This window comes from Thiorhodovibrio winogradskyi, from assembly GCF_036208045.1.
Lineage (GTDB): Bacteria > Pseudomonadota > Gammaproteobacteria > Chromatiales > Chromatiaceae > Thiorhodovibrio > Thiorhodovibrio winogradskyi.
In genome coordinates this window covers 627,158-684,828 of the sequence record NZ_CP121472.1, presented here as the reverse complement: position 1 = coordinate 684,828, position 57,671 = coordinate 627,158, and the positions used below count along the sequence as shown (strand labels likewise).

The window sequence follows — 57,671 nt, the reverse complement described above, 5'->3', positions numbered from 1 at the left end:
ATCAGGACGCGTCCTCGAGCGCGCTCGAGCCCAAGAACCGCCTCAAGCAGCTGGACGACGCCGGCATTCGAGCCGATCTCGAGCGCCTGGCCGCGGGCGCGCCGGATGGCATCCTGATTGGCGAGGTGGAGGAGGATGCCGGACACCACTGGCAAGGTCGCGCGAATGCGTCCAGTTCGCTGGCGCCAGCGTCATTGACCCGGCCCCTGGAGGCGGCAAGCCGTTGGCGCGTCACCAGCTACTCCGGGCTGATCGCCGGGCGCGACCCCGAGCAGCCGGATCACGATGCCGTGGCCGCGCCCACCCCGGCGGCGGACGCCGATGCACTGATCGATGACCAAAGCGCGCCGCCAGATCCGGTCTTCGATCTGCCCGCTGGCACCCGCTTCGGCGAGCTGGTGCATCAGCTGTTTGAGCTGCTCGATTTTCAGGCGGCTGGGCGCGATCAGCTGTTGGCGCTGATTGCCCGACTCAGCGCGCGTTTCGGTCCCCTGGCCCAGCTTCAAGGCGACCAAGGCCAGAACTGGCAGCAGGGATTGGCTACCCTGGTGGAACGCGTGCTGGACACGCCACTGGACGAAGCCGGCGAGCCTTGCCTGCGCGCTATCGCCCGTGCCGACCGGCTCGACGAGCTTGAGTTTCATCTGCCGGTGTCGCTGCTGAGCCCGCCGGCCTTGGCCACCGCGCTGTCTGGCGACGCGCGTTATGCCGGCATCGCCGATGGACTGACCTTCGCTGAGATGCGCGGGTTGCTGCGCGGCTTCATCGATCTAGTGTTCCGCCACGACGCGCGCTATTACCTGGTCGACTATAAATCCAATCGGCTCGGGCGCACCTTTGCCGCCTATCGCCAAGAGGGCATGGCCCAGGCCATCCGCGCGCATCGCTACGACCTGCAATATCTGCTCTACACCCTGGCCCTGCATCGCTACCTGCGCCAACGCCTGCCGGGCTACCACTACGAGACGCACTTCGGCGGCGTGCGCTATCTGTTCCTGCGCGGGATGCATCCGGAGCAGGGCTCCAGCGCTGGCGTCTGGTCGGATCGGCCACCGCTTGCCGTTATCGAACGCCTCGACCAGTTGTTCAGGTCCGACCAGAAGGAGGCAGCATGAGTTCGCACCTGTTGCAGCGTGCCGTCGCCTTGGGAGCGATTCGGAACTTCGACCTGCAATTCGCCGAGCAGTTGAACCGGATCTGGGCATCCGCGGATTCCCCGCCTGATCCCCAGGTTCTGCTGGCCACGGCGCTGGCGAGTTATCGCGCCGGTCAGGGCGATGTGTGTCTGGCGCTGTCGGATTACGCCGGGCGAGCGCTCGGCGAAGACGGCGAGCGGGCCGGGGAGGTGATCAAGGGCAATTCGGAATTCTCCGCTCCGCCACTCAAGGACTGGCTCGCGTCGCTGCGGGCGGCACCACTCATCGGTCGTCCCGCCGAGCGCAAGCCGCTGATTCTCGACGACGCCGGACGGCTATACCTGGCCCGCTTCTGGTCGCTCGAGGACCAGCTGGCGAGGGCGCTGCGCGCGCGCATCGGACACTGGCGCGGAGACGTCAACCGCCAGCGCCTGCGCGCGGGACTCGATCGGCTGTTTCCACCGTCGGCGAGCGGTGAGGTCGACTGGCAGCGCCTGGCCGCGGCCGTGGCGGTGCTGAGACCCGTGGCGGTGATTTCCGGTGGGCCGGGGACGGGCAAGACCCGCACGGTCGCCTCCGTCCTGGCCCTGCTACAAGAGCAGTCGGACGAAGGCCCGCTGCGGATCGGACTGGCCGCGCCCACCGGAAAGGCGGCCGCGCGTCTGAGCGAATCCGTTGCCGCCGAGAAAGGCAAACTCGACATCACGTCTGACATCCGCGCGGCCATTCCCGAGGAAGCCGTCACCTTGCACCGGCTGCTCGGCTATCGGCCGGGGCGGGCCTTGCCCAGCCGCGGCCCGGACAACCCGTTGCGCCTGGATGTCCTGGTGGTCGATGAAGCGTCCATGGTGGATCTGTCCCTGATGAGCCGCACGGTGGCCGCCCTTGCGCCAGGCGCGCGCCTGATTCTGCTCGGCGATCGCCATCAACTCTCCTCCGTCGCCGCCGGCATGGTGCTGGGCGACATCTGCGGACGCGGCGCGCGGCTGGGCTACTCAGTGGAGCAGCTGGATGCGCTCACTGCACTGGGGTGCCATATTCCCGAGACCGACCGGTCGCGCAGCTCGTCGCCCAGCTCCTCCCCCAGCCCGTCGGCACAGCGCGGCGGATTGGCTGACCACATCGTCGATCTGCGTAAGAGTTGGCGCTTTGACGCCGCGAGCGGCATCGGCGACTTGGCGGCGGCGGTCAATGCAGGCGACGGCAAGCGCGCCGCCGAGGTATTGGACGATCTGGCCTATCCCGACGTCAGACGCCTCGAGCGGGGGCTAGAGCCGCTCAAAGAGGTCATTCGCGACCAACTCGCACCCATCTTTCGTGACGCCATCGATGCCGCCGATGCTTCAAGCGCATTAAAGGCACTCAACCGCTTCCGCATCCTCACCGCCGTGCGCGAAGGCCCCTATGGCGTCAACCGGCTCAACACTCTGGCGGCTGATACGCTAGAGTCTGTCGGCGCCATTCAGCGCGGCGGCAGCTTCTACCCCGGTCTGCCGCTGATGATCACCGCCAACGACCATGGTCAGCATCTCTACAACGGCGACGTCGGCATCATCCTCACCGATCCAGACGCCGAAGGTGCGCTGCGGTTTTGGCTGCAGAGCCCTGAAGGCGTGCGCCGCCTCCTGCCAGCCCGCCTGCCGGCACACGAGACCGTCTTCGCCATGACCATCCACAAAAGCCAGGGCAGCGAGTTCGAGAAGGTTCTGCTGGTGATGCCCGAGACCGACAGCCCCTTGCTCACGCGCGAGCTGCTCTACACCGGCATTACCCGGGCCAGGAAGGAGGTTTCGGTCATGGCCAAGCCCAGTGACATTGTTTCCGCCTGTGGCCGACGGGTCGAACGGACGACCGGACTCTTGGATGCGCTGTGGCAGTGATGATTGTCGGGCACGATCAGCGGCAAACCTTCGTTCAGACCTTGAACCCAAATCAGACCAATAACCAGGCCCACAGGTTCGGCTGGTGGGCGGGCAGATGCCTCCGGCTGAAGCGCTCACGCTTCGATAGGCTCAGCGATCCCAGGAGCATCGTCGACGTCAATGCCAAGGCAGCGAACCGTGCTTTCCAATTTGGTGTGCCGGAGCAACAGCTCGGGCCGCACGCAGATTCTTGGTGTTGCGTTAGTTGAATGTGGCCTTGGACGGCGATAAGTTCACCCGGCCCGTCCCGGAACTCGAGTTCGAACAAAGCCTGGCTCGGTAGCCGCGCCTTTCAAGATACACAAATATGTGACACCAGCGTTCGTCTGGAGTCCGCCCGCCCGCGCCCTAAATTCGCTCAGAATCCCCGACTAAGTGAGTCCTGCACCCTTCACGATGGTCGATCCGGTGCATTTAATCCGTTGACCTTGCTCCCAACCACCGATACCATGCAACAAATAGTATTCGTGCCAACTTCTCAGTGTGGCTTGGATTTCCTTCCCATATCCTTGGCCATGTCGTTAGTCTCAAGCAGCACATCGCCGACACCTCATAGGCTTCAAAATGCTTAGACGTGTATCATCGATGACATTATGTAGCGAGCGCTGGGGGTCAAGCGAGCACTGGAAAATTGACTCGACGCCACGATACGTCAGCTTCAGACCAATCGCACCGAGACTGCCGAGCTGCCGGACACCGGCCTCCTCGGCGAACGCTTGTCCCAGGAAGACTTCTGCGGCGATGGCGCCAACTTCAGCTCACAGTGCACGCACGTCAAAGCCCGGATCCGCGAGTCGGTCCTCAGACTCTCTGAGGCGGAAAAACAGCGGCTGAAAGACGGTACCGGAGACCTCCAGCGCACCTGGGAGTGGCAGGAGCTGACCCACGAAGAGCGCGGCAACGCCCTGGACCGGCTGGACGGTCTAGGGTTCTGGGCCACGGACGACTTCGGTGGGCTCAAAAGGCTGTTGGCGCCCGATTACGACATCAACAACACTTTGGTGGAACTGAAACAGTCCCTTCAGCGCCAGGGTCAGGACCGCCTGCGGAAACGGGTCGAGAGAGAACAGGCCAAGGAAGCCGAGGGTGCTCCGGTCAAGCTCTGAAAGACTCTATCCGTGCCGGCAACCATGACCTCCGAAGCAGCCATCGATCAGCTGATCAAGCAAATGCGCGACATCCAGGCGCAGTCCGGCCTGCGCGCGGAGATGGAAGCATCTTTAGTCATTAGCGACGCATCCGAAGGGGGGCAACTGAAATGGAAGTGGCAGTGGATTCACAGGATCACATCAAGGCAATCGCGGAAGAGGTCCTGAAGCAGTTCGAGAAGACGGCGTCGGTGGCGAGAGCCAAGCTCAACGAGCCACTTGGTTTGACGCCTGCCGCCTTGGCCGGCATCAACACGCTCACCTCTGGTGCGACACTCGGACACTTGCAACGTATCGACGGGGAAAATCGTTCAAGCTACAGCATACTCGCGCAAGAGCCCGCGATTGCGCGGGTCGTGGCCGAGGACGAGTCGGGGCAACGACACACATACTATTTCTGCCGTGCCGACCAAGGTATGGTGGACATCGGCGTGATCAGCTACCGGGCGCCGATCGGACGCCTGGCTGCGCTCCCCATCGGCGAAGAGTTCCGGCTTCCCAACGGTCGCGAGCTCTATGTGCTGGAGCGCTCCCAGCTGCGGCCCACCGCCACAGCCGGAAATTGGGATTCGCAGAACACCGTCTTCGAGGCCGAGCGCATCGGACCGGTGACGATCGAATCGCTCCAGGCGCTGCTGACCGAGCTCGCCGGCGAAGACGTAAGCGCCGACCTGTTGGAGCGACTGCTGGCCGAGGAAGCCCTAAAGGCGAACGTCGTCGAAGGCGTGCGCCGAACCGTCATCACCAAGATGGGGCTCCGCGACCAGCCGGTGCTCGACCAGTACCAGGACGAGATCTTCCGCCTGTCCCTTGCCAATCGCCTGATGATCCTAGGCCCCCCCGGCACCGGCAAGACGACGACGCTGATCCGGCGCCTCGGCCAGAAGCTCGACACGACCTTCCTCGACGAAGACGAGAGGCAACTGGTCGAGCAGCTGAGCGCCGCCGGCGGAGTCGCCCATGCCGACAGCTGGCTGATGTTCACGCCGACGGAGCTCCTCAAGCAGTATCTCAAGGAGGCCTTCGCCCGCGAGGGCGTTGCCGCATCGGACCAGCGCATCAGGACCTGGGACAACTTCCGCCGGGAACTCGCCCGCCAGACCTTCGGCGTCCTCCGGACCGGCGCAGGCGGCGGTATCTTCGTGCTCAAGGAAGACCTCGAGAGCCTGGGTCCCCAAGCGCTGCAACAGCCGATTCCGTGGTACCAAGACTTCGATGCCTGGCAGCGCGGCGCCTATCTTCAGGAGCTGCGGGACGCGTCCGCTGCCCTTGCCGCCTCGACCTCTGCCGACGCCGTGGCCCTCGGCGAGCGCCTGTCGAAGCCCCTGAAGACGGCCGGCGCCGAGACGCTGGCGACCACCTTCAGCGCCCTGGCCGCAGAGGTCCCAAGGGTCCAGACGCTGGTGGCGGGCCTCAAGAAGGACACGGACGAGAAGATCCGACGGACCTTGACGCTGCAGGTCAATCGCAAAAAGGATTTCCTCGACGAGTTGGCGAAGTTCATCGACACGCTCCAGGAGACCCTGGCGGCCGATGCCGACGACCCGGACGATCCCGACGCCGAGGACGAAGACGATGACACCGGGCCGCAGACCGGCCGTCACGCCGCCGTCCGGGCCTACGAGCGCGCCCTCCGAGCCCAGGCGCGGTCAGCGGCCGCCAGGCGCAAGCTGAACAAGGCGTCCCGCAACGCCAGGATCATCCACTGGATCGGCGATCGCACCCTGTCCGACGCGGATCGCGAGACCGTGGGGGCAAGCCTGCTGATCCAGTCCAGCGTGCGACGCTTCGTCAACCCGGCCAAGCGCTACATCGACGGCATCCCCAAGCGCTACCGGGCATTCCGGCGGCTGCGGCAAAGCGAGGAGCGGTGGTACGCCAAGGCACGGTTCGAGGCCAGGGACATCCATCCGCTGGAGCTGGACCTGATCCTCCTCGCCCTGCTGCGCTCCGGTGGCGAGTTGCTCGACAGAGCCGGTATCCAGCGCAACATCGAGGACCCGGTCTGGTCGTCGCTGAAGCCCTTCCTGGACCTCCGGCGGCACCAGGTCCTGGTGGATGAGGCCACGGACTTCTCCCCGCTCCAGCTCGCCTGCATGGGCGGCCTCGGGCACCCTACGCTCCGCTCGTTCTTCGCCTGCGGCGACTTCAACCAGCGCCTCACCACCTGGGGTACGCGCTCCATCGACGACCTGAAGTGGGTCTTCCCCGATGTCGAGGTCAAGGAGGTCACGGTGTCCTATCGCCAGAGCCGGCAGCTCAACGAGCTGGCCCGCGCCATGATCCAGGTCACCGGCGGCAGCGAGCAGCTGGCCACGCTGCCGGAGCATGTGGACAGCGAAGGGGTGGCGCCGGCCCTGCTGGAAGCGGCCACCGGGGCATCGACGATCGCCTGGCTGGCCGGGCGCATCCGCGAGATCGAGCAGTTCGTCCGGCGACTGCCGTCCATCGCCATCTTCGTCAACACCGAGGCCGAAGTCGCAGCCGTTGCTGCGGCCCTCGACGCCGCCCTGGCCGAGGACAACATCCAGGTCGTCGCCTGTCACGAGGGCCAGACGGTCGGCCAGGAAAGCAATATCCGCGTCTTCGACGTCCGGCACATCAAGGGGCTCGAGTTCGAGGCCGTCTTCTTCATCGGCATCGACCGGCTTGCGGACCTGCACCCGGACCTCTTCGACAAGTATCTCTACGTGGGCACCACGCGCGCGGCGACATACCTAGGGGTGACCTGCGATGGGTTGCTGCCGCCCGCGATCGAGGAACTTCGGCCGCGCTTCGGCCGGGACTGGCGAACTCTCGGCACGATTGCATAGAGAACCGCCAATGGCATTCCATCAAGCGACAAGTAACCGCCTGCAAGACATCGTCAACGAGGCTGCGGCCCGTCTGGTCAATAGCGTCAAACCACCGCTGCCCAAGCGCTTACACTGGCCCGATTGAGATCAGGGGGATCAAGAGCAGTGAACTCCAAGTACGGTTCTCCGAATTCAAACACGCGCCATTGAGCCGCATTTGTGATAGACCAGTTTCGCCAGCGCCCAGACACGCATTAGATCGGTGGCTTTTGTAAACCAGTTCGGCTCGGCTTTCAATCTTCACGCCCTATGCCACTGCTGCGTCATCGGCCGGGTTCTTGAGCCACTCAGTCGCACTGCGCTTTCATTCCGCGACTTGGCCGACTGGTGAAGATCTTGCTGATATCGGCTAAAAGTGTGCGTAAGTTTTGCCGCTGCAGGTTGATTGAGCCAGAAAAAGCCCGCGAGGTGGTTGGTCGGCGAATCGATGCCTGGTTTCGCTTCCAATGCCGCCAATGACAGGCGAAGGCGCACGGCATCTTCTTGGACGGCTGCAGACATACATCCGACCGCACCGCTGAGACAAATACGACTGTGGATGAAGACCTTGCGGTACGGTACTGAGGTGACAACAGAGCGCATTCTGAGTAGTTGTAAAGGGACAACTTCAAGGAAGAGGCAGAATCAAGTCCAATCTCCTATGCCGGCCATGTTAAGCACGACGCAGTCAAAGACGACAGTTGCCTGCCCAAAAACCCCGCATGCGTCCTGCATGATCAACCCAGAATCACCCCGATTTTCCCGAGATTTCACTGTCGCTTCAGACGCCTGCATCCGGGCAAGCTGTGTTCCCACAGCAACCCGACTGATGCAGGTTTCCGATGCGCCAATTTCTTCGTTCGAGTCTCCCTTGCCTGCTGGCCCTGAGCGGACCGGCGGCGATTGCCACCCTTCCTCTTCCGCCTGATCTCGCCGATCTCTCAGCCCCGCTGGAGGCGTCGATCCAGTTACCCGGCAGCGGTGTGCAGATGCTGCAACTGCAGGACCGGGTCGCCTTTATCAGCGCCAACGGGCGCTATGCCTTCACCGGCGATGCCTGAGACCTGTGGCATGGCGAGCAACTGACATCCGTCCGCCAGGCGCAGGCACTGGCCAGCCGGGTCGATTTGGATCGGCTCGGGCTTGATCCAGCGGATCTGGGCGCCATCAACCTCGGCGACCAGCAAGCCGACACTAAGCGCGTCTGGGTCTTCATCGATCCACTGTGCCCGGCCTGCCAGGAGCTGCTCGAGCGTCTCGCGCAGACCGAGACTCCCGCCCATGTCATCCCGTTGCCACTCGGCGGTGCGGATTCAGCCCAGGCCGCGCGGCGCTTGCTCTGCGCGCCATCCCCGCAAGCCGCCCAATCCGCGCTGCTTGAGCAATCCTGGTCCGAGCTACCCCGACCCACGTCCGACTGTGACACCCAACCCCTAGTCCGGGCGCTGATCACCGCGCGGCTGTTGGGAATCGATTCGGTCCCGACGCTGATTGCGCCAGATGGGCGCATCCAGCGCGGACTACCAGAAAACCTCAGCGCCTGGCTGGCCGGAGAGCAGCCATGAGCATCCGGACCCCTGCTTTGGCCCTCTTGCTCGTCCCGACCCTCGCACTGACCGGCTGTGCCGGCGGCCTCGGTGCCAAACGCTATTCCTGCGAGGGTCTGCCGAGCCGTCCCTTGTGTCTGTCCACCGCCGAGATTTATGCCCTGACCGACGGCGATGGCCCACCACCGGCTGAGCGCCGCTTGCAACAGGAGAACGCCCGATGATCCGTGTCCGTCAATCCCGTCATGTCGCTCTGGTTTTGGTGTCCGCTGCCGCGCTGTCCGGCTGCATCACCCCGTCGCCGCGTCCTTCCGATGCCTCCGCGCCGGTCATCGTCGCGGGGCAGGGCGTGGTGCTCGACACCCGCTCACACACCGCCGGCTCGGAACGCGCGCCCGGGCGCGCCGCGAACAAGCTGCCAGACAACGAACCAGCAGCCGCAAACGCAGAGCAGTCAACCGCCAGCAAAATCGCCGCCGAATCCACCCCAACCCCGACCCGCGGCCCGGCGCAAGTCCTGCGCATCTGGATCGCCCCCTGGGAGGACAGCGCCGGCAACCTGCATGGCGCCAGCCACGTCTTCACCGAAGTGGTGCCACGCCGCTGGCAATTGGCCTCGGCCACCGAGACAGCGACAAGCACCGTCCTGACACCCCTGCAGATCGAACCGCGCCAGGTCTCGCGTCCCGAACCCTCGCGCAAACCCTGAGCCAACCCCTAACCCTACAAACGAAGGAGTCACTGATGACCACCGCACCAACCCAATCCCATCCTGAAATCGCCACCCCATCCATGTCTTCGCGCCCACTGCTGCACGCCGCTCTGCTCGGCGCGCCGCTGCTGGTGCTCTTGTTACCGGACACCGCGCTGGCCGGCGCCGGCGGCACCGAGTTCCAGGCCACCTACGACATGCTGATCGGCTGGATGACCGGTCTGCTCGGCCGGATCATCGCGGTGTCCTTCATCATCGTCGGGCTGATCGCCGGTGTCGCGCGCCAGTCGATCATGTCCTTCGCCATCGGCATTGCCGCCGGGCTGGGCCTGTTCATGGCTCCCGACATCGTCGATGCGGTGGTCTCCGCCACCTTGCCCATCGTCTGAGCATCGCGTGCTGACTGACCGGCCCTTGTGAGGACCAAGGCGTGCCGAGCCTGGGCGGGAAACCGCCTCCCAATGAATTCACAACCCGTTCCAATCCCCGAATTCAGCGAGGCCATTCCAACCATGCGACACCAACGAGGGACCAGATGCCGGCCATCGGCCGTGGCGGTGCTGGATGACCAAGGCCGCTTTCTCGCCCCCTGCAAACCCGCCCGCGCGCGTCAACTGATCACACTCGGTCGCGCCTGGCTGCTGAGCGCCGAGCCGCCGCGGATTCAATTGACCTATAAGCCCCAGCAAGAGGCCCCCGACCAGCCATGACCCATCCCGCCCGTCAATTTCAGGGCGAGCGCGCGGCGAACCTGTTCAGCCCGCTCGCCTTCGCCCCCGATTGTTTTTTGTTCCAACACGACGACCAGACCCTGGGGTACGGATTTCTCTGTACCCCGCTGGCCGGTGCTGATTCATCCTATGCCGAGCGGCTCTCGGTCCTGCTCAATCAGGACTGGCCCGCCGGCACCCAAATGCAGGTCGCCCTCTGGTCCACCCCGGATATCGACCAATCCCTGGCCGTCATGCTCGGACTGCGCCTGGATCTGGACCCTGGCGTCCTGCGTGAAGCGACCCAGGAGCGCGCGCAGTTTCTGCGCACCGGCGTGAGCGAACCCATTATTCCTGGCACCGAAGTGCGAGTGCGCGATCTGCGCGTCTTCGTCGGGGTGAAAGTGCCGATTAGCGCCCAGCTGCCGAACGCGGCCGAAATTTCCCAGGCCATCGAGCATCGCGCCGAGACCGAGCAGATGCTGAGCACCGCCGGGCTGCGTCCGCAGGCACTCACTGCCGAGAACTATGTCCGGCTGATGGGAACACTGCTCAACTGGGGCGAGGACGCCTCCTGGTGCCATCGCATTGCCCCGGAATGCGACCCGACCCGGATTCTGCGCGAACAGCTGCTCGATTATGACCATGCCCTGGAGGTCGATGCCGATGGGCTGACCCTCGGGGAGACCCGCGTGCAGGTTCTCTCCTGCAAGCGCTATCCGGACCAGGTCCACTTTGGCCTGGCGGCGCGCTATCTGGGCGATCCCCTCTCCGGTACGCGCGGCATTCGCCACAACGCTTTGGTCACGCTGAATCTGTATTTCCCTGACCAGGAACGCCTGCGCGCGCGCATGAAAGGTCAGCGCCAGTGGGCGACCAACACCGCCTATGGGCCGTTGGCGAAGTTCATGCCGGAACTGGTCTCGCGCAAGCTCGGATTCGATGCCTTGTTTGCGGCCCTGGACCAGGGTGACCGCCCGGTGCAGTGCTACCTGAGCCTGGTGCTGTTCTCCAGTCCCGCCGAGGCATCCGCCGTGGCCTCCAACGCCATCACCTACTGGCGCGAGCTCGGCTTTCAGCTGATGCGTGATCGCTACTTCGTGCTGCCCTTGTTCCTTCAGGCCTTGCCCTTCGGCATGGACTGCCGGGCGATTCGCGACATGATGCGCTACCGCACGCTGGCCGCACGGCATGCGGTGGCCCTGTTGCCGGTCTTCGGTGACTGGAAAGGCACGCCCACGCCTGTGGTCAACCTGCTCTCGCGCAGCGGACAGCTGATGAACCTGTCGCTGTTTGACTCCACCAGCAATTACAACGCGGTGGTGGCGGCCAGTTCCGGCGCGGGCAAGAGCTTCTTCACCAATGAATTGATTGCCTCTTCGCTCAGCGCCGGCGCGCGCTGCTGGATTGTCGATGTCGGGCGCAGTTATCAGAAAGTCTGCGAGGCGCTGGGCGGGCAGTTCATCGCCTTCCAGGCGGATTCTGATCTCTGCATCAATCCCTTCGAGCTGGTCCAGCGCTGGGAGGAGGAAGCCGATGTGGTGCTGGCGATCATCACCGCCATGGCGGCGCCGACCGAGCCGCTGGGGGACTATCGCACGGCAGGACTGAAGCGGGTGCTCAAGCAGGTCTGGGATGCCCTGGGTCCGAAGATGACGGTGGATGCCATTGCCGAGGCCTTGCTCCGGGAAGACGACCCCCGGTTGCAGGATGTCGGCCGCCAGCTCTATGCCTTCACCAGTCAGGGCGAGTATGGGCGCTTCTTCAATGGCGCGAACAGCATTCGCTTCACCGCGCCGCTGGTGGTGCTGGAGCTGGAGGAGCTGAAAAGCCGCCGACACTTGCAGCAAGTGGTTCTGCTCCAGCTGATCTACCAGATCCAGCAGGCCATGTATCTCGGCGAGCGCGGCCAGCAGAAGTTGGTGGTGATCGACGAGGCCTGGGATCTGCTGACCCAGGGCGATGTCGGGCGCTTCATCGAATCGGGCTACCGGCGGTTCCGCAAATACGGCGGTGCGGCGGTGACGGTCACCCAGTCGCTGGCGGACCTCTATGCCAACCCTGTCGGACGGGCGATTGCCGAGAACAGCGCCAATACCTTCCTGCTGGCCCAGCCCTCCCAGAGCATCGATCAACTGGCGCAGGAAAAACGCCTGCCGATTCCCATCGAAGCGGCCGAGTTGCTCAAGACGGTCCACACCGTCCCCGGCGCCTACTCGGAAATCTTCTGCCTGACGACCCTGGGTGGCGGCATCGGCCGGCTGGTGGTCGATCCGTTCCGACGGCTGCTTTACAGCACCTCGCCGCAGGATGTGGCGGCCTTGGAGAGCTTGCGACAACAGGGACTGGATGTGGTCGGCGCGATCCGGCGGCTGCTGTGGGAGCGTGGGCATGGCTGAGGGCAAGCAAGATCGCTCGGAGTGGATCAATCCCCGGCTGACTGTTCCTGTTCTAACGGCTGTTCTTGGTGGGCTGATTGGGGGCTTGGTTGCTGACCGCATGGCGGTAAATCAAGACCATCCAGCAAACTCGATCCTGGTGCTGTCGGTCGCCGACTGGCTGCGCGGCGGACAGGACGGAGCGGCGATTCGGACGCTAGCTGAGCGGCTAGCAGAGCATGGCTTTCTGGTGCTGGACGATCAGGCCGTTCTGGCCGCGCCAGAAGCGCTTTTCCTCCAGCCGACGGAGGTCAAGCCATGATCGGGTCGGTGCTCATATCCAAATCCCAGCCCAAACCCAGCCTCGAAACCTGGGATCGGTTTGCGCTGAAAGCCCTGCTGGTGCTGACGGCGATTTTGATTCTGATTGGCTATGGCTGCGCGCGCTACCGCATCGGCATTGATGACCAGATCAGTCAATGCCTGCCGCCGTATCGCTGGTACCTAATCGATACCTTTGACCGGGACATCCAGCGCGATCAGCTCATCGCCTTCAGGGCGACCGACGCGATGGCGCCGTACTTCCGTCGCGAGCAGACCATCATCAAGCGCGTGGCCGGTATGCCGGGTGACCAGGTAGCGGTCACGGCGGACGGGACGTTGATCAATGGCATCATGCAGCCGCAAAGCGACCCAGCGCTGGCCAAGGCGCTGGGATTGTCCGTCGCGGATTTCCTGGTTGGGTCACTGACCATCCACGATGGCTTTCTGTGGGTCATGGGGGCCACACGCGACAGTTTCGATTCGCGCTACTGGGGCGTGCTCCCGAACAGCCAGGTGATCGGGAGGGCGTATGCGCTGTTCTGAGTGGATGCGCCTGGTCCTGAATAGCCGCGTTGCGGCGCTGGGATTTCTGGCCGGGGGGCTGGCTGTGGTCAGCGCGGTATGGGCTACCGATCAAGAGTCGCCGTCAGCCGACATCGACGCCGAGCTCCAAGAAATTCTGGCCCGCGCCAATGGGATTCTGTCGGACATCGACGGCCAGCCGCTGCCGGCTTGGCTTCAGCAAGCCAATGCGCAGTCGCGCGGGTTTGCTGCGGACGCCGAAGCCATTGCCGAGCGGGCGAGGACAATCATCAAGGAGGAAACCGAATCCTGCGCCGCCGATTCGGTTGCCGACGCCAATCATCCTCCGGCCATCACCTTCACCCTGTTCGCCTCCCGCGCCCTCGGCGAGTCTCAGTTGCGCGACCTGTTCCTGTTCGCCGCCGGTCAGCCGGAGACCAGAATCCTGTTTCGCGGGATTGGCGAGGACGAGTCGCTGCTGGATTTCATGGCGAGCCTGACCCCGCTGCTGGAGGACATCGACCCGCAGCCGACCGTCCTGCTCGATCCGACGCCCTTTCGGGAGCATGGCATCGAATCCGTCCCGACCCTGGTCGCGACTGGACCCGACGGAACAGAACTCGCGCGCGTCTCTGGCTTGGCCAGCATTCATTGGCTGCGTTCCGCCCTGGACGAGGGCAAGACCGGCGACCTTGGGGTGCGCGGCCCCATCCGCGCGATCGCCGAGCAGGACATTCTGGAGCTAATCCATCAACGACTGGCGCTTTTGGACTTCAAGACCTTGGGCGAACGGGCGGTCCAGCGTGCCTTCGACCGGCTGGCCTTCGAGACCCTCCCCGCAGCAGGTGAAGAACGCGAACGCTGGATCGATCCGACCATCACGGCGGGGGCGGATGTGCATCTACCCGATGGCACGCTGCTGGTCCGAGCGGGGGATTCAGTCAATCCGCTGGACAAGCTTCCCTTCACCCAGCGCCTGGTGATCTTCGATGCATCGGACAGTCGCCAGCTGGCCTTCGCGCAATCGCTCGCGAATGAACCGTCAGACAAGCCAACGACTTTCCTGCTGACCGGCCTCCACCGCGAAGGCGGTTGGAACGAACTGACGCAGGTGATGGAGCAACTTGACCGTCGGGTTTATCTGCTCACCCCGGAGATCCGTGAACGCTTCTCCCTGGACAGGGTTCCCGCCATCGTCGAGGCGGTGGGACGGCAGTTCCGGGTGCGGGAAGTGGCGATGATGGGTCAAGTCAAGCCGGCTATGGCAAGGAGCGAGACCCCATGAACTGCTCCGTTCTTCAATGCCTGGCTGGAATGGCGCTGCTCACCAGCGTCACGGTTCCAGCCCAGGCCGACGACGCCACCTGCCCGGACGCCGAACTGCTGAGCGAGAAGCTCATCACCGATGTCTGCTGGTCCTGTCTGTTCCCGGTGCGCATCGCCGGGGTGCCCATTGGCGGGGGCCACATTCCCGCTGGCGCGACCAACCAAGTGGTCTGCGTCTGTCCCGATCCGCTCGGTATCCCCAAGCCCGGTTTCACCATCGGGATGTGGGAACCCGCGCGCATCATCGAGATGGTGCGCAATCCCACCTGCGCGCCGGCCCTGGGTGGCATTCGGCTGCCGTTCGGCGATGTGCGCCTGCTCGGCAGCGGCGGGCAGAGCGAAGAGGACAGCAGCGACGCGGCTTTCTACAACGTCCATGTCTATGCCTTCCCGTTGCTGGTGATGCTCGATCTGCTCTATGACGACCGCTGCAATCCGGACGGCTTCAGCGAGCTGGATATCCTGCATTTCTCCGAGCTCGATCCGACCTGGAACCACTCCGAGCTGGCCTTCTTCACCCACCCCGAGGTGGCCTGGCTGTCCTCGCCGCCGGCGCTCGCGGCCTGCCTGGCTGACGGCGTCTCGGCCACCGCTGGCATCCCGCTCGATGAGCTGTTCTGGTGCGCCGGCACCTGGGGCTTGCTCTATCCCTTCGCCGGCGCGCAGCCAACCTTGGGCTCCCGACCCAGAGCCACCTCGCTCTCGGCCACCCGCACCATGGCGGCGCTGCATCGTCGCGGATTCGCGCGGCGCACCATGGGCGACGGGGCACTATGCAAGGCGCCCATCGCGCCCTTCATGCCCAAGAGCCAATACAAGTTCTCCATGTTCTACCCGCTGCCGGAGGCCAACAGCAGCCATGTGATCGGCGAGAGTCCCTTCCGCTGGGGCATCCATCGCACCTATCCGGGACCGGGTGAGGACCACCTCTACATTCTCTGGCGATGGCAGGACTGCTGTGCGACCTTCTGAGTCTGATCTGTTGAACGCTAAACGATCTCACGCAGCCCACCCGCGCTCGCCGGCCTACCGCCTGTTGGCATCCCTTGTCAGTCTGGCCGTGGCCTGGACACCCTGGGCATTGGTGTGGGGCGATGAACTGGCCGATCTGGGGCGAGAGGGACAGGCGTTCGGGGCCTCTGAAATCGGCGTCTTCGTGCTACCCCAGATCGACGGGGGAACCCTGGTCTTTCCGGGTCATGGCGGCACGGATGCGCTCGCCATCGAAGGGCTGTTCCCGGGGGCCTCCGCAGCTTCAGCGGCGGACTTCAGCGCTTGTTATGGCAACGCGGCGGGTCTTGGCGCGCAAGGCCAGGCGGTCCAGGCCGATCTGCTGCAGACCGATTCCGCCCACGGATCGGCCTTTGACAGCCTGCATGGCGGTTTCGGCGTCTCGGACATCGACCTGCGCGGTGATCCCCTCTGGTCCCAGACCGACCCGCTGATGGCGGACATGGCCGGGATGACCGCGACCTTCACCGACTGCTCGGTGCAGACGGCGTTCACCGGCGGCACGCGCCAGGCCCATCTCCCCGAGATCGAGACTTGTCAGCAGGTCCAACAGGGTGGCTCCTGCCGCATTGGCCACACCTACACACTGCCACCGGCGGAGACCAGTGTCTCTGTTACAGGTGGTGCGGAGCTGATCACCTGTGGCCATGGCTGTGTCGAGGTGGTGTTTGATATTCCGGGCTCTGATCCGCTGCCGTCCTGCGACACCTGCGGGTTCCCATCACCACACACCTTCAGTATCGCGATCAGCGAACCGACCCGGGTCGAGCGCATCGGTGTCTCCCTGACCGCGCGGGACGCGGATCCCAGCGCCGTTTGCGATGCCGATTGCCGCCTCAGCGCCATGGAACAGGTCTGGGAACTGCGCTTTCCAGGGTACCTGGATGCCGACACCAGCCTGGATTCGGGCACGCCAATCCGCCGCCGCCCCCTGGTTGATCAGGACCACACCGTATCCTTGCGCCGTGGCGGGTCATTCCAGTTGCGCAATGTCGCGCGTTTCGCAACCGAGGCCGGGCAGTGGCACCAAGCCGACGGCGCGGTGCGAATCCGCCTGCGCATTGCATTAACCCCTCGCCCACTTACCGAGCAAGTTTGGGACGCGACACGCGCCTGTATTCACCTGGCCGAAACCATGCGTCCTGGTGCGTTCTGTTCCGGCAGCGCGGACTGTATTGGCGCGCCAGCGCTCGATGCGGACGGCTGTTACAGCGCGCTTGGCGTGCGCATCTGTGCTGCAGATTTTGGCCCCTCGCCCGTCCCCTGGCTCAGTCCCTTCTGCCGCGAGATCGCCATCGAGGCCGATTGCGCCGGGTTCAATGCGGGAGAAATGGACTGTTGGACTGACCCCCAGGGCGAGCGGCACTGTCCTTTCAACCCAGGCGACATCGCCGATGACTGCGGCCCGCTGGTCGATGACCCGGCGTGCCAGTTTGTCGAATCCGCCTGCGTCGAAGGAGCCCGCGATCCCCATGGCCTGTGCTATGTCACCGAATCGCGTTTCGATTGCGGAAGCACGTCAGACATCCCCACCCTAACCCGCGAGACCGATGTCACCTGCGCCGGCCCGGTACGCTGTCTGGGCGATGACTGCCTGGATCTGACCTACGAGCAGTCCGATGACTTTGCCGAGGCCGCCGCCGCGCTGCAAGCCGCCGAGTTCGTGCTACTCGATTCTAACTGCACCGCGCCGGGTCACTGCGAGGTCTTCTCAGGCATTGCCGCCCAGTGCAAGCAAGCCGTCGGCGGCGTCGTGGATTGCTGCGAGACCCCGCAGGGCATTTTCCTGGTCGACTACATCCAGCTGATGTTTATGGTGACCAAGGTCGATGCCGCCATCATGGCCTCCGAATCCGGCTATGCCCTGCGCGGCAGCTGGGAGGTACTGCGTGATCCGTTGGTGAATAGCTGGGATGCGGTCACCGATGCCTTCACGACTGCCGCCAACAACCTGATGGGCAAGACCGCTGCCTCGGCCAGCGAGGGCGCGGCTCGCTTGTCTCTGGATGCCGCCAAGCAGGCCGTCATGCGCCAGACTGCGCAGTGGGTGGCAAACATCTTCGGCGATGCCGCCGCCAATGCGCTTTTTGTTACCTCGGGTGGTGGGCCGGCAGTGGTCGGCGGCACGGTGCAAGCGGGACAGTTGCAGCTCGGAGGACTGCTCGGCACGACGCTCAGTTGGATCATGACCGCTTGCATGATCTATACCCTGGTCATGATCCTGATCCGCATTATCTGGAAATGCGAGCAGCATGAGTTCGAGCTGGGCGCCAAACGTCAATTGCGCTCCTGCCATTACGTCGGCAGCTACTGCAAGAGCGACATCCTGGGCTTGTGCATCGAAAAGCGCAAAAGCTACTGCTGCTTCAACAGCCCGCTTGCGCGGATCATCAACGAACAGGCGCGGGCACAGAGCGGCCATGGCTGGGGCAGTGCCAAAAACCCGGATTGCTCCAGATTGAGCTTGCAGGAGATGGAACGCCTGGATTGGGAGCGGATTGATCTGTCCGAGTGGCTGGCCATCCTGGCTGAGTCTGGGCAGTATCCGATAGCGGCCGATCTGGATATTGAAACGCTGACGGGCACCGGCTCTGAGTTAAGCACCGGCGCCCGGGCGGACGCGGCCGAGCGCAGTGTCCTGCGCGCCGAGGGGCTCAATGGCGGTGACATCGTCCATGATGCCGCCGGAACCCTGCGGGAGCAGATCCGGGCGGATCTGCCCTGAGTGCTGTAGTACAGGTTTGAGGGTCAGTCGTCGCTGGCAGTTTGATTGGTGTCGTCGCTGGCGGGCGCTGATGCATCGTTAGCGCTGGCAACGTCGGTGTCAGTTGCATCCGCCTTCGTGGAGTCGTCAACATCCACCAAAGACCCCGAGACCAAAGTCGCGCCGATCGCGTCGCCATCGGCTTCTTGAAGCGCGTCCGCCTGCCCGCGCCGAACCGCCGAGTCCCGCGCCCGGCGTTCCAGATCGATCAGCTCCCGCCCTAGCCCATAGACCAGCCGACGCAGATCATGGGTCGCATCCTTGCGCTGCTTGTTCGAGATCAGCCCCGCGAACCACAGCCCATCGAGCAGCATCAGCGTCTGATCCAGACGCACGATCAAGCGCAGATACTGCGCCAACGCCGGTGAGGACAGCTGCAAAGTGACTTCGCGGGGATGGGTGTAGCGCGGCACCGGCACGCCGCCCTCGCCATCGGCGAGCTGTTTCAGCCTGGCCTGCTCTTCGGTTAGCCGCTGCGCCACCGCCCCGATGCGCTCCGAGACCAGCGCCTCGATCTGGTCCATGTCAGCGTCATCGCCAATGATGCGTAGCACCACCGAGATGCCATAAAGCGCCCGCACCACCAGAACAAAAGAGCGTCCGCGTTGCAAGACATACTGAGCATTCTGACTGTGAATGGTGACGGTTTGGTCGAGAACGGGCTTGGAAAAAGCGTGTTTGTGCGTCTGTGAGACCTGGGCCATCGGGTAACCTCCGCTTTGGTACCAAAAGCTCAGGCTAGCCGGGATGTCGGCTGGATGCAGCACCGAAAGATCATCGTTTTACGGGCTGATTCGGTACACATCATTTGATTCACGGTCTGCGAGTCAACGGATTTTCAAGACCAAGGCGCAACATGAATAAGATGTAATTTATCCACGGGTCAATTCCATCTAAAATACTAGGGTAATGTCGCAACAAGGGGGGGAAGAGCCGTGAAGCGAGTCGTTCCTTGTCACAACCCGACGCCGGTGGTCCAAGCCGATGCGCCGTCGCGGTTGATTCGTCGTGCCCGCCTGGCCATGGGGCTGACTCAACGGGAGCTGGGCGAGCGGGTCGGCTTGCCGCAATCGGGGATTTCGCGAATCGAGAACGGCGATGCCGTCCTGGAGCCGGCGGTGTTGGCACAACTGGCGGCGGTCCTGGACATGGGCAGTCAGGGCCTGCGTTCCCTCCTGGATGGGCTCAACCACGACAGCTGGCGGCAGTGGGTGTGGATGTCCCGGCGCCCGCCGAGCGAGAAGCTGTTGTTGCTGGCGCTGATCGATGGCGTTGAGGGGGACACGACCTTGAAGCAACTCGAAGACATGACCGGGTTCACCATTGGCACCCTGCGCGCGGCCATCGATGGACTGGTGCGGGAAGGGCTGATTCAACTGACCCTGGATGCGCGCCGTCAGGGGCCTTCCGTCGTTTTGATGACAAAACAAACAGAGAGGCTGGCCGCATGAGCAAAGCAACGATCACCACCTTGCATCCACCGCCTGGGCGTCTGAGCCCGGTGCAGCGCGCGCTCGAACCCCATGGTCATGTGACCGAGTTGATGGCCGGGGATCTTCTCGCCCCAGCAATCACCCGACAGTGCATCGGCTTCGTGCTCATGGGGCAGTTACAGCTGACCTGGCGGGCGGGCGAGCGCCACAATGGCTTGAGCATGCACCCGGTCGATGCGGGGCATTGGTTCGGCGGCAACAACTGGCTGCTGGATGCGCCGCCGCCGACGCTGTGGTTCCGGGCAAACCGACTGACGCGGGTGTTGACCATCGAGGTCGAGCAGCTGCGGTCGCTGTTGGTCGGCGAGTTAATCGAACTGAATCAGCCATTGCGCGATGAAATGCTCCAGTCCTATGCGCGCTGCTGGCTCGACCTGGCCGAGCGTCATCATCGCGCCCACGCGGTCCCAACCGAGAAACGGCTGCTCGATGCGCTCCACGAGGCCGCCGCTTGGTCGTCGGCCATGTCGCATCCGGAGGGCACCCTGGTCAAGGTGGGACGTGATCTGCTCGCCCAGCGCATCGGCTGTGCACGGGTGACCGTCAGTCGGGCATTGGGGCGCCTGGCTGCGGACGGTCGAATTCGCCTTGAAGGCCGCCGAATCCTGCTGCTCGGGCATCAGGGCCGCGGAACGCCGGGTGAAACACCCTTGGAACGCCAGGCGGCCTGAGCGGTTGTCGGCCTCGGTCAGCGAACTACGATCACAGGATGACGACAGGATGTCATTGCCAGGAAAGACGCCCTCAATGGCCGTCATTCCGTGCTGCTCGCCTGACAAGGCCCTGCTAGTGTCGGGGCCATGTCATTTTGACGAGCAGCCAACACCCGTGAGATCAATCGCAAAACAACGATCGCCCGAAAAGATCATTCCAAGACCAAGACGACTTCGATCCCATAGCGCGCTTTTCGGCCGCCACCTGGTGGCCGCCTTTATTCTGGCTGGAATCGTCGTTCCTCCCGTCTCCGGAATGGATCAACCACTGCGCGAACTGGGCTTCGAGCGCTCGCTCAGTCCCTGGGAGCTGCGTCGAAGCTTACTGCGACAAACCAAGACAGCAAGGACGGCAGGGAGACATCATGTCGAAAGCACGGCACCTCCTGTCCCGAAAATCCGGCGTATCAGCGCCGTCACCGCGCATGAACCCGTCTCCGGGACCATCAAAGCCCGACGGGCGCGCTTTGCGCCGCTAATCATCGCCGAAGCCCGCCGCCATGGCATCGACCCCAATCTCGTCCATGCCGTTATCCGCGCCGAATCGGCTTACCGGCCAAACGCGAAATCGCCTGCCGGTGCTTGCGGGTTGATGCAACTGATGCCGGCGACCGCCAGGCGCTTTGGCGTGCGCGACATCTGGGATCCCGAGCAGAATATTCGCGGCGGTGTGGCCTATTTGCGCTTCCTGCTTGACCGCTTTGACGGCGACATCCGGCTGGCACTCGCCGGCTATAATGCTGGCGAGGGTGCGGTGGCGAAATATGGCAACCGGATTCCCCCGTATCGGGAGACGCGGGAGTATGTCCGCCGGGTTATAGGGTATTTTGGTTGAGAATCCGTCAGCGGTATCAGGGCTTTGACGGGGCACTTGGTTGGCTTGCGTTGTCTGTGCTCAAGCCAACGGAAAAATCCGCTCCTGCACCGTCGGATTGCTCTCCGCGCAGACCACATCTAGATGCACGGTCGCGCGGGTAAGACCGCAAAACAGCACCTGCAGCTCGCGCTGAAGATCGGTCTCGCGCGGGTCGACATCGACCAGAATCACCGCCGCTGCCTGCTGGCCTTTGAACCGCCTCACGGAGTCGAACAAAATCTGCCCGTCGGAGTAGATCTGATTGCCGAGCAGGTCGTAGGTATTGGTAAAGCGCCTGAGGGTATGATTGCCGACCCGCGTGCAGTCCTTCATCGCTGTGCTGCCGACACCCCGGCAGGAGAGAATCGCGATATCCTGCGGGCGAAAGCGCTGCTTCAGCCGTTGCCCGACGATGCGCCCGATCAGTTTCGGTTGCTCAGTTGACTCCTGATAGGGCGTCACATGCACCCCCAGCCCTGGCAGATCATTCGCGCCCGTGAATACAAACTCTGGCAGCGCCTGGCGGATAAAGCGCGCGATGGTCTCCGGCGAGAGATAATTCAGTAGCGACTGAAAACCGACGAAGTCCTGCTCCTGCAACGCCATGGGCGTGGTCGAGCGGACATTCTGATTCGGGTCCTCCAGCCATAGCATGGCCGCCTCCTCGCGCAGAAACAGCCGCACCGCCTCGAACCAGTCGCCCTCGAAATCCTGCGCCTCATCGACAATCAGCGTGTCGAAGCGCCAGTCATCCGTCGGCTCTTGCATCAGCGCCTGTTCTTCCACCTGCTTGGCCGCCGCCGTCCAAAAGGCCGGATCAGTGCGCATGTCATCGAAATTGAGCGGCGCGCCACGCGAGCGCAGAAACTGATCGCAGAAGCCATACCAGGTCTCCACCATCCCGCCGCGCCCGACCAGATGCTTCAGCCGCTCCGCCAGCGGTCGGTTGAAGCACAACAACAGCGGCCGCTGGCGGCGCTCCAGACAGTCATCGAAGAAGTGCCGTGCCACCAGGGTCTTGCCATTGCCGGCGGTGGCCAGCACATGCAGGCGTAACTGGCGCATACGGATATTGGCCAGCACATCAAGCAGGCCATGGGACAGGCGGGTATAGCGCCGCTCCTGCTCCCCGATATAGGCATGCACATCCGGCACTACCTCGAAGGTCTGGCGGAAGAACCCCGCCACCTGTTGCGCGCGCGCATCCTGGCTTGCCGGCCCCGGCGGCAGAATGGCCTGAATGCGCTCGGCCAGGCGCTCGCGCTGGGAGGCATCGACAATCCGCTCGACATCCAGGCCCGCTGCATTGAGCTGGCGCACCGCATGGTCCGGGCAGTAGATCAGATACTCGAGCTCCAGGCGCTGCTGCTTGCCGAGCTGATAGGTGAACTTGTCGCGGATGCTGTCGAGCGAGCGCTGAATCTGCACGCCAACATTCTTGCGGTTGTCGCCATAGTGCTTGATCAGCTGCCCATCGGCTTCTTCCAGCGGACCGTTCTTTTGCTCGATGCACAGCACCTGCCCGGCGCGGTTCAGCACCACGAAGTCGATCTCGCCATACAGGGTGCGGCCCTTGTACTGACGCGTCCAATGCACCCCATGGAAGACGGTGTAGGCAGCGGGTAGGCGATTTTGCAGGACGGCGAGGGTGGCGATCTCCGGCTCATGGGCGCCGCTCAGGGCGAGGCGTGTCAGGTCGGAGGGGATGATGGTGGCCATTGTGCTTTGCCGCTTGTTTGATACTCAGGGCTTGGACCGCATGCACTCAGGGCATCTACCGCCAATGAGGGCGCGTGGCTTTTGCACTAAACGTGCATTCTCGGAATATTCGGTTTAGAGTTCCCGGCCATCTTGGACGTTGGCTGTCATAAAGCAACGTCCATTTGGGAATGTTCAGCGGCAGCCACGTCGCGAGAAGTGAAAAAATGAAGCGCATCATCCTGGTTTTCGGACCAACATCTGATCATCCAAAGCGCCGTGGACGACATCCAGTCGGGCGCGGGACTCGGAGAGCAGCCCTCCTGAGAGAAGGGGGAGTTTGAATGCAAAAAATGCCGGCTCATTCGCCAGTCGGGCCAATGAGGCTTTCCCCTCCGGGCTCGCTAGCAGCGCGGATTCATACAGCAAGAGTGCGAGTCCCCGATCATCAAAGGCGATGGGTCCCGATTGTTCGTAGCAACCCTTGACTGGGGCATCCTGGAGTACGCCCCAGTCAACGAAGGAGCGAATGACAAAACGCGCGTAACGGCTTACGGTTTGCCGGTCGCCATAATTTTCCTTCAGCCGCGCGACGATCTGTGCCTGGGTGACCTGATCCTGCAGCGCTAGCAAACGTCCGGTCTGGCGGGCGATATTGAACCAGAAGGGGTAAGCGGCTGAGATCATGGCCCAATGCAGTGCCAGGCCACTCTTGGGATCTTGGCGCAGCATCTCCAGCACGGCTGCGCGAAAAGGACCAAGCTCGGCATCGGCGGAGCACCAGATGGTCATCAGGTTATTGACGGCAAAAGCCCGAGTCTGGGCGCTGCGTTGGCCATCGGTTTCCCGATTGAGTGCCTCGTGCAATTCCATGCGAATCGCTTTGGCATCCACGCCAGCCAACAGCAGGTTGGCCGTGCGCTGCATCCAGTCCAGGCGAATGACCTGCTTGATGCCGATGGCCTGGTGACGTCCGTTCATGCGCGCGCCGCTCCCTTTACCCTGCCATCCGCCGCTCGAAGCGAATCAGCGGGACGATGACCTCCTCAATCGCCGCGCCGCCATGCCCAACGATGGTTTCCCCTTGAGTAACGAAGGCATGCCGATCACCGGCCAGCAACGGGTAATAGTGCTCTGGTAGACCAATCGGCGGCCATTCGCGCGCAAAGGAATATGCTTGCGCGACCGGGGAACGCAGCACAGGTGATGGATACACCCGCACCCGTTCGCCGCGCGTTTCCGCCACCACCCCCTCGTTGGGCCGCCCCTGACCTTGGCATTCCAGGTTGCCATGATCGGCGGTCAACCAAACGGCAAAACCCCAGTCGAGCAATTGATCGATTAGCCCAGCGAGAAAGCCGGTTTGGCACCACTGCTGGATTTGCTGATGCATGCCGGCCGCGCCAAGCTGCATCCCATGCATGATCTTATCGACTTTATCGACAACCAGACCGACCACGCGCGTCTTGCGAGGATGGATCAAATCGCCCAAGACGGAGCGCGCATCGCCGTCGCCCAGACCCCGCTGAAACGCCAGGTCCAGCCGCGAAAGCCCCTGGCTTTCCCAGAACTGCGTCCATAGCTTCTCCTCACGATGGGTGCTGTGGATGGAATCCGGAAAGGCGCGCGGCGGTTTGCCGGCGAAGATGGCTTGCCGGGACACCGACGTCAGGGTCGGAATCCAGGCGAAGGTCGCCGACTCGCGCATGACGAGCGCCGGGGTTTGCTGGTGCAGCAGCGGACGCAGGCCGACCCATTGATCCAGCGCCAGTCCATCGACCACGATCAGCGCCACCCGCTGGCCGCCCGGAGTCTGCGGAGCTTCTTGCTCCATCTCCCGTGCCAGCCGGCGCGGCATTTGATGCAGCATGGCCGGTTCGGTCGGCGGCAGGTTGATGAGACTGGCATAGTGGTCGGCAAGCCAGTCGACAAAACGGCTGTTGATGGTCGTGGCTATTGTCTGCCATTGCCGGCGCGGCTCGGTTTGGGTGCTGGCGTGAACCTTGGCGCTCAACTCAGCCCACAACAACGCAAAGCTGATCCAGTCGCTATGCCGGGCATCCGCGGGCGGACATTCCTGCGCGACGCGATCAAACAGTCGCGCCATGCGTATCGCCTCGTCATCGACCGCAGCGCGCAAAAGACCGCTGCGCACCCAGGAGTCAGACGGCAGCTCGATGTTGTTGGTCAGGATGGGTGTGAGCCGACCTTCAAGAAAGAGATTGTCGATATAGACGCGGATATCGTGATGATCGAAAGGCAGGTGCTCAGGGCCGGGGTATTGGAATCCGCCTTGACTAGCGACGGGCACCAACCTCGGCTCGGCGACCTGATCACCCTGCGCCAAACCAGCGACAAAGACCGGCCAGCGTTCCTGCATGAAAGCAAAAAAGGCCTCCGCGTCGGGCAACAGGTGCTCCAACGGCCAGTCGCTGAATCTGGCCTGGGCTTTAAAGACCGCGATCAAGCGTTCAGCCAGCGCGGATGGCAGGCGCGGGGATGCCGAAGATGACGGGTTGGAATAATGCAAGCGCAGTAATGCGCGCAACAGATCCGCGTCGGTGGTCACCAGCTCCGCAGCGACGCCAAAGACGTGTCGGAGGATAAAATCCCGCGTGGCATTGTCACCCAGGCGATCTGAAGGTCCCTGCTGTTGGGCAGCAAACAGAGCATCGAGCAGCCCCCGATCCAGCGTCTCGATGACCGGATAGCTCAGCTGCGGGAAAATGGATCCTAAGTCGAATGCCAGCGTTCGCCCGGCCTGAAGAAGATCGAACGGCAGCGATTCCAGATTATCGTCAGCCGCGCGCAGGATCACCACCAAGTCTGTTTGCTCGCCACGATCCCAGACCGACCTATAACCCGACTCATAGACATAGCGAAACTCAACCGGATCGGTGAACTCGATCAGCTCGAATCCGCGTTGGCGCAACGCCACCGCGAGTCGCTCTTCCGTCAGCAGCGCATCCGGATCGGCGACCAGCGTCAGCTTGCTCAGGTTCGGTACGAACTCTCTGAGAATCTGGTCGCGCCAGCTAGGCATTCTTGTATTCACTAGGCGCGAGCGGTTTGACCGCAGCCTGTCCCTTTCCAACAATCAGGGGCGCTGTCAGTAGCAGTCATCTTTCCTCCGGAGTAATGCGCAACGCCAGCAAAGGGCGAATGTCGGGCATCAATGCGCGCGCGGTTTCAAGCGCTTGACGCCATTCGGATTCTTCGGCATCGCAGCGCGTGCGGCGGTAGTGCCGCACCTCCGGCAGGCCAAGCCGTTCAATCGCACGGCGCCGCGCACTGAAAGCGGTTTGGCCGCGTTCTTCCTCGCGGCCTAAGGCGTCGTGGTGCGTCTGGCGCAAGGTGTCGAAAATGGTCTGCCCAGCTTCTTCGGCGGCAGTGAGCAAAGATGCGTAGGCGATTCGGGAGGCGTCTTGGTCGAGCGATGAACGCACCTCGGGGTCGGTGCTGACCAGAGTGTCCCAGATGTGGCGGGCAGTCGGCAGGAAAACCTGTCCTTCCTGATTCAGGAACAGGCTGAACCAGTCGCGGCGCATCGGCGGAATGCGCAGGGATTGGTGATATGGCTGGTCGGTTGGTTGGACGCCGGCGTGCAGGCGGATCTCAAACAGCCCCCAAAGCCCGGAGATGCTGGCTGGCAGGCCGCTCACGGCGACGCAAGGCAATGGCTGACCTGGCGCGACCTGCGGCAGGTTCATGGCCAGCCCACGAACGCGGCTGTTTTCAGGATTGAGCAGGGTTGCGTCGGTGAGACGATCCGCCTCTCGGGCGCTGAACACGGCTTTGCGATGCTCCTCGCCGTCCGGCCAGTTCAGATCCCACCAGGAGCGCTTGCGGGTGGCCGCGCCTCCATGGGAGTTGATGTAGGCTACCGTCATCCGCTCCACCCAGTGGGGCAACGGATGCGAGCGCAGCCTCTCAGCCGCCTGCACATCCGGTTCTTCGGAGAGGCCATAGATGGCGGAGGACTCGCGCACCTGCTGAATCTCATCGCGAATCCTGGCCACCGTGTGATCGACCGAGGTTTCGATGCCGTCAGGATTCACCAAGGCCTGCGCGAACACATCCTCGAACAACTCACCGGCCTGGGCGGAGTCGAGCACGTCGCCGGTCTTGTCGATGCCGAATTCTTTGAAGATCACTGAGAGCTTTTGCTCCAGCACTTCGCGAACCCGAAATTCGACCGAATCTTCAAATACGAAATTGATTGCCCGTACCGCTTTTGGCTGGCCGATACGGTCCACGCGGCCGATACGCTGCTCCAGCCGCATGGGGTTCCAGGGGATGTCATAGTTGATGATGACATGGGCGAACTGCAGGTTCAGACCCTCACCGCCCGCATCGGTGGAGACCAATACGCGGTGCGATTTGCGGAAGGCATCCTGGGCTGCCCCACGTTCCTCCATGGCCATGGAGCCGTTCAGGGTGACCACCGAGATTCCCCGGGCTTCCAGAAACTCCTTCAGCATTTGCTGGGTCGGCACGAACTCGGTGAAGATCAGCACCTTCAGATCCGGTTCGTTTTCCTCGGCTTGCAGCTTGTAGATCCACTCGATCAGCGCCTCGGCCTTGGCATCCGGTCCCGCCTGCTCACAACGGACCGCCGCTTCGAGCAGGGTCTCGACATGGCTGCCTTCACTCTGCAGAGCCGACACCTGGGATTTCAGCAGCTCATCGAGCAGCTCCTGGCCATCCATGTCATATAGTTCGGCCATTTCATCGTCTGGGCTTTCCGATCCCTCCGTGCCGTTTTCCAGCTCCGCTTTCTCCAGTTCCTTTAGGCGCAGGCTGGCCTGCTGTTCGCCTTCCTTGAGTGCGGCAAGCCGCCGTTCCAGCGTAGTGCGAATCGCTCGGGTGCTAGAGACCACCAGGCGCTGCATCAGGATCATCAGAAAGCCGATGTGGCGCTTCTTCTCGCGCAGGGCCTGGTTGTAGCCCTCGCGCACGTAGTCAGTCACCGCTTCGTAAAGAAGCTGCTGCAGGTGATGACGGCTCTCCCAGGCCACCGGGGCCATCTGCGTGCGCCGGGGTTGGAAGAGCGGCTTGCCGTCGGCATCGATCGCCTTGCGCTTTTCGGTACGGATGACATACGGAGCCACCCGCTCGCGGGTGACGCTGTCCATATCCGGAAAGGCGTCATTATCCAGCAGGTTCATCAGGCGATGGAAGGCATCGGTCTTGCCTTGGTGGGGAGTCGCCGAAAGAAGCAGCACATAGGGCGCGGCCTCCGCCAGGCCCTTGCCGAGTTTATAGCGGGCGACCTGATCGGTGCTGCCGCCCAGGCGGTGCGCTTCGTCCACCACCACCAGATCCCAACCGGCGGTGATCAGATCCTCGAACCGGCTGCGGTTGTAGTCGGCAACGCGCTCGGCGGTCCAACCGCGCCGCTTGTCCATGGGCTTGACCGAATCCAGGGAAACGATGACCTGATCGAACATCGACCAGGATGGGTTCCGGTGGTCAGCGCTCTTTCCAAATTGGGGGGCCAGACGCTGCAAGGTGCCGATGTCATCGCCCAGCACGAGCTGGAACTGCTCATTGAAGTGGGTCTGCATTTCCGCCACCCACTGGGTGGCGATGCCCTTGGGAGAGACGACCAGGATTCGCCGAACCAGCCCGCGCAGCTTGAGCTCACGCATGACCAGCCCGGCTTCGATGGTCTTGCCGAGGCCCACCTCGTCGGCCAACAGATAGCGCACGCGGTCGCCTGAGATGGCCCGGGACAAGGCGTGGATCTGGTGCGGCAGCGGGATGACGTTGGACTCCATGGGAGCCAGCAAGACATGGCCCTCGGTGGCGCTGCCATGGCCAAACAGACTGCCTTCGAGCACCTCGGCTACCTTGGCTGCGGCGGCCACGTAGGCTATGCGCCCGACCTCGATCTCCGGCTGCAGGTCTGCACTTAGCGGCCGCAAGGCGGAGCGGGGTACGCGCACCACTGCGTCCTGGTTCGGCAACCAGACGCGGCACACCGTCTGCCCCCACAGGGTCTGTTCTTCGATGACCTTGCAGGCGCAGTTATGAAGGCTGCTGTAGTGCCAGAGCACTTCCAAGCTCAAGCCCCGTCAACACCAAGCATTTCAAGAAGATCGCCACGCCGGAAGGTTGCAGAGAGCTGCTGCAATGAAATGTCTCGCTTTCCATAGCATTGCGTCAGCGCTTCGGTCACTTTCGCCACAGCTTGAGTGTGATACTGTGCCGCGTTATTCCTAAGCCGCTCCTGAAGTTGCGTAAAGTGACGATGGGTCACGTCCTCCAGACGAAGCCCTTCATCATCAAGTAAAGCTGTGCCAATGAGCATTGAAAGATAATGGGATGCATAGGGCATGAATAACGGTGGAGCCACATCTGAAGGTCGCTTACGTTCGTTTTCGACTTCACGAAAAATCAGGACGGCAAGGATCGCCTGAGCGGCATTGAGATTTTGGAAAATAAGATCATAAAGCTTGCCAAAATGCTCCTTACGTCGAAATTTGGCTTGATGCGGTCTCTGCCTCCAGACCGCAAGGGTTGCCTCAGCGGCAATCGAACTAGTAATCACATTTGAACCGCCACCGCCTTCTTCACGCTGGCGCCTGTAAGTAAACCCCAGATCCTTGATTCCCAATTCCAGGTTCTTTTGTATCTCGTCATTCGAGCGAAGGTCACGCAGATCGACCGGATTCTGGCTATTCGTTGCATAGGTAATATCGGTCACGAAACCCTGATCATCATCAGCCAGCTCGTAAACCCGCACCATGACATAAGTATGCTCAAAATCAGCCAGCAAATCAGGTGAGCTCAGCGTCTGCTGGATGGTCTTGCAAGTCTGCCCACCGTTAATCACCTGCATGTTCTCCAATTTTAATTGATAGTTCGCACCCTGTAGCGCATTGTGACGAAAACTGTTGCAGATGATCGTGATGCCGTTGTTGAAAAAATAGAAGTTTTCGCGACTCGTTGGATCAGCTAGCGTGCGGTGGATATCTGCGTTGACTCGGTTCTCGTTCAACCCCAAGTAGCGCCGAATGTTACGTTGCAGCAGTTGATCATGATGTCGGTTAAACAGCTCGGCAATTTCAGAAACCTGAACCTTACCGATCACCACACGGCGGAAGTTAAAATTTTCAAACACCGCGTCGCCCACCAACCTGAGCGTGTCATTAACGGTCTTTGCTCTGCGCAGAATCTCAACGATTGAGTTATGGTTGAAATGTATCCAAAGCGTCTGCTTCTCGGGCAGCCCCGACTGGTCAATCCAGCGTTGCGCCTGTTCCGTCCATTTTGCGCCGTTATTACACAACATCACTCGAACATTCGGGATATACCCATCCCGCACCAGAGAGCGAATCTCTTCCACCTTAGGTTTCAGCAAGGGATTGAGGTCGATCTCCTTGGCTGGGTCAAACAGTGTCTGGACCGTGTTGACCGCCTTCTGGACGCCATTCTCGGGAAAGTTGGCTGTACCATCCAGGTTGTTGATCTTGTATTTTCCTTGAAACAGGGTCACTAGAAATTCGCCATCCTCAACCTCGCCAATGTCTAAACCATCGACTCCGGCATCATTTCCACCCTCGGTCAGCAGATCAACCGCCTCTTCCAAAGGAATATCGAGACAGTTCGCGATGCACAGCAAGACAAAGGCGGCTGAGCGTTTCTTGTTTGGATCTCCTGCCGGAAGCCAGTCGGAATGCTTCTCCAACAGCCCAGTCAGTTGCTGATCAATAATACTGGCATTGATGTCCATCGTTGGCTCAACCTCCCAGCCGGGTGACGGCCTGGTCGTACCACATGAGCAGCTTGGGATCTTCTTCCAGGACGTTGTTGGGGATCTTGTCCGCCACGGCGACGATGACGGCGTAGTCGCGCTCCTGCCAGGCTTTCTTGAATCCGACGCGTACAGCTTCCAGGCGGAAGACCTTGAGCTTCTTCTTGACCTCTTTGTATTCCTCGAACTCCTTGAGCAGCGCCTTCTCGCGCAATTTATCAAGGTCGCCTGCCTTGTTGGGATCGGGCACGTACCAGCGGTCGCGGGCTTTGGTGACCAGCGCCGGATCATCCTTGGGAAGGTTGCGCAGTTCTTTCCAGTTGGTGGAGAGGTAGGCGTGGATCTGCTCGGGCACCTGGCCTTTGCCGTCGTAGCAGAGGAAGTTCTGGTTCAGCAGTTCGCGCAGGTCGAGCTGGGCCTCGTTCTTGCTCCAGCCGCCGAGCTGCTGCATGAACTGCGGATTGATGTCGGAGAAGGTCTGCGGCTTTTCTTTGATGAGCTGGCGGAGCCATTGGATCGCCGATGCCTCGTCGGAGACGAACATCGATAGCTGCTTTGGGGCACCGGAGATCATTTTCTTACGGTCATATTCGGCCACCTGATCCGGCAGAAAATACATGCCGTCACGCTCGATGAAGCGCTGTACAAGCCCGATCTGAAAATCCTGGCTGGAGATCGGCACCGGGTAACCCTTGCGGACATAGAACGCAATCATCTGGTCGAACAAAATGCGGGGATCACGCTCGGGCACCATCAAAAGCAAAAGGCCCTGTCGTTTAGTAACAGGTAGATACTTCAAGTGAGAGCGAACAAAATCCCACACGCCTTCTTCGGTTTGCGCCTCTTTCTGGAAACGCTCTTCAAAGCCGCCATTGGGTTTGTAGGCTGAGATGACAAGGTCTTGCTTGACAGCAGTTGGACTTGTTACTGAACGAAAGCTACGCTGTTTTTTGTCTAATGCCGCAACATTTGCAACAACAAACCCTGCCTCTTGCATGCTTGTTTGGATCACATTCCAAACAGATGCTTGGGAGTTGGAAAATTCGACAGTAACCCACCTCCCAGGCTTTAAGGATAAATACGCTAGGGACAAGCCAGCCCTCATTAGTTCCGCGTAGTCTCGAAGTTTTTTAGTTCTATCTGTTTGTACACGATGAACTACTGCCTCGGTAGCGTCATTTGTGTTTACAGAATGCCATCCTTCCCAGATGCTATTTAGGTCGGAATAAAAAATATTTCCACCAAATGGGGGATCTATAAATATGTAGTCAATACTGTCTTTGACTGAAAGGCCAGCTGAAGAAGCATCTGCGGTAGTTATAACATTCGACTTTGGACAATTCTGAATGAGCTTAACCAGTTCAACCACATTCTTTAGTTTGTCGACTGCAAGGCGGAAAACATTTTGTTCACGGACAAGGCTTGGAATGGTTAATTTGCCTTGCTGGCCACCGCCACCACCCTTCCTATGGCGATACATATTTGAAGCAAGCCACTGGATTGATGTGAGCCAATACCGAAGTGCGTAAGAATTCTGACCAGAACCAGCTGCGCGTTTCCACAACGCCCCAAGAGCAATAAGGTTTCGACGAGTATAAAAATCAGAAGCAGTTTCAATTCCGCGCAAATGAAGGGCGTCTCGCTTGTACTGCTCTTTCTGTTTATTAAGTTTAACTTTAGGCCAATATTCCGGGAGTGCATAATGCTCTATCTTTTTGAGTAGTTGCTGATCGCTATCAGCAAACCCCTTTTCCTTTCGACCTGAAGCAATCTTGTAGTTTACGCTAACAGGTACTTTTTTTACACGCTCCACAATGGTTCCGTCGTGTGATAGCACGCTTTCCATTCTTTTTTCGATGCTTGCTTTACTGAGGGTGGCTTTACAGCTTGGACATTCAAACGAATCTGATGATACTTGGCCATCATCACTTACTGCTGCATCAAGAAACACCACTTCTTCTTGGCATCCGGAACAGGAGAATACGTCGCTCCAAATAACATAATTAATTCGGCCACGAGTCTTGTTATCCGTGTGCAGCGTCTCATACATCCACCCAAGCTCTTCTTCAACCTCCTTGAGAATACATTTTGCATTTTTCTCAAATGTTACAACATCGACTGGCGTATTATAGTTGTAGGCAATGAATGTCGCTGCCGGTGAGAGATCATTGAGAATTGCTCTGCGGACGCCCAGCTTTGAAAACGGTCGCCAAACCTTTTTGCCATCTTCATCCGTTTCTTCCAGCAAAATGGTGCCGTCCGGCTTCACTTGGTAGCCGAGCGACATCACCACTTCGCGCTCGCCACACATTTGAGCAGCCACCCCCGTCATGCCAGTTCCGCAAAAGCCGTCAAACACTATATCCCCCGGCTGCGTGTAATGGAGGATGTAACGCATGATGGCCTTGTGCGGCACCTTGGTGTGGTAGGAGTGCGCGTTGTAAATCGGGTCGTTCTTGCCCTCGCTCACATCGGCCGCAAAAGGCTCGCGGTGATAGTGGTAGCCCTCAGGCTGTTCCGGCTTTTGTGCCTCCCACTCGGCGATGAAGTCGGCAATCCACGGGTTCGGACAGGCGGTGTAGTACGGCGGATCGCTCAGATTCAGGATGTCCTCGTCGTGGCCGTGCGGAAAGCCTTCGATCTTGCGGAATTCCGGGTCCTGTAGCTTCTTGCGCAGTTCCTCGGTAAAGTGGGCACGGCGGGCCTCATCGTTCTCGAAGGTCATGCCGAGACAAGTCACCGGGCCGGAGAGCTTCGGCTGCTGGCCTGGCTCTTCGCTAAAGAGATCCTGTGTTGTCATTGTTGATTCTCCACAATAGCTTTTCCCTTCTCCGTCAGGCGATATTTTTGCAGTCGACTATTTGGTTTATCGGGAATGGTCATTTCTAGAAGTTCAGCCTCCAGAGCGGGACGAAGATAGAGCTTTTCGAAATTGTCTCTGCCTTTAAGTCCCATGGCTTCCATCAATGCATTCCGGCTCTGTTCCCCCTGGGTCACTTTAAGCAGGTTGATAACTTGCCCTGTGACTTGCCCTGTGACTTGCCCTGTGACTTGTCCTGTGACTTGTCCTGTGACTTGTCCGGTACTTGCTGGGTGCTTGCCGGATACTTGTCGGGTTTCGGATGCTTTCTTCTCGCTGAACTCAGGCACCTTGATAACGATTCTGAACACATCTCCCTCGACCAATTCCGGATCTGATCCCCCGTATGCCCGACTGTACTTCATCATTTTACGCATGCCGGAACCAAGTTCGTCGGCGCGACCAATCTGCCGGAAGAACTTGGCAATCACCGGGTTCTTGGGAAACGGCGTGAAGGTCTCGGGATCGAGCCGACCAAAGCCGTGGGGACGGCTGCTGTTCTCGGTGCGAACCTGACCGTATTCAATGATGAGTTTGGCAGGGAAGGCGTTGGTGTATTCCCGGTGAATGAGAAGATTGGACGCGACTTCTCGGAAGATTGCGTCGCGAATACTGATACTCATCGTGCCTTCCAGGTAGAAAGGATCGGGCAGGTGTTTATGGATGAAAGCCATCATGCGTTCGTAGCTTTCTACCAGATTGACATCGACGAAATCCCGGTCGTCGTAACGATCCAGATTCACCTTGCGCAGGATAAGGTCGGTACGGTGATGGGGGAGCGTATTTAAAAGCGGCAATTGTTTTCCCAACAGCAGGATTCCTGCCAGAGTTATGCCGCTTGCGCCAGAGTCCGGGCTTGTTTGGTGGAGTTGTGCACTTTTGAGCAGTTCCAGATCATCCAGATCTTTCCATGGGTGATCTTCCCAGCGGATGGTCGCAGTCTTGCGGCATTTGGCGATCAGGTCTCGATCCAGATCATCAAGCCCAAGGTGAGGGAAAATCCGGTTCTCGCTGTAGGTGGCCTGCTTGCGCTGATACAGGGCAGCAACAAGCGCCGTGTTGTCGGTGATGTCGAAATCGCCGTCTTCGTTGCGGTCGTAAATGCGACCATTACAGCGATGCACCTGCGAGCTTTCCGGCACATAGATGTGGAGCAGTGGTTTGCTGCCAACCGTGACTTCATCCACCGCCAGATAGGTGGGCGGCGATATTTTCTGTGGATTGTTGATGGCCGTGACAAAGTCTTTCCGAATTTGCGCTGCCGCATCGGGCGCGATGCCCTGAATAACGCCGTCATCCAGGACACCGAGGAGCAAGGCGCCACCGTGCCGGTTCAGAAATGCGCACAGGGTTTCATAGACCGACTTGGGCAACTGGTCGCGGCAGGCCTTGAACTCGATGTCCAGCCCTTCGCCTTTGGCAATCAATGCCTTCAATTGGTGTTCCTTCGTGCTCATTTGTGGTTCACCCCTCCATGACGATCCGCACCTTGGCCGGGTCTTTGCCCTTGGTGAGCTGATCGATGTACGCATCAAAGCGTTTCTTCATCTCCGCCGGGGTGGCCGGACCGTCGGTGACCTGCAGGGCCTGTTGCAGCGCCTGCGACTTGACGGTGACCTTGACCAGACCGGAGAGCACTTCCTTCAGGGCATGGACAACGTTGCTGTCCAGCGGCACTGGCAGTTCCTTTGAGTTGATGAAGGCTTCCAGCGGTTCGCGGTCGTCGATTTTCAACAGGTTCATGTTGGCCTGGGTGATCGGATCCTCCAGGTTGCTGAGGATGGTGGATGTCCAGGCGGCCACCATGGCGTCGAGCTGGGTGTCCATTTGGTCGATCATCTGCGCGCCTGCCGAAGCAAAGGTTTCCACTGAGGGCCGGAACCCACAGTGCGGGCAGATCGGCGAGGCGTCGAGGTTTTGCTCGGTCAGTGCGAAGCAGCTTTTCAGTCCGGCCAGGCGGTTTTGGTAATCGGTGAGCTGCTGCCGTGGCATTAAGTCGATGCCGGCCAACTTGAGCAGGGTTTGCTGGCGCTGGTCATTGAGCAGTCTGGCCTTGCGCTTGTCGTCGTTCACGCCCAGCCGGGCCTTGGTGTGCAGGCCGATATAGGCAACGCTGTAGTCCTTTTTCAGGGTCGAGAGCTTGGCGCCAATGGACTGGGACTGGCTGGCCAGTTCGGTCAGGTCGGCTTGCTTGAGGGCATCCAGCACGGCCTGCCGGGTGGTCTTCATGCGATTCACCCAATCATGCTCGGCAGGCAACACCGCCTCGGCGGTGGAGAGCCAGGACGCCGTCGGGCTGTGATCCATGATGAACTCGCGCAGGGCGTCCAAATCGTCCAGCACCTTGACCGCCTTCTCATGGGTCAGCACATCGGAGGCGCTGTAGCGGAAGTTTTTCAGCTTGCCCGGCGAGGAATAGGCCTGGAGCGATTCAAAGAAGCCCTTGGCCTCATCCAGTCCGCTGGCCTGGCTGGCCAGGTCGGTGCCCGCGAGCAGATCCAGCCCCCAGAAAGAAAGCCCCTCGCGCAGGGTTTGCTGGGTCATGACGAGGCGCTTGACGACCTTGCCCACCGCCTGCTGCAAGTTTTGCACCGGCTCGTCCTTGCCCTGGGTGACAAGCTGGGCCATGCCCGGTGTTGTTCCATAGGGGCCGAGTAGCTCGAATAGGGCCTTGAGCGCCGGCAGATTCCATTCCTTGGGCTGCTCCAGGTGCTTGAAGCGGATCAGTTCGTCCATGCTGGTCGCGGCCAGCGGTTGGAGTCCGGTGGCGTCAAACTTTTTGCCCGGGATGGCGAGCACGATGTCGCCGGAATAGACCAGGGATGCCAGGACGACCACCACCCATTCCGGCTCAAGCCGACCACCACCGGGGTTCATGTATTCGAGCCCATGGTCGTCCTGGATGATCTCGCTGCGGTTAACCACCTGACCGTGGCCCTTGGCCTTGACGGCATCGAGGATGAATTGGCTGTACTTCGACTTGCAGGGGTCGATCTTGTCACCATCGAGCAGCTCCAGGGCGTCCAGCACGGACGCGGCCTGCTTGGTGGGTTGCTGTTTTCCAGCGGGGCCGGCGATGGCGCGCAGGGCGTCTTGCGCGGCCTGGGTGCGGTTGTTGCCGGTGATCAGCACTGAGAAGAACGGGTAGTTCGGAGCCTGATTCTCGAAGCTCGGGGCCAGGCAGACACCGGCGACGGTGTTGACCAGGTCGCGGAAGTTGATGGTCTCATCGGGCGACAGACCGGACAGGTCGCGGATGGACTTGCCCTTGGCCCATTCGGTCATGGACTTGGCGCGGCCCTGATAGGTGACCTCGAAGGCCTCGGTCATGTGTTTTTGCAGCCACTGGACCAGTTGTTTCAGGGAACCATTGGCTTTCGCTTCATAGGTGGCCTTGGCGTGGCCGGAGGAGGTGGCGGCAAGGTCCAAAGCGGCTGCGTAGCTCTTCAGCGCGGTTTGGAAGCCCTCGTCGGTGCCTTTCAGGCGGAAAAAGACCTCGTCACAGATTTTGTCGTCCTTGAAGCGCGGCGGATCGAAGGGCTGGATGAAATAGAGGTAAAAGTCCCGTTGCGGCACGGCGGTTGAGCGTTCATTGGGCGCGCCGAAAAAGAGGTAGCCGGCACGGGTGGCCATGCGCTCTTGCCAGGTCAGCTCGTGCTGCCAGATTTTGTAGCCGGTCACGTAGGTGGCGTCCTGGCATTCCATGACCCGCTTGAGTGCCTCGTAATAGAAGCGGTCGAGCTGCCCCTGACCGAGGCTCTCGGCGCGTTTGTCGATCAGGGCGTCGAAGTCGTCGGTCTTTTTGAGGTCCAGATAGTACTGGTGGTTGTCGGCATTGTAGGAGATGAACTGGCCGCTGACGGTCTTGTGGATTTCGCGCAGCACGGTCTCGACCTGGGTTTTCAGATCCTCGTCCGGCTCATCGCTGCCGAGTTCTTCCACCATGGGGTCAAACAGGCACAGGCGGTCACGCAATTCGGTCGCGGAGGCTCCCATGGGGGCATAAATGTCGCCGTGGGTGAGTCGATGAACGGATAAGGCATGGATCAACCGCAGCGCCATGGGTTTGTAGTGCTTGCGCGCAATGGCGTTCTCGATGCGCGATTCGAGAACCTCGCTGCAATCCATAACGGCGCGAATGTCGGGAATGGAGCGGTAGGCACGGTTATGGGTCAGTGTTTTCCAGTAGCGATCAAAGGCGATCAGGCCAGGTTGGTCCGCTGGCACCTCGCGCGTGAGAATGTCTTTCATGCCGGCGGACAGGGTGTTGAGCGCTTGGCGTTTTTCCACCACCGTGACCCGCTCGAAGGTGTCGATGTAATCGGGGTGCACTGGGAAAAGTCGCACGAACTCGTCCATTTGCTCGTTCATGCCACCGTAAAACTTGGCGAAGGGCGATAGATACTCGCGGATTCTGGCCTGTTGTTCAGTGGTTTTTCTCAGCAGCCGCTCGGCGACGACGAATTTCACGTCATTGCGGGCAATCGGAATCTGTTCGAAGCGGTCCTTGACTCTGCGGATGCTGTCGGCGACGAAGGCGAAGCGGGGGCTGTCGAAAATGGCTTCCTGCACGCCAGCGATGAAACGAAAGCGCAGGTTGCGGCAGACCTCGCCGACCTCGCGCAGGAAGTTGAGGTCAAGAATGAGCTCCTGATCCTTGCGGGTGCGCAGATAATCCAGCAGCTCGTCGACCACCAGCAGCAGGCCTTGATCAGGGAAGACCTCGGCGAACCGAGCCATCATGTCCTCGAAGGCGCCCTTGTGGCTGACGATGGTGCTGGCGTCGGGAAAGACGTAATCGACGCCGAGTTTATCGAGATGCTCTTCCAGCTCGGCGACTAGGATGTCGCGCAATGACATGGTGGTGGCGCCAATCTCGGTGCGGATGACCTGGAAACGTCCGGCGATTTGCGCGGCGGCCTCGCGGACGCTTGCGTTTTTCAGGCCGTCGAGCAGGGAGTCATCGGCGGCCACGCTGGAGATGACGGACATCAGGTGGGATTTGCCCGTGCCGTAGTTGCCGATCACCATCAAGCCTTTGTTGTCGAGCGGCTGGTCGAATTGCAATTGTGGGATGGCCAGCGAGGTGAGCCGCTCGGCCATTTCATCGGAAATGACGTAGGTGCTGACCAGTTGCTGCGCCGTGCTTGACTGGTCGGCGTCACGCAGTTGGATGACGGACTCAATCGGATCGAATTGGATCAGCTCGGCGTACTTCATGCGGATAGGCTCCGGGGCAAATTCTTGGGGTGTGATCAGGCCGACAGGACCACAGCGCTTGGCTTATTCCAGGCTGACGATCAGCGCATCGACCGCGTCATAGCTGCGATACTCTGGGTGGCCAGATTGGGCGTAGATGAGCTGACCGCTCGTGTATTGACCATTCCAGGTCGCCAGGAGGCTGCGATTGCGCGCCAAGTGTTGGAGCACGCGCAAGGGGTCCTGTGCCAGGCTTGGATCAAACAGCAATTCGGTGTTGTCGAGCAGCACCGGCGAGGTCTGTTCGGCGGCGATGGTATCGAGTGTCGCCAATAGCCGCAGCGACCGCTGCTTGGGTGTCAACTCTAGCAGCGGTCGGGACAGTGTCAGGTTGAGGTTGATGACAGGTCGGTCGAGCTGTTGTGCGACCTGTCTGAGCACGCCTGTCTTGCCCGCTCCGAGCGAACCGACCAGCAATACCAGTCGATAGTAGAGGCTTTCGGCTGTGGCGAGTGCCTCCAGGATCTGGGCAGCGGTGGCTTCAGTTGTCGGCATGTGGTTCATCCTTGGGATGCCGTTTGGTTGCGGATCAGCGGCGGAAGAGGGCGGCTGCTCTTTAGCTATCGCTCTGGAGTTGCTACCGTTGCGATGCTCGCGCAAACAACGAGGTTGTGCAAGATTCTTTTGTTTGTAGGGAAATTCCCTACAAATTGAGTTCATGATGCGGGCCAAAGCAATCCCAGGGGCTGATGCTCCGGATGCTTGAAAGGAAGGCCGAGAGTCGTCAACGACAGACGCAATCGCTCAACACCGAGGTTGTAGGTCTGCTCAAGGATGCTCTTGTCGATCGCAACTGGAGAGGCAAGAGTCTTCTCCCGAAACCTGGTCTGATTGAGAATCCGTAGCAGTTCATCATCTGTCACGACCTCAGGAGAAGCGCCTTCGAGAGGCACGACGACACCGAAAATGCGACTGCGCAAGGTGCCAGATGAGAGCGTGACCCGGTCGATTACCTTGGCAATGACTAATGGATGCTCCAGTCCATCAATCTTGGCCAGAACGGCTTCCTGCTCCAACGCCTGTGCAATGGCATTGTTGAATGCGGCATGGCCAACTCCGATGACCTGAGCATCCGCTTCACCGACAGACCGTTCACGGCTGAAGACGACGTTCTTGTAGTGCCGATTGACGGCCGGGCTGGTGAGCCAAACGTCGGGCGTTTTGAACGAGAGACGATCCTCACTCCAACTCAGCCGGCGCTGATTCTTGACCAGCATTGCCTCGAAGAATGCACGCAGATCCGGCAAGTCCAATGTCGGAATTTCCTTGAGCCCCTGGCAATCGAATTTGGCTACGTTTCCAACAAGGGCCTTGACGGTATCGAGGGCGGCAGAGCCCCCAAAGGTCTTTGTCTTCTCATCGAACCAATCGGCTAATCGCTCTCGCGGAACACTGTTGGCCTGAGAGAACAGTTCGGTGAAGAGGCTCTTATCGGTCATGCCAAGGACGAGCTGAAGCAGGTCCTCGGGCTCATCCATGGCCGACCCGAGGGCCTGCATGATGTGGCCGAGTTTGGCGTTGAGCTTGTCCCAAATCAGCGCTTCGACGGTTTCTTCATTGCGGACTGAAACCACGTCGACGGGGTACTTCTGGCCATAACGATGCAAACGGCCAACGCGTTGGTGCAGACGCATGGGATTCCATGGCAGATCGACATGGATCAGGGTGTGGCAACGATGCTGAAGATCGATTCCCTCGCCACCGGCTTCGGTGGAGACGAGAAAGCGGATCTGGCCGGCATTGAACTGCTCCGCCGCCGTTTCGCGTGGCACTGACATGCTCTGCGGCCGGCCGCTGGTATCGATCACCCCTTCAATATGCTCGTCGCCATTGATGAACGTGACGCAGCCCTCGCCGTACTGGCGGATCAAAGCGCTCATCAATAAGGATTGAGTGGCCTTGTATTCGGTAAAGAAGAGAACCTGCCGATCCGCAAAATCCGACTGCATGACTTCCATAATGCGCTCGACCTTGGTCTCGTCTGCGACGGCATCAGCTGCATCGACAAGTGTGCGTAGGTGCGGAATCTCGTTGGCAAGCAATTGGATCGAGGCGGCAGTGTCCTCGACCGACAGTTCATCAAGCGCTTGCTGGAGGTCGAGCAGGTCAGCGTCGTCCTCAGCAGAAACAAGTTTTGAACTCTGGGCTAGACGTGCTTGCTCTTCAGCCAGCAGCGTCTGGAGTCGCTCCTTCTCTCGTGTCAATCGTGCGAGGCGTCCCTTTAGGGCCTTACGGATTGCCGCAACCGAGCTGGAAGCCAATTTCTGCATGGCGATCAGCACGAGCATCACCTGCTTGCCTTCGTGCTTCGAGAGCGTTGAGGCATAGGCACGGCCGCTGGCGATGAAGCTCGTCAGATTGCTATAGAAGTCCCGCTCGGCATCGTTATAGCGATAGGTGGTGGGGTATTGATGGATTGGCTTGAACAGCTTGCGACCCTGCATGTCGACCACAGACTGCTTGTTGTTGCGAATCAGAATATCCCGCAGATGCGGGATCTGTTCCGCATCGGGGCGATCCGGGTCGAACAGATCGGGGCGCAGCAGATGAAGCAAGGCCCAGAAGTTGTAGGGCTTTCCCCGGTGCGGCGTGCCCGTGAAGAAAAGCGCAGATTGGATCTTGCCATGCTCCATCAACTTTCTGATCAGCGCATAGCCCAAGGTGGCGCCCTGATGCTCGTCGGCGTTCAGATGATGAGCCTCGTCGACGATCAACAGATCCCAAGGCTCGGCGGACAGAAGCCGATCGTGACGGCCATTGTTATCCTGGCGCAGTGTCGGGAGGGATGCGACAACCTGGTTGTTGCCGTTCCAGTAGTCCGCCTTGGGCGTGTCCGCAGCGCTCATATAGGGTGTCAAACGGATGTCGAACATGGTGCGCAGACGGAACTGCCATTGGTCCACCAAGCCGGCCGGACAAAGAATGAGTATGCGCTGGGTCAGTTTCTTGCTGATCAGTGGCCAAAGGATGAGTCCCGCTTCGATGGTTTTTCCCAGTCCGACATCATCGGCGATGAGTTGGCGCGCCGGCCACTGCCTCAGTACCTGATGACAGACCCAAAGCTGATGGGGGAGCAGGGCGATCTGAGACCGGGAAAAGACTCCCCATTGGTCGTTGACTGACAAGATGGCTGCCGCTTGGAAGTAGGTGATCGCATCGATTGCCGGTGACCAATGACCTTGGCGGATGTCCTTGTCGATCTGAGGTCCAGGTCGGAGCGAGGATTTCTCACATTCCTCCAGTCTTTCGTCGAAGCGCACGACGGCCGTGGCGCCTCGGTCGACGATGACCGTACCTCGGCCCAAGTCCTCATGGACAACGACATCATCAGTGTTGAGTGCAACAGCGGCATCCATGGTCAAGCTCCTATCTGGATCAACTTCGATATCAGGGAATCACGAGGCATAAACTGTGCAACTGCTTTTCACTTGCGGGTCGTAAGCCATCAACTGGAGCGGAATGTCATAGGCGCCGTCGAAGCGGGCATCCTCCGAACCCAAATGCTCGACCAGGATTGCGTGGATCTCCTTGGAAAGGCCGATCTCAGCCCCGGTGCCTTCGAACTGTCCGTATCCCCACTGCACGAGAAGATCGCGCACGCCTTTGGTTGGTACATAGGCGCAGGCGTGAGGAGCCTTCGCGCCATCGACCACCTTGAGTCGAAGCAATTCTCGGACGACGAAACAAGCACCGATGCCTAGTGTTTTGTGCAATGGCGGCGTCGAAATGCCTCCACCGCCAAGTTTTGAGGCGGCTCGAGGCTTCAAGACATTGTCCTGTGCGAGCCGACAATCACCATCCTTCCATCCCCAAGTTGGAAGGCCCAACATGAGTTCGCGGTATTCATCGAGGTAGCAGGCAAGGCGATAGATGGCAGGGAAACGTTGCATCCAGTGCTCGTAGGTCTGGGCATCGGTCTGAGCGTCGATATAAGCATCCAGAACGCTCATCCATGCTTCGGGGTTGTTTCTTGGATCAGCTTTCGCGAAGACATCGTCCCACCAGCGCTTTGTGTGGCACATTTCTATGAACGCGCGGTTTTGATGACGCCGACCTTGGATAAAACCGAGCGTGTGGAAATGACCCAGTAGAAACAGGGTCAGCCAAGCGGAACGGTCTCCTTTGCAGTCATCATCATCGAGATGCAGGGCCTCCACTGGCGCGCCCCCCCTGGATAGATGTCTTGTTCATAATCCTTAAGGTAGACAGCTCCATGTTCTTGCCAAACATCTCTCAACTTCAGGAGAGTTCGCTCAACATCCACGAGGCGATGCGGCTCTTGCGGGTTGCTGTCGTGCTCTGGCTCCGAAACAAACCGATCTTGACTTTCAGTGCTCCTGAACTGAATCAGGACTTGCAGTACTTGCTCGAACGACCAGCCTTGGAAATAGGGCGAATCTTTCGACAGTTCCGCGAGCCAAGTGCCGTTAAGTCCGATTGAGCGGAGTTCAGCGATCACCTGTCCACCGCGTTCTCCGTCACGCAAGTACACCAGAGCGGCGCTTCTCCGGTCATTGTCCTCTTTCAGTTCGCGTATCCAGCGCGCCAACTGCTGTGTGTCAGCCCTGAACCCGCTTGGCCCCCGACAGAGTCGCAGCAGAGTTCGGCCCGCTTCGTCATAGTCTGTGCTGAGTCTATTTCGGTCAGGCGCGAAGGCCCACCGCAGCCGTTCTTCTGGATCGCGCTTGGACGGATCGGACATCAACAATTCAGTTGCCGGTGCGAAACGGCCAGTCACGTCTCGGAACAAAGCGCCGTTGAACAACTTCTCCGTGTCTGTAAGATCCTTTTGCTGGTTTTTGCTCAGGTCATCCAGTTGTTGCGAATCCAATATGGCGCCCCAGATCCGAGCGGGCTCCGGGTCAAGGCGCACCTGTTGGCTGTCAACCATGAGCCGGGAGACCCAATCGGCGAGCCGACTTGATTTCCACTGTGCTCGGGCCGTCGCGTACGATGGGTGGGCGAGACTAACCCACTCATGGATTTCGGCAGACACCGTTCTCTGTGGAGTAATTTCGTCGACGAAGTGGCTCCAGTCGAAGAGTTGCTCCAACACGTTCGGAATGGACAAGGCGTCGCGCAACACTAGCCGAATATCGCTGATCCTGACCATGGCACGATGCGCGCTGGGTAAGCCATTCGGAAGCAGTGGGTGTCTCCATGCGAGTTCTCCGAGCCCAACCTGAGCAGTGCATTGCACAAGTGATCGCACCTTGCTTGGCTCACGCTTATGGAGTCCGCCGACTAGGGTTCGCCACAAGCTGTACCACAGATCGTATGGAGTCATTCCCTCGTTCAAGCCGACGCCGTGGCAAACTCCGTCCCAGTCTTGGTCGACGGCGAGCATCAAGTCTTCGATGGCGTCGTTCAAGACGCACCCGAGTGCTTCAGCGATGACGTGATTATGCTCCTCGCGATCGGCTAGGCTGGTTCGTGCCGCGTTGACATCGAAGCGACCGTTAAGTGCGACGCCCAGCGCTGCGTCCTCCGAGGTCGGAGTCAACACCCAGAGTGACGGAATGCTCTCCAGCAGCGGTTTCAAACCTGATCCATCCAGCCCAAAGAGGAGCGCGCCGTCGCCCAGTTCGATACGCATGACCTTGGTTCTCATCATGACGTCTTGATCGTTTGGATCTGGGATCAGTAGACTTCCAATGCTGAAAGCTGGGGCTTGCTCCAAACTGCTTGGGGACCAGGTGTAGGTGGTGCTGCCAACATCAATTTGTTGGATCGACTTGGCGAAGCAGCACAAGACACCAGCCATCTTTTGGAATCGGTCGAGCAAGGGAGGGATCGAGTCAGGATCCAAACGCAGCCGAATGCCTGTGCCGGCTCCACCGCCCGCAGGTGCATGCTCTCGGACCAAATGTCTAAGGTCTCGATCGTCGTCATGCTGCATCGGTAACATGCCGCCGAGAATTCGCATACTCAGTCGACCGCTGACAATCTCAGGCTCCGGACAGGCGAGAAATACGCTCTTGAAACCCAGGCCGAACTTCCCGGTTGCTGGAGGTTCCTTGTTGGACGCGTTGACAATGAGCATTTTTTCGAGATCGCGATGATAGTCGCGGTCACGACCGGGAAAGGGATCGCCTGTGGCGTTCAGAGGACGGCCCCAGTGCATGAATGTAAGTGCGTCGTTCTCGATCACGACGACGAAGCGAGAGGGGGCCGGCTGAGTATCGGAGAATCTGCTATCAACTTGATGCGTATAGCGTAGGATCTCCAGCTGTTGACACACCGCGTCGTCTGCGTTCTGAAAAAGTTCGAATGGGATGCTCTCGCGCTTGTACTGGAATTCCTCGATCTTCCCGCCTACGCCTTCCAGCAAGGCGGTACGCGCGGCCTCGTCACGCTCGATCAACTGTTGGATCTGTCGTAGCGCGTCCTGTTTTTCCTGCTCGAACTGCGCGGCACGATCATGGCCGCGATACTCTGACGACCTTGGCTCGGGCTTGGTCGAAAGTCTTGAGCGCGCTCATCATGCCTGGGTGACGGCCAGGCTTCAGTTGTGTCGCAAGTATCGGAAGGCTTTCCAGAATCAAGCTGCGTGCAACATCAATTGCGATTTGGTCCGAACTTTCTAGCTCTGGCCACAAGGATGAAAGATCGCCAAGCCATTGATCCGACCATTGTTGCGCAACCAACCGAATCGATTGTCGCAGCATAGCCGCGAGTGCTTCTGTGGGATGTTGGCTAGCTTCCACCGGTGCAAGCTGGACCAGTACGCGATAGTTTTCGTTATCCCCGCGAACCGTGACGAACCCCTTCGCCCCAGAACCACGCTTGACCCGCAAAGGTTTACCAACGATGGAGGATACCACCACTTCGTTACTGCTCACCCTAACGCCGGAGAAGCTGTAACGCTCCATTGCATCATCTGGATTTCTCCAGTTCAGATAAGCCCAAGTCTTTTTCGGTCCGGTATCATCCGGCCGTGGTTTCCACGGCAGCTTGTCTAGGAACCATTCCCGCAAGTTGGTTCGATTGCCGCGATAGACTTCCACCAGCCGCTTTACCTCTGGCGTTGCACCACAGACGGCGACGAAAGCACCGATCAGGGCATCTGGCACTTTGTCACGCCAAGCGCTGAAATAGTCTTCAAGCAGTTTGGCGAGTGTCGCGCCTTCGGCAGGTGATGAGGCTGAATGTGTCGGCTCGGATTTACTTGACAGTGCATTGGCCGGCACAACCAGTTCTCGCAGGATGCGATAGTGGTCCTCATTAAGCACGAAACGTCGCTCAATGTCTTCTGCGTTGGCGCATAGTTGGTTGGCTGGTCGCCAGTCACCGCCGCTATCCATGAGTTCCAGCGCGGCGAGATTCTCCTCCGCGCTAGGCAACCCAACAAACCGTTGTAGATACAGCTTAAATGCGGCGCGCCGAGCTGGATTCGGTTTTCCTTGTCGTCGAAGCCAGCTCAGCACCTGCAAGACGATTTCCAATTCGTCGTCTAGTTCACGTGCCATCTCCGGATAGACGTAGCGCGCTACGTCGTCCGGGGCGTGCGCTTGGGTCAGGCTGTCCAACAATGCCCAACCCTTTGCAGGTGCTAGATTAGGAGGCATCGCAGCTAGCACGGGTAATGCCTCCAGCAAATCTGTTGGTGCTTCCTCCAGCTCGCAAAGGTGATATTGAGGCATTTCGCTGATCAATAATCCAAGCGTCTTGAGGGCGTCATCACCTTGGGCTAAATAACCCAGATCACGGATCAGGCAAAATCCAGGGTGATCCAGAATACTCGGTGGTAAGAGACCGACAAAGCTATAGGCACCATCCTGCTGTTGAGTTGCCAGATCGCGGATCAGACCGGTTGGATCCTCGCAGTCGATGATGTCGGATGGTTTGAACGTTGCCCCTTCCTGATCAGGAATCCAGTCTTTTTCTTTCAGCTGCGGCTTGAGTTGGGGATCGAATGATGTTCCTAGAGTTTGGATATCTTCGAGAATCCGGTCGATCAACTGCGCAGATTGCTGTGCTGACAGCATCAGCTTGAGTCGCTCGCGCGCATCGAACGGTGACGCGATCAGGCGTTGCTGATGCCGGCGCAACTCATCATCGTGACTGCGGCGAATGATCCGCAAAGGATCGGTAATGCCAGCCGGGACTGTAAGGCCCGTCTCCAGATACACCCCCTCCCCAATCAGGTCACAGCGCTGCCCGTCAGTACATTCGTGCAACGGCAGCATGCGCCAAACGATCTCGTCGGTGGCCGCCTGAGTCAGGATCTCGATGCACTCATGTGGCTCGAAGGCCTTGGCATCGATCCGAGCAAGACAATCCTGTTTGAGCGTCTTGATGTCATCGAGTAGGTCTTTGGCTCGAATACGCCTGACTCCGAAAGCTTGGCGGACGGGATCCGGGACATACTGAGCCAGATCAGAATCGATCAGATTCCATCCGTCATTCAGTTGGCTCCAAATGCGCTCCCAGGCTGTGCTTTCTTCTGTGTCCCGAAACCAGAGCGTCGTCTGTAAATCACTCCAGTGACCGTCTTTTCCATGTAGGAGAAACCGAAACCCGCGTTTGCTCCGTTCGTCACTACCTGGGGCGGACAACTGACGTATCAGAGATTTTCTTGTACTCGGCTCGCGCAATGTATGAGCGTGGGAGCTCAGCGCATGCAGTACACCCCTTGCATCACAACTCATGATCTCCTTGTTGTCGATACCCAGGAGTGCCAAGCTTCTCTGCTCAAGAACCAGAACTCGACCATTTGCCAGCACTTTTTGTAGCGGCTTGGCCAATCCGCGTCCTTGATCGTCGCTGACTTGTCCGCGCCGGAACAAGAGAGACACCTGCTGCGCCTTCTCGATTTCTGAAAGTGTACATGCCCTAATCTTGTCCCCATCGCTGTTGCCATCGTAGAAAACAGCGATGAGTTTCCGATTCCTCATTGTGCGCATCAGCGAGGCTGGTGCGCTAGAGTCACCGTCGATTCGGTTGGCCAGCTCGTAGATCAGGTTAAGTACAGCAGCGTTTTCTTCGTGCGTCGATGCTTCTTCAATCCAGTCTCCGATCAGTAGCAGCAGTTTCCCGGCATCTTGATACGAAAGCTTTGCCTCTTCCCCCAGCTTGTCCGGACAGAGTTCGGAGGGCAGAACTAATAGTTCCACAGGGCATGTCAGTAACCGTTCCCGCAGTGTTTCCGGAAGACTCTCGGGCAGTCGGAGCTGAATGGAGTGCGGCAAGTACCCGTTCAGGCGTTTGAGTTGCCGCTTGTTTGATCGGATACGGTCAAGACCGATCTGCGAGAATCCATCTCGAATGAGTGCCACAACCTGCTGCTGAAGCGATCTCTCGCGCAACAGACCATCCGGTGACCGCAACAATGCTAAGGTATCGACGAGGTAGCCAAGCTCATCGGGGCTCTTCAGAATCCCTGCCGCCGAGACATTGCCGAACAATCGAAGCGCCTGTTCTAGATCTGGTGCGCTAAGAGTGCGCCGCGATAGATGGTGAGTATCGGCTGCTACGAAAGAGTGGGTTCCTTCCAGCTCTGACAGTTCAGGAAAGACACGCCAGGGAAGCGTCGGATCAGCTTTGGAGGATGTCGAGGGCGGCAACGGCAGCAAGGGCCGTTCGCTGCTCACGAGCGTCCAAGCCGGTCCGTTCTGCTTCAGTTCGAGCACCCATTGCGCTGATTGAGTGATGACGCCGTTGAACTTAGTCCAGAGCTGGCTCCGCGTGATGGTCTTGGCCAAGAGGCGCCCCGTTTCGACGTGTCGCTCTGGGACAAGCGTTGAGACGTAGTCATGCAGGACCGGTAATAGTAGTGGCAGCGTGCCCTTGGCTGCCAAACACTGATTCCAGGCAATCCGAACCGCATCGACGGAGTCCGTAGGTCTTTCGGACTCGCCTTTGCCAAGGACATGGAATCCATGAATGCCACGACGTCCAGGGTCGACGAAGAAATAGCCATGCAGCGTTAAGCTGAAATCCTGATCGCCTCCGCAGAAGAGCTTCTCGGAGACGAGATCGTCCTCAAGTGGCAGGAAGACTGCCCAGCGGATCGTCAGATGACCTGTTGATGCAACTGGGGCCGCGGACGCGGTCAGGACGATCGATGCATGAGGTTCGGCCTTCTCGCGCTCGACCTTTGGGTTGGCAAGATCATCGATATCATCGATCTCCGGCCACTGGTGCCCGTGGCGTAAGTCTTTCAGCGCATCAAGCCAGTGATGGGTCTCGCGGCCATTGAAATGAGATTGAGCCTTTGTCTCCCCCTTGGCTTGGATATCGATGAGGCCCTTCAGACGGTGCTCTCCCGAAGCTGTCGGACCGCGCAACCGTTGAGCTGGATCCCTGATCTCGATATGGAAAGGTTTATAGCGATTCATTGTGCTCGATTGGAAGCTGACCTGCTCCACATGGCGCAACAACGGAAGCAAGTCGGCAACTTGAATCGGCAGATGAGAGTCCTGGAAGAAAGACAGGGAGTCGTCTCCGTCACCTGGGAACTCTTGAGCGATAACCCCGGTGACTTTGTCGCTTTCTCGCCGATGCACTTCTCGCCGCAAAGGTAGCCATAGCACAAAGGGTTGCTCTGAGTGGAGGGTGGGAAGCGCCTTAGTGATCGTCGCGACCGCCTCACCCATTGCGGCTGCGTCTTCGGTAGTAAATTGCTCCCAGCTGGGATGGATGGCCGCAAATTCTTCGCGCAAGCTCTCAGGAACGCTCCAGGGATTAACGATGCGCGCAATCCGTCCTCGTTCGGCGATATAGCCGAGGAAGAAGAATGCTTCACAGAAATGGAAGACGCTCTTCATCCCCAAGCCAAACTTGCCAATCGCGGCTCGATCCGCAACTTTGTTGCTCAGACCGTAATTGCGAATGCCCCAGTCGTGCTTTGCCTCAAAACGACCATTGTTGATGACGCACAGGGCGTCACCTTGGAGAAGAGGGTGTTTGGATTTACTGAGCCCTGGAATTAGCGCAAAAACCACATGAGTGGCCTCCGCATCATCGGCGTTTTGGATCAGCTCCTTGAGAACCGGAAACCCACGTTTGTATCGATCTCCAAGATCGTTCCGTAACCGCTGGATATCTCCGAGCGGATTTTGAATAAAGCCAGAATATCCTCCCATCCCATTCTCCTTGAATTGTCCTGTTCACACTCCGAACGATGACTGCCAGATCCGCTATAGACTCGATCATCGATTGTTACAGGACTACCGCTGCATGTCAGCTACGGCCCCGAGCACAGCAGGCAAATCGTGCTGATGCGCCCCGGGCCAAGCGGGCGGTTGGTGCTGCCCAAGGTGGTCAGTGCTGAGGCCCTGGCTAAAGCAGCCAACGCAGAAGACTCCTTTCTCTGAAACAGACTGGCCGTCCAGGCTGTGGTGCGTTAGACCTTCTCTCTGTCACGCCGGCGCCGTTCTCCAGTCGCGGCTCGGCCTTTCATCTGGCTGGCCGAAGAGAAATAGCGCGTCTTCGCATCGCGTGAGCTGAAGCGGTGGTGGTATTCCTCGGCTTCGCGGTCCAGTGTCGCAGCGAGTTCCTGTAATTCAACATCCTCCCCAGCATAGCTGTTGATGCGTCGGGCAACGGCACGAACCCGGTGGCGTGCCTGATCAACCTCGCCGCGGCGATTTTCAACTGCGGCTTCGCGGCGCGCGAGGTTGGCGTAATAGGCGGCCACCAACCGATCAACCGACCGCTCACGCGGTTGCCGGTTATTGTCTTGATGGTTGGCCCAGGTCCAGGTCTGTTTCCCGGTGGCCAGCGTTTGTCCGTCAACCTCCAGTGCGACCTCCACTTGGCACTCCGTCTGCTCCGTTCCATCCGGAAAGGTCACAGCCAAAAGGACATCTTGCACCTGTTCACTGACCAGGTCGCCCAGGCGCACCCGAAAGCCATCATTGGTTGCTTGTCCGCGAAAAACGCCCAGCGGCTCAATCCGCACCCCGCCGTTGGCCTTGAGGATCAACCAGGCATCGCGCCAGACCACATCCAGCGCATCGCCGAGTTCGCGTGCCAGCACCACCTCGATCTGCTCGGCGCGCTCGATGTCATAGAGATGGCCGCCACCGGCATCGGCCAGGGTGCCTAGCAGCGCCTCGTCATAGTCGTCGCCGACGCCGAAGGTGCTGGTGATGACCCCGCGCGCATAGAGCGCCGCAGCATGCTCAGCCAGTTCAGCGGGGTTGGTCAGACCCTGATTGGCCAGTCCGTCGGTCAGCAGAAAACAGCGATGCAGGCGTTGGTCATCCGTTGTCTCACCGACCAAACCACAACCGGTCAGCCAGCCGCCAGAAAGATTGGTGGTCCCGCGCGGATCGACACCGGATAACACCTGCTCGACCTGGGTGGCCAGTCGGCCGCCCGCCGGTGTCAGATCAAGCAGCCTGTCGATGCGGTCATCGTAGACCACCAGCGCCAGGCGATCCTCACCCGACAGTCGTCGCGCGGCCTGGGAGGCCGCATCGCAGGCGCGCGGCCATTTGTGTCCGCCCATCGACCCCGAGCGGTCGAGCACCAGGGCCAGATCCAGCGGTGGACGATTCTGAGCGCCATCCGCGCGCGGTGCTTCCAGAAAGACATGCAGAAACCGTCGGCTGTGTCCGCTGGCGCGGATCAAAGAGCGATCAGTGGCAAGATGAAACATCAGGGCGTCCTCCGTGAGATTAGGGATCAAGATCGAACAGGCGCTTGGCCTGAGTGATCAGTTCTTCGAGTCGGCGTTGCTGGGCACGCGCCAGGGGGCGGCGCACATGCAACTCGATATCCGGATGCAGGGTGATGCGCTCCCAGTGACTGCGGGGGAGGGACTTGTCGTCCTTGCGACCGAGATCTTGGGCTTTGGTCGCAGGCTTGGCCGGTAACGAACCGCTCGCCATTCCCGACAGTACCTGCGCGACATAATCCCGCGCCGAGCCTGCAGATGGAGTAGGGGGCGTGGCCGGTTCTTTCTGCAACGCGGCGCGCACTTCAGCATCGTCCAACCCCTCAAGCTGGGCGCGGATGGTCGCCAGCGGCTGATGCGCATCCTGCAGGCGACGGATCAGTTGCAAGCGCTCGAGGTGGCGGGTCTCATAGGTCGCCCCGCCGCCGCGGCCAAGTGGTGGCGGTACCAGGCCTTGAGCGATGTAGTAGCGGATGGTGCGCACATTGAGCCCGCTCCGCGCGCTGAGATCCTTGATGGTGAATGATTTGGACATGCCTGAAGTATACATGCGACAGTGGCGCTGTCAATATAATCCAGCACAGAGATGCGGCCACCAGTTGCGGCGGTTGCGGAGGGGTTGGTCGTTCGACCGGAAGAAAGAGAAGGGGATCGTGTCAGCGGAGAGCGCCGTGCGCGTGCGATTAGTGACTGTTCAATCAATACTCCTTGGGCAGCATGACCGTTGTCTGACTGCGGTCGGCTTCCGTGATAACCCACAGCGTCAGCCCCGAGTCGACTTTGTAAAGGCTCATCAGCCGTTCGTTGTCTTGCAGGGCTTGCTCATTGGCTCGCCAGTCGTCTTCATCGACATCACCCCAGTCACCATAACAGTGCCGATGCAGGACGGACTGCAGCAGGTCTTGCTGACCCAACTCCTCCAACACAGCCATTACGCCTGCCGTAGCTAGCGTGCGGCCCATCTCGAAAAGTGGTTCTATCATGTTTCATGCTGCTCCAAAGTGCATCGAAGCCGAGCAGGCAGGGTGAAATCTTCACCTTTGCAGACACCCCGCGCAACGCACTCGGGTCCGTTGAATGACACCAGTCACTCGCGTCAAGTTGTTTCCAGGCCGGATGAGGCGGCTTCAACGCGAGCGCAGGCAATAATCTCCGCTGGTGTACCAACCGGCCGGGCAGCTGGCGCCGATCTTCTGAATGGCAGATTTGGCGTTCTTGCCAGCCACGCAGTAGCCGCCGCTGGTGTAATACCCCGGCGGACAACTGCCGGATTTTGGCAGCGCACCACGCGCATTCGAGCCGGGAACGCAGTAATCCCCCTGGGTGCGATAGCCGCTCGGGCAGGCGCCTTGTTTGACCAAAGGGTCGGTACCGGCTTGCGCAAGCGGAAGGCTGATCAATGCGGTGGCCAACATCACCAGCATCAAGGCCGCTAACGGGAAAGCTCGTGATAGGCTCATAGCGATTCCCCTGGAGTTTCGATTGGATGACAACCAATGGATTATCCCGCATTTCGCAACAGCCTGAACGAGGACTCCTGTCCAGTCACCGAGCATCCCTGCTTGGCCGCACTCTGGTTTGAGGCCAAGGGCGATTGGGATCGCGCCCACGAGATCGTCCAATCCTTGCCAGACGGTCCGAGGCAAACCGGTGCCGCGCGCATTCACGCCTACCTGCACCGCAAGGAAGGCGACCTGTGGAACTCCCGCTACTGGCACCGCCGCGCCGGCAGCGTTTTTCCGGATCACCTCAGCCTGCAAGAGGAATGGGACATGCTGATCAGGGAGAACCTGAACCAACTGAATGGTCCGCAAGGCTGATCCAAACGCTCGCTACCAAGAGGAGTTCCAGCATGAGCCTGCACTGTCTTCCCTGTCTCGATTCGGTCGAACAGGCCAACGCGCGCCAATGCGAACTGCAGATCCCCCGCGAGCGGGCAGCCGCGCTCGGTCAGTCAGGCCGGCCGGAGCGCAGTTGGTGATGGCCTTGAACTTCGCCAACGGCATGCAACCTGGCTGAGACGAGTGATGCATCGACCTGCTCGCTTCATTTGGGCGCGGTGACTCAGTCTTTCTCGAACAAGGATGGGTAAATCCCCGATGGCACATTGAAAAAATCCCTTATCCACCACTCCTGTGGATAACCTTGTGAACAAGGCTGTCAGATGGCTTCTAAACCCTTGTCCCGGCGCGCGTCGTTTCCGATTGGTCAGAATTGTTGCGGCCTGTAAGTCACTGTTTTTGTTTTTCCTTGACGCCTTTTCCAACAGGGCGCAAGTGGTTGAAACTCTGGGCTTGGCGCGGAACGTGTCTGCCTCGGGGCCTGTTTATAATCCTTGGCCCGGTTGTCAAGTCCCAATATGCGATCCGGCGCGATGGGTTGGCAAAGCTGTGATCCAAGGCGGGCCTTTTCGACGCGGGCTGCGTCGCGCAAGCGGTTGCGCGCGGCCCGTGCGAATCCCCAGCATCAGGGGGTCAAAGCAAACTGATCGGCTGCCGCGTCGATCAGCGGACCTGTCGGAACCAGACATTCCGGCGCATCGAAGCGCGGCTGACCGACCGACCACGTGACGGGATAGCCGATCATTGCATCCCCTGGGCAGGGTTGGAACAGCCGCTTCAGCCGGTTTTCGTCCGCTTCCCCAGGATGCAGCCACTGATCCCAGTCCTTGGGATCAATCATCACCGGCATCCGGTCATGAACGGCCGCCACCAGCGGGTTGGCGTTGGTGACGATGATGGTCGCACTCTCCAACCGCTCACCGGAGCTCGGCTCGGTCCATTGTTCCCATAGCCCGGCGAAGGTCATCGGCTGTTCATCCCAGCGCCGAAAGGCAAAAGGCTGCTTGCCGTTGGGGGTGGTCTGCCATTCGTAGAAGGCGTCGGCCGGGATTAAGCAGCGCCGATGTTTGAACGCCGCGCGGAAGGACGGCTTTTCCGCCACCGTCTCGGCACGGGCGTTGAAGGTCTTGTAGCCGAGTTTGCGGTCCTTGGCCCAGCTGGGAACCAGGCCCCAATGGAAAGATGCCAGTTCCCGCTGAATGTCGGCTCTGGATCGACAGGCGAGCATCCGACTGCCTGGAGCAATGTTGTAGCGCGCCGGCGGTGTTCCAATCGGCGGTTGCGCCTCCAGCCAGTTCGCCGTGGCCTGCACATCGAAGCATTGGGCAAAGCGTCCGCACATCAGCTTTTCCTCAAACCGACGCTTCGATCAACCGCTGCCGCAAGCGCGTCAGCCGCTGCCCGCCGATCTGGCGCACCGCCATGCCCACGGCCTTTGGTTGGGCGATTAACACCACTAGCCGCTTGCCGCGGGTCACCCCGGTATAGAGCAGATTGCGTTGCAACAGCATGTAGTGCTGAGTCGCCAAGGGGATCACGACCGCCGGATACTCCGAGCCCTGCGCCTTATGAACGCTGATGGCATAGGCCAGCGCCAGCTCGTCGAGTTCGCCAAATTCGTAGATCACCTCCCGTCCGTCGAAGCCGATACGCACCTCGCTGTTCTCGGTGTCGATGGCGCGAATTCGGCCAATATCCCCGTTAAAGACTTCCTTGTCATAGTTGTTGACGTTCTGGATAACCTTATCGCCCGGCGCGAAGGTCCAGCCAAAGCGCTCGATACGCGGTTGGGCTTGGGGATTGAGCCGCTGCTGCAACAGCACATTCAGCGCCCGCGCGCCCAAACCACCCCGGTTCATCGGGGTGAGCACCTGGACATCGGCGACCGGGTCTAAGCCAAAACGGGCCGGGATGCGCTCACAGATGGTCTTGATTAGCCGTTCCTGGATTTGCTCAGGGGTCTCGCTGCGGATCAAAAACCAGTCGCCGTCCGGCGGCTGCGGCTCCGGGGTTTGGGGCAAGAGCCCGGCATTGATCCGATGGGCATTGACGATGATCTGCGAGGTCTGCGCCTGGCGGAAGATTTCCGTCAGTCGGACCGTCGGCAAGACACCGGAGCCAATGGCATCGGCCAGCACCGCGCCCGGGCCGACCGAGGGCAGTTGGTCGACATCCCCGACCAGCAGCACGGCGGCTGAGTCCGGGAGCGCACTCAGGAGCTTGTGCATCAGGCTGACATCGACCATGGAGGTCTCGTCGCAGACCAGCAGGTCGGTCTCCAGCGGGTTCTCGGCGTTGTGCTTGAAGTCCAGGGTCTTGGGATCGAACTCCAGCACGCGATGAATGGTCTTGGCGTCTTGCCCGGTCGATTCCGACAATCGCTTGGCCGCGCGCCCGGTCGGGGCGCACAGGGTAGCCTTGACCCCCTTGGCGCGCAGAATGCGCAAGATCGAATTGACGACCGTGGTCTTGCCCACCCCAGGGCCGCCGGTCAGCAGGGTGCATTTGCCAGTGACCGCCTGGCTGACGGCTTGTTGTTGCGACTCGGCCAAGCGCAGTCCGGTCTGGGCTTCGACCCAGGGCAAGGCGCGTTCGGTATCAATACTCTTCCAGGGTGGCGAGCCCGCGCGCAGGCGGATCAAGGACTCCGCCACACCGGCTTCGGCGCGATGCAAGGCGGGGAGGAAGACCAGCACGCGGTCCTCGACCGTTTCTGCCACCAATTGACCGGCAGCCAGCTCGAGGTTGATGGCGTCTTCAATGCCAGCAGACTCAATCTCCAGCAGCTTGACCGAGCGCTCCGCCAGCGCCTCGCGCCAGGCTGCGCAATGGCCATCGCCGGCGATTTCCTGCAGGACATGGCGCACGCCGGCGCGGGCGCGCAAGGGCGAGTCGCGCGGGATGCCCAGCCGTTCGGCGAGTTGATCGGCGGTTTTGAAGCCAATGCCGCGAATGTCCAACGCCAGCCGGTAGGGATTGCCGCGCACGCGCTCGATGGCGGCTTCGCCATAGGTCTTGAAGATGCGCACCGCCCGCGCGGTGCCAACACCATGGGACTGGAGGAAGACCATGATCTCGCGGATGACTTTCTGCTCGGCCCAGGCGCGGGTGACCCGTTCCTGGCGCTTCTTGCCGATGCCGGGCAGTTCGCGCAGACGATCCGGGGATTGTTCGATGATGTCAAACACCTGCTCGCCGAAGGCATCGACCAGGCGCTTGGCGAAATGTGGGCCGATGCCCTTGACCATCCCGGAACCGAGGTAGCGCTCGATGCCTTCGCGGGTGCCGGGCGGGACCACACGCAGTTCGTTGGCCTTGAACTGCCGGCCATGGCGGGCATCGATGGTCCATTGTCCGCGCGCGTCGATGTGCTCGCCGGGGGTGACTTGGGCGGCGTTGCCGACGACGGTGATCAACTCAGGTTCGCCACGGACTTTGACCCGCAGGACGCAAAAGCCGCTCTCGGGGCTATGGAAGGTGACGCGCTCGACCGGACCGGCGAGGGTCTCAAGCGGAGAGCCGCTGTGATAGTTTGGAGAGACCGAGTCGGGCATGGGCGGATTGTCGCAGACGCCGCAGATCGGCGGCGCGCCAAAAGGTGCGGTGCTGAGCCGATTTCCGGTCGGGCGTCATCCAAGCTTCTGTGGCTCTTGCCAGGGTGGTCAGCCCAAGCGTGCGGCGATCAAGCCGCCAGCCGCATCACGCCAGTGACAATGCCGAGGATTTCGAGTTCGTCATGGCGCAGGAAGATCGGCGCCATGTCGGGATGGGCCGGTTGCAGGCGGATGCCATCGGTTTCGATGTAGAAGCGCTTCAGGGTGACCTAATCGCCATTGATCTTGGCGACCACGGTTTCACCGTTGTCAGCGGTTTGGCGCTGCTCGACGATAATGATGTCCCCGTCCTGGATATGATCATCGATCATCGAATGCCCGCGCACCCGCAGTGCATAGCTGGCTTTGCGCGCCATGTGCGAGGGAATCTGGACGGTTTCACGATCTTCAATAGCTTCAATCGGCAGACCAGCGGCGATGGTGCCAAGCAACGGCAGGGTGACGCCGGCTTCCAGTTCCAGATCGATGGGCTCGAAGTCTGAGCCCCAGGCTGGGGCTGTGCGGCGGTGGGGAATCAGGTAGGCGAGTTGGGCCATGCGCGTTAGTGTCTTTCAATCAGCTGCAGCGATGTCTGATCTCAGCTTAGCCGAGAAGACATGGCTTGGCTGAAAAAGATTGC

41 protein-coding genes and 1 pseudogene (1 of these 42 cut by a window edge) are annotated in these 57,671 nt (G+C 60.2%); 21 read left to right on the top strand and 21 right to left on the bottom strand.

Annotation, left to right across the window (positions count from 1 at the left end; all coding sequences use genetic code 11):
* The 16 genes from recB to traN form a co-directional block, all read left to right on the top strand.
* A protein-coding gene (gene recB / locus Thiowin_RS03165; protein ID WP_328986293.1) for an exodeoxyribonuclease V subunit beta crosses the window boundary here: on the top strand, nt 1-1,115 show its end. 2,545 nt of this gene lie to the left of the window's left edge; only the last 1,115 of its 3,660 coding nucleotides appear in the window; the start codon falls outside the window, past its left edge; its stop codon occupies nt 1,113-1,115.
* A complete protein-coding gene (gene recD / locus Thiowin_RS03160; RefSeq protein ID WP_328986292.1) occupies nt 1,112-3,016 on the top strand; it encodes an exodeoxyribonuclease V subunit alpha in 1,905 nt (634 codons plus the stop codon). Before recB ends, recD begins: the two co-directional genes overlap by 4 nt.
* A gap of 758 nt (nt 3,017-3,774) precedes the next feature.
* Nucleotides 3,775-4,164 (top strand): hypothetical protein, encoded by a 390-nt coding sequence (locus tag Thiowin_RS03155; RefSeq protein WP_328986291.1) that lies wholly within the window; start codon nt 3,775-3,777, stop codon nt 4,162-4,164.
* Between the two features lie 152 nt (nt 4,165-4,316).
* Nucleotides 4,317-7,019, top strand: coding sequence for an ATP-binding domain-containing protein (locus Thiowin_RS03150; protein ID WP_328986290.1), 2,703 nt, complete (start codon nt 4,317-4,319; stop codon nt 7,017-7,019).
* A gap of 863 nt (nt 7,020-7,882) precedes the next feature.
* Nucleotides 7,883-8,101: a hypothetical protein gene (locus tag Thiowin_RS03145; RefSeq protein ID WP_328986289.1), complete on the top strand. Its 219-nt coding sequence runs from the start codon at nt 7,883-7,885 to the stop codon at nt 8,099-8,101.
* 66 nt (nt 8,102-8,167) lie between these two features.
* On the top strand, nt 8,168-8,605 hold the full coding sequence (locus Thiowin_RS03140) for a thioredoxin domain-containing protein (RefSeq protein WP_328986288.1): 438 nt from the start codon (nt 8,168-8,170) through the stop codon (nt 8,603-8,605).
* On the top strand, nt 8,602-8,811 hold the full coding sequence (locus Thiowin_RS03135) for a conjugal transfer protein TraV (RefSeq protein WP_328986287.1): 210 nt from the start codon (nt 8,602-8,604) through the stop codon (nt 8,809-8,811). The genes Thiowin_RS03140 and Thiowin_RS03135 overlap by 4 nt, the downstream gene beginning before the upstream one ends.
* Nucleotides 8,808-9,296, top strand: coding sequence for a TraV family lipoprotein (locus Thiowin_RS03130; RefSeq protein WP_328986286.1), 489 nt, complete (start codon nt 8,808-8,810; stop codon nt 9,294-9,296). Before Thiowin_RS03135 ends, Thiowin_RS03130 begins: the two co-directional genes overlap by 4 nt.
* Nucleotides 9,297-9,331: 35 nt before the next feature.
* Nucleotides 9,332-9,688 carry a TraA family conjugative transfer protein gene (gene traA / locus Thiowin_RS03125; RefSeq protein WP_328986285.1) on the top strand — a complete coding sequence of 119 codons (357 nt, stop codon included), beginning with the start codon at nt 9,332-9,334 and terminating at the stop codon, nt 9,686-9,688.
* A gap of 72 nt (nt 9,689-9,760) precedes the next feature.
* Complete coding sequence (locus Thiowin_RS03120; protein WP_328986284.1) at nt 9,761-10,009, top strand: RRXRR domain-containing protein; 249 nt, start codon at nt 9,761-9,763, stop codon at nt 10,007-10,009.
* Nucleotides 10,006-12,408 carry a type IV secretion system protein TraC gene (gene traC / locus Thiowin_RS03115; RefSeq protein WP_328986283.1) on the top strand — a complete coding sequence of 801 codons (2,403 nt, stop codon included), beginning with the start codon at nt 10,006-10,008 and terminating at the stop codon, nt 12,406-12,408. Before Thiowin_RS03120 ends, traC begins: the two co-directional genes overlap by 4 nt.
* The gene (locus Thiowin_RS03110; protein WP_328986282.1) at nt 12,401-12,709 is read left to right on the top strand and encodes a hypothetical protein; all 309 of its coding nucleotides are present in this window, start codon (nt 12,401-12,403) and stop codon (nt 12,707-12,709) included. Before traC ends, Thiowin_RS03110 begins: the two co-directional genes overlap by 8 nt.
* Nucleotides 12,706-13,254 carry a signal peptidase I gene (gene lepB, locus Thiowin_RS03105; RefSeq protein WP_328986281.1) on the top strand — a complete coding sequence of 183 codons (549 nt, stop codon included), beginning with the start codon at nt 12,706-12,708 and terminating at the stop codon, nt 13,252-13,254. The genes Thiowin_RS03110 and lepB overlap by 4 nt, the downstream gene beginning before the upstream one ends.
* The gene (locus Thiowin_RS03100; protein ID WP_328986280.1) at nt 13,241-14,518 is read left to right on the top strand and encodes a TrbC family F-type conjugative pilus assembly protein; all 1,278 of its coding nucleotides are present in this window, start codon (nt 13,241-13,243) and stop codon (nt 14,516-14,518) included. Before lepB ends, Thiowin_RS03100 begins: the two co-directional genes overlap by 14 nt.
* Nucleotides 14,515-15,531, top strand: coding sequence for a TraU family protein (locus tag Thiowin_RS03095; RefSeq protein ID WP_328986279.1), 1,017 nt, complete (start codon nt 14,515-14,517; stop codon nt 15,529-15,531). Before Thiowin_RS03100 ends, Thiowin_RS03095 begins: the two co-directional genes overlap by 4 nt.
* A gap of 10 nt (nt 15,532-15,541) precedes the next feature.
* The gene (traN, locus tag Thiowin_RS03090; protein ID WP_328986278.1) at nt 15,542-18,295 is read left to right on the top strand and encodes a conjugal transfer mating pair stabilization protein TraN; all 2,754 of its coding nucleotides are present in this window, start codon (nt 15,542-15,544) and stop codon (nt 18,293-18,295) included.
* A 23-nt stretch (nt 18,296-18,318) separates the two neighbouring features.
* Here traN and Thiowin_RS03085 read toward each other — a convergent pair whose 3' ends face one another.
* Complete coding sequence (locus tag Thiowin_RS03085) at nt 18,319-19,038, bottom strand: hypothetical protein (RefSeq protein WP_328986277.1); 720 nt, start codon at nt 19,036-19,038, stop codon at nt 18,319-18,321.
* 231 nt (nt 19,039-19,269) lie between these two features.
* Here Thiowin_RS03085 and Thiowin_RS03080 point away from each other — a divergent pair, with 231 nt between their 5' ends.
* The 3 genes from Thiowin_RS03080 to Thiowin_RS03070 all read left to right on the top strand — a co-directional run bounded on the left by Thiowin_RS03080 (nt 19,270) and on the right by Thiowin_RS03070 (nt 21,375).
* A complete protein-coding gene (locus Thiowin_RS03080) occupies nt 19,270-19,785 on the top strand; it encodes a helix-turn-helix domain-containing protein (RefSeq protein WP_328986276.1) in 516 nt (171 codons plus the stop codon).
* Nucleotides 19,782-20,498 (top strand): Crp/Fnr family transcriptional regulator, encoded by a 717-nt coding sequence (locus Thiowin_RS03075; protein ID WP_328986275.1) that lies wholly within the window; start codon nt 19,782-19,784, stop codon nt 20,496-20,498. The genes Thiowin_RS03080 and Thiowin_RS03075 overlap by 4 nt, the downstream gene beginning before the upstream one ends.
* 298 nt (nt 20,499-20,796) lie before the next feature.
* Entirely contained in the window at nt 20,797-21,375 is a 579-nt protein-coding gene (locus Thiowin_RS03070) for a lytic transglycosylase domain-containing protein (protein ID WP_328986274.1), read from the top strand.
* Nucleotides 21,376-21,435: 60 nt separating this feature from the next.
* On the opposite strand, the gene Thiowin_RS03065 is transcribed toward Thiowin_RS03070, so the two are convergent.
* From Thiowin_RS03065 to Thiowin_RS02985, 17 genes are all read right to left on the bottom strand, one after another.
* Nucleotides 21,436-23,115 (bottom strand): ATP-binding domain-containing protein, encoded by a 1,680-nt coding sequence (locus Thiowin_RS03065; protein WP_328986273.1) that lies wholly within the window; start codon nt 23,113-23,115, stop codon nt 21,436-21,438.
* 216 nt (nt 23,116-23,331) lie between these two features.
* Nucleotides 23,332-24,075, bottom strand: a complete 744-nt coding sequence (locus Thiowin_RS03060; protein WP_328986272.1) for a hypothetical protein — start codon at nt 24,073-24,075, stop codon at nt 23,332-23,334.
* A 16-nt stretch (nt 24,076-24,091) separates the two neighbouring features.
* Complete coding sequence (gene pglZ / locus Thiowin_RS03055; RefSeq protein ID WP_328986271.1) at nt 24,092-26,137, bottom strand: BREX-3 system phosphatase PglZ; 2,046 nt, start codon at nt 26,135-26,137, stop codon at nt 24,092-24,094.
* 76 nt (nt 26,138-26,213) lie between these two features.
* Nucleotides 26,214-29,153: a DEAD/DEAH box helicase gene (locus tag Thiowin_RS03050; protein WP_328986270.1), complete on the bottom strand. Its 2,940-nt coding sequence runs from the start codon at nt 29,151-29,153 to the stop codon at nt 26,214-26,216.
* A gap of 8 nt (nt 29,154-29,161) precedes the next feature.
* The gene (locus Thiowin_RS03045; protein WP_328986269.1) at nt 29,162-30,832 is read right to left on the bottom strand and encodes an AIPR family protein; all 1,671 of its coding nucleotides are present in this window, start codon (nt 30,830-30,832) and stop codon (nt 29,162-29,164) included.
* A 7-nt stretch (nt 30,833-30,839) separates the two neighbouring features.
* Complete coding sequence (locus Thiowin_RS03040) at nt 30,840-33,653, bottom strand: DNA methyltransferase (RefSeq protein WP_328986268.1); 2,814 nt, start codon at nt 33,651-33,653, stop codon at nt 30,840-30,842.
* Entirely contained in the window at nt 33,650-35,170 is a 1,521-nt protein-coding gene (locus tag Thiowin_RS03035) for a Fic family protein (RefSeq protein WP_328986267.1), read from the bottom strand. Before Thiowin_RS03035 ends, Thiowin_RS03040 begins: the two co-directional genes overlap by 4 nt.
* A 7-nt stretch (nt 35,171-35,177) precedes the next feature.
* A complete protein-coding gene (locus Thiowin_RS03030; protein WP_328986266.1) occupies nt 35,178-38,933 on the bottom strand; it encodes a DUF6079 family protein in 3,756 nt (1,251 codons plus the stop codon).
* Between the two features lie 63 nt (nt 38,934-38,996).
* Nucleotides 38,997-39,467 (bottom strand): BREX-3 system P-loop-containing protein BrxF, encoded by a 471-nt coding sequence (gene brxF / locus Thiowin_RS03025; RefSeq protein ID WP_328986265.1) that lies wholly within the window; start codon nt 39,465-39,467, stop codon nt 38,997-38,999.
* A 161-nt stretch (nt 39,468-39,628) separates the two neighbouring features.
* A complete protein-coding gene (locus Thiowin_RS03020; RefSeq protein WP_328986264.1) occupies nt 39,629-42,328 on the bottom strand; it encodes a DEAD/DEAH box helicase in 2,700 nt (899 codons plus the stop codon).
* Nucleotides 42,329-42,367: 39 nt separating this feature from the next.
* Entirely contained in the window at nt 42,368-43,129 is a 762-nt protein-coding gene (locus Thiowin_RS03015; RefSeq protein WP_328986263.1) for a hypothetical protein, read from the bottom strand.
* Nucleotides 43,072-45,336 (bottom strand): hypothetical protein, encoded by a 2,265-nt coding sequence (locus Thiowin_RS03010; protein ID WP_328986262.1) that lies wholly within the window; start codon nt 45,334-45,336, stop codon nt 43,072-43,074. Before Thiowin_RS03010 ends, Thiowin_RS03015 begins: the two co-directional genes overlap by 58 nt.
* A gap of 55 nt (nt 45,337-45,391) precedes the next feature.
* Nucleotides 45,392-50,059 carry a sacsin N-terminal ATP-binding-like domain-containing protein gene (locus tag Thiowin_RS03005; RefSeq protein ID WP_328986261.1) on the bottom strand — a complete coding sequence of 1,556 codons (4,668 nt, stop codon included), beginning with the start codon at nt 50,057-50,059 and terminating at the stop codon, nt 45,392-45,394.
* A gap of 260 nt (nt 50,060-50,319) precedes the next feature.
* The gene (locus Thiowin_RS03000; protein ID WP_328986260.1) at nt 50,320-51,579 is read right to left on the bottom strand and encodes a vWA domain-containing protein; all 1,260 of its coding nucleotides are present in this window, start codon (nt 51,577-51,579) and stop codon (nt 50,320-50,322) included.
* 19 nt (nt 51,580-51,598) lie between these two features.
* Entirely contained in the window at nt 51,599-52,132 is a 534-nt protein-coding gene (locus Thiowin_RS02995; RefSeq protein ID WP_328986259.1) for a MerR family transcriptional regulator, read from the bottom strand.
* A gap of 163 nt (nt 52,133-52,295) precedes the next feature.
* A complete protein-coding gene (locus Thiowin_RS02990; RefSeq protein ID WP_328986258.1) occupies nt 52,296-52,580 on the bottom strand; it encodes a hypothetical protein in 285 nt (94 codons plus the stop codon).
* Nucleotides 52,581-52,724: 144 nt separating this feature from the next.
* Nucleotides 52,725-53,057: a hypothetical protein gene (locus tag Thiowin_RS02985; RefSeq protein WP_328986257.1), complete on the bottom strand. Its 333-nt coding sequence runs from the start codon at nt 53,055-53,057 to the stop codon at nt 52,725-52,727.
* A 36-nt stretch (nt 53,058-53,093) separates the two neighbouring features.
* On the opposite strand from Thiowin_RS02985, the gene Thiowin_RS02980 reads away from it, so the two are divergent.
* Entirely contained in the window at nt 53,094-53,417 is a 324-nt protein-coding gene (locus Thiowin_RS02980) for a hypothetical protein (RefSeq protein WP_328986256.1), read from the top strand.
* 32 nt (nt 53,418-53,449) lie between these two features.
* Nucleotides 53,450-53,578 (top strand): hypothetical protein, encoded by a 129-nt coding sequence (locus Thiowin_RS02975; protein WP_328986255.1) that lies wholly within the window; start codon nt 53,450-53,452, stop codon nt 53,576-53,578.
* Nucleotides 53,579-54,063: 485 nt separating this feature from the next.
* Here the strand turns inward: Thiowin_RS02975 and Thiowin_RS02970 are convergent, their stop codons facing one another.
* The 3 genes and pseudogenes from Thiowin_RS02970 to lexA form a co-directional block, all read right to left on the bottom strand.
* On the bottom strand, nt 54,064-54,780 hold the full coding sequence (locus Thiowin_RS02970) for an SOS response-associated peptidase (protein ID WP_328986254.1): 717 nt from the start codon (nt 54,778-54,780) through the stop codon (nt 54,064-54,066).
* 10 nt (nt 54,781-54,790) lie between these two features.
* The gene (gene recD2 / locus Thiowin_RS02965; RefSeq protein ID WP_328986253.1) at nt 54,791-56,992 is read right to left on the bottom strand and encodes an SF1B family DNA helicase RecD2; all 2,202 of its coding nucleotides are present in this window, start codon (nt 56,990-56,992) and stop codon (nt 54,791-54,793) included.
* A 128-nt stretch (nt 56,993-57,120) separates the two neighbouring features.
* A pseudogene (gene lexA / locus Thiowin_RS02960) lies at nt 57,121-57,588 on the bottom strand (transcriptional repressor LexA).
* Between the last annotated feature and the right edge of the window lie 83 nt (nt 57,589-57,671).

Bases quoted from the DNA above. Each gene is read 5' to 3' on its own strand.
- Thiowin_RS03020 (WP_328986264.1), bottom strand. From the start codon at position 42,328: ATGGATGCCGCTGTTGCACTCAACACTGATGATGTCGTTGTCCATGAG.
- Thiowin_RS03040 (WP_328986268.1), bottom strand. From the start codon at position 33,653: ATGACAACACAGGATCTCTTTAGCGAAGAGCCAGGCCAGCAGCCGAAG.
- traC (WP_328986283.1), top strand. From the start codon at position 10,006: ATGACCCATCCCGCCCGTCAATTTCAGGGCGAGCGCGCGGCGAACCTG.
- Thiowin_RS03035 (WP_328986267.1), bottom strand. From the start codon at position 35,170: ATGAGCACGAAGGAACACCAATTGAAGGCATTGATTGCCAAAGGCGAA.
- Thiowin_RS02990 (WP_328986258.1), bottom strand. From the start codon at position 52,580: ATGATAGAACCACTTTTCGAGATGGGCCGCACGCTAGCTACGGCAGGC.
- Thiowin_RS03030 (WP_328986266.1), bottom strand. From the start codon at position 38,933: ATGAAGTACGCCGAGCTGATCCAATTCGATCCGATTGAGTCCGTCATC.
- Thiowin_RS02970 (WP_328986254.1), bottom strand. From the start codon at position 54,780: ATGTGCGGACGCTTTGCCCAATGCTTCGATGTGCAGGCCACGGCGAAC.
- recD2 (WP_328986253.1), bottom strand. From the start codon at position 56,992: ATGCCCGACTCGGTCTCTCCAAACTATCACAGCGGCTCTCCGCTTGAG.
- Thiowin_RS03135 (WP_328986287.1), top strand. From the start codon at position 8,602: ATGAGCATCCGGACCCCTGCTTTGGCCCTCTTGCTCGTCCCGACCCTC.
- Thiowin_RS03150 (WP_328986290.1), top strand. From the start codon at position 4,317: ATGGAAGTGGCAGTGGATTCACAGGATCACATCAAGGCAATCGCGGAA.
- Thiowin_RS03005 (WP_328986261.1), bottom strand. From the start codon at position 50,059: ATGGGAGGATATTCTGGCTTTATTCAAAATCCGCTCGGAGATATCCAG.
- pglZ (WP_328986271.1), bottom strand. From the start codon at position 26,137: ATGCCTAGCTGGCGCGACCAGATTCTCAGAGAGTTCGTACCGAACCTG.
- Thiowin_RS03070 (WP_328986274.1), top strand. From the start codon at position 20,797: ATGGATCAACCACTGCGCGAACTGGGCTTCGAGCGCTCGCTCAGTCCC.
- Thiowin_RS03130 (WP_328986286.1), top strand. From the start codon at position 8,808: ATGATCCGTGTCCGTCAATCCCGTCATGTCGCTCTGGTTTTGGTGTCC.
- Thiowin_RS03075 (WP_328986275.1), top strand. From the start codon at position 19,782: ATGAGCAAAGCAACGATCACCACCTTGCATCCACCGCCTGGGCGTCTG.
- brxF (WP_328986265.1), bottom strand. From the start codon at position 39,467: ATGCCGACAACTGAAGCCACCGCTGCCCAGATCCTGGAGGCACTCGCC.
- recD (WP_328986292.1), top strand. From the start codon at position 1,112: ATGAGTTCGCACCTGTTGCAGCGTGCCGTCGCCTTGGGAGCGATTCGG.
- Thiowin_RS03095 (WP_328986279.1), top strand. From the start codon at position 14,515: ATGAACTGCTCCGTTCTTCAATGCCTGGCTGGAATGGCGCTGCTCACC.
- Thiowin_RS03120 (WP_328986284.1), top strand. From the start codon at position 9,761: ATGAATTCACAACCCGTTCCAATCCCCGAATTCAGCGAGGCCATTCCA.
- Thiowin_RS02985 (WP_328986257.1), bottom strand. From the start codon at position 53,057: ATGAGCCTATCACGAGCTTTCCCGTTAGCGGCCTTGATGCTGGTGATG.
- Thiowin_RS02995 (WP_328986259.1), bottom strand. From the start codon at position 52,132: ATGTCCAAATCATTCACCATCAAGGATCTCAGCGCGCGGAGCGGGCTC.
- Thiowin_RS03100 (WP_328986280.1), top strand. From the start codon at position 13,241: ATGCGCTGTTCTGAGTGGATGCGCCTGGTCCTGAATAGCCGCGTTGCG.
- Thiowin_RS03065 (WP_328986273.1), bottom strand. From the start codon at position 23,115: ATGGCCACCATCATCCCCTCCGACCTGACACGCCTCGCCCTGAGCGGC.
- Thiowin_RS02975 (WP_328986255.1), top strand. From the start codon at position 53,450: ATGAGCCTGCACTGTCTTCCCTGTCTCGATTCGGTCGAACAGGCCAAC.
- Thiowin_RS02980 (WP_328986256.1), top strand. From the start codon at position 53,094: ATGGATTATCCCGCATTTCGCAACAGCCTGAACGAGGACTCCTGTCCA.
- lepB (WP_328986281.1), top strand. From the start codon at position 12,706: ATGATCGGGTCGGTGCTCATATCCAAATCCCAGCCCAAACCCAGCCTC.
- Thiowin_RS03110 (WP_328986282.1), top strand. From the start codon at position 12,401: ATGGCTGAGGGCAAGCAAGATCGCTCGGAGTGGATCAATCCCCGGCTG.
- Thiowin_RS03045 (WP_328986269.1), bottom strand. From the start codon at position 30,832: ATGGACATCAATGCCAGTATTATTGATCAGCAACTGACTGGGCTGTTG.
- Thiowin_RS03145 (WP_328986289.1), top strand. From the start codon at position 7,883: ATGCGCCAATTTCTTCGTTCGAGTCTCCCTTGCCTGCTGGCCCTGAGC.
- traA (WP_328986285.1), top strand. From the start codon at position 9,332: ATGACCACCGCACCAACCCAATCCCATCCTGAAATCGCCACCCCATCC.
- Thiowin_RS03085 (WP_328986277.1), bottom strand. From the start codon at position 19,038: ATGGCCCAGGTCTCACAGACGCACAAACACGCTTTTTCCAAGCCCGTT.
- Thiowin_RS03000 (WP_328986260.1), bottom strand. From the start codon at position 51,579: ATGTTTCATCTTGCCACTGATCGCTCTTTGATCCGCGCCAGCGGACAC.
- Thiowin_RS03060 (WP_328986272.1), bottom strand. From the start codon at position 24,075: ATGAACGGACGTCACCAGGCCATCGGCATCAAGCAGGTCATTCGCCTG.